A 54,856-nucleotide genomic window follows, 5' to 3' on the forward strand; every position below is an offset into this window, starting at 1 on the left:
GCCCGGCGGTGCCGCCGGGCGGAACGGCTCGTTGAACCGGTTCGATTTTCGAAACGACGCTTTAACGACGGCGCAGCGCCAGAAGGCCAAGCGCGCTCAGCATGAGCAATCCACCCGCCGGGAGCGGCACCGTCGAAATACCGGTCGGCCCGTCATAGAAGGCCACGGGGCGCGGCTTGTCGAAAATGCCCGGAAACGCGACACCAGACGCAAACACAACCGTTTCGCCATCGTCCAGGAAATCCATGTCGCCGTTCAGATCCTTGAGCAGGTAAACGCCCGATGTTTCCGGCGTCAGCCCATTCGACACTAGCGCCAGGGTGCCGGAGCCGTCGGAATTCAGATCAAAGCCGAAGTCAAATCCGAACCCGTCCGGCAGCGCCCCTGCATTCCAGACTTGGGTGACGGTGTCGGCATCCGTGATCTTGCCATCACCATCCGTGTCGATCAGGCCGAAAAGCGAGGCCGGGTTGGTGAAATCGAGGAACTCCAGCGTATAGACCGTGCCATCGAGCGCGGTCATGCCAAAATCGACCGGCGCTCCGAATGCGTTATTTTCATCAATGAAAACTGTCACCTCATCGGCCTCGACCGTACCTGAGCCATCCACATCCTCGGCCCGATAGATCACGTTGTCATCGGTGCCCACCAGATCGGAAATATAGGCCACGTCACCATCGAAGGAGATTTCAAATGGCGAGGATTTGCCATTCAACGCCTTGAGATCGAGCCAGGGTGTCGCCTCGCCCGCGTCATTCGCATCCCCGTCATTGTTGAGGTCGACGGTGCGGAAAATGAAATCGCCGCTCTGGTCCGAGAGCACATCCGCCTCGGTCACGTAAACCGCGCCGTCCGACCCGATCGCCATCCCGTTGGGCGTGTGGAGCTTGTAGCCCCCGGCGTTTGCGGATGAGAACCAGACGCGGGATTCGCCCAGATCATTGGCATCACCATTCCCGTCCAGGTCTTCCAGCCGGTAGACCGTGTCGGTATCGCCTTCGCCCGCGTAGTAGACGCCGTTTTTACCTTCAAGCGTGAAGACGTTGAGGCCCGTCAGGCCAAGCGCCGAGCCGTCGAAGAAAAGCGCGCCCTCGCGGTCGGTGGTGGTACCGTAACCATCGGTATCGGAAAACCGGTAGACACCTTCATTGGAAAGGTCCGCCATCAGGATCGAGAGTGTTTTGGCCTGTCCAACCGCAGGCACCGCAAGGAAGGGCAGCAATGTGATATAGGATAGTTTGGTCATGTCGCCTCCGAATAACCAGTGGAAAGGGCTGGCTGGCATCCGTTAGGTCGGCGAGCTGTCGGTTCGTGCTGAACCTGAGCCCCGTAATAGTCCCACGGGGGGCGGTGTCAACCAGATCCAGCCGCCTATTTCACGCAGGCCGCCTACCCGCCAAATCCGACATATCCGCGCCGTATTTGGGCTTGCCCCTGCCAGTCCCGCGGGGCAGCGTGGTCAGAACCTGATCGGAGCCCGCCATGCGCCTGCAAGACCTCGACATCATCATCACCGCGCCTCCTTCCCCCGGATGGGGAGGGCGCTACTGGATCTTGGTCAAGCTCACGACCGACAATGGCACCACCGGCTGGGGGGAGTGTTATGCCTCCTCCATCGGGCCTGAGGCGATGAAGCCCGTCATCCGCGACGTGTTCGACCGGCATATGTTGGGCGAAAACCCCGAAAACATTGAGCTGATGTTCCGCCGCGCCTATTCCTCGGGTTTCACGCAGCGCCCGGATCTGACAGTAATGGGCGCGTTTTCCGGGCTTGAAATCGCCTGCTGGGACATTCTCGGCAAGGCCCGGGAACGGCCCGTCTGGGCGATGCTGGGCGGGCGTATGAACGATCGCATCCGCGCCTATACCTACCTGTACCCGCTGCCCCATCACGATCTGAACGCCTTCTGGACCTCGCCCGAAATGGCGGCAGAAACGGCGGCGGCGATGGTCGATCTGGGGTATACCGCCGTCAAGTTCGACCCCGCCGGGCCGTATACACTGCGCGGCGGGCATATGCCTGCGATGACGGATATCGACCTGTCGGTCGCCTTTTGCCGTGCCATTCGGGAAGCTGTCGGCACCAAGGCCGATCTACTCTTTGGCACCCACGGGCAGTTCACCACGGCCGGCGCCATTCGTCTGGGCAAAGCCCTTGAGCCCTACGGGCCCCTCTGGTTCGAAGAGCCGATCCCGCCGGACAATGTGGCGGAGATGGCCAAGGTCGCGCAGGCGGTCGCGATCCCAGTAGCAACGGGCGAGCGTCTGACGACCAAGGCCGAATTTGCCCCGGTTCTGCGCGCGGGGGCGGCAACGATCCTGCAACCGGCATTGGGCCGCGCGGGCGGTATCTGGGAGATGAAGAAGGTCGCCGCCATGGCCGAGGTCTATAACGCGCAGATGGCCCCGCATCTCTATGCCGGGCCGGTGGAATGGGCGGCCAATATCCATCTCGGTGCGTCGATCCCGAACCTGCTGATGGCCGAAACCATCGACACGCCCTTCCACGCGGCGCTCATCAAGAACACGATCAGCGTCGAAGAGGGGTTCATCGTGCCACCCGAAGCCCCCGGACTTGGCATCGAGGTCGATGAGGACCTGGCCCGCGCGCATCCTTATACCGGTAAGGGACTGCATCTTGAGATGCAGGAGGCCCCTTGCGATTATGCCAATGGCAACGCCTTCACGGGTGGCGCACCGCCGGAGAAGAGCTAAGTCAGCTTCGGCGTTGGGCAGGCGTCGGTGGTGAGCCGCGTGATCGCCAGACCGCGGAATGGCGATCAGACGCTGGTTAAACGCGCTCTATCTTCGCCAGGTCTGAAGAACCTTTGAATGTTTACTGATCCTCTCCAAATCGCCAGCCCTTGCGGGCGGTCTGGCGATCGCACGGCGGCCTGCGGCCTTGATTCCGCGCCGGGTTACATTTCAAAAGCTACGGCAAGAGCCCCAACCAGACCCAGACCGTCAGGATCGACAGCGCCGTGCCGATGAGCACGCTCGACGCCGCCACACGCCGCGCGGCGCCGTACATATTGGCGAAGATATAGGTGTTGATCCCGGGCGCCATCGCCGCCGTCAGGACCGCCGCCCGCACCACGTCGACCGGCAGGGCAAAGGCCGCAACGAACCCGCGGGTGATGAGCGGATGGATGACAAGCGCAATCACGCAGACAAAGAGGATCACGCGCAGATCACCTTCGGGCCGATAGCGCACCAGCACGCCACCCAACCCGAAAAGCGCCGCCGGTAGCGCCGCGCGCACGAGGAGATCCAGCGCATCGTCGAACACGCCAGGGATTGGTAGACCGGACAGGTTCACCACAAACCCAAGCGCGATCCCGATGATGAGCGCGTTCGAAAACATCGCCTTGAGGACCTTACCGGCCAGCGCCACACCGGCGGTGCTCCGCGCCCGGGTGATCTCCATCGCGGTGATCCCGATGCCGTAGCAGAACGGCGAATGCAGCGCGATGATCGCGTAGTTGACGCTCAAAGCATCGGCCCCATAGGCCCGTTCGGTTAGCGGCAGACCCAGCAAAACCGTGTTGGAGAAGAGGCAGCAGAAGCCAATGGCCACTGCATCCTCCCACGACCGCCCGAAGAAATGCCGCGCGCCCAGAAGGCCCAGAAGGAACCCGGCCAGAGCGCCGGTATAGAAGCTGATGAGCAGCCGCCAGTCGAAACTCTGCCCCAGGTCCAGCCGGGCAATCGCGGTGAAGAGCAGGCAGGGAATGGCGAATTTCTGGGTGAAGTTCATCAACCCGTCGACACCGGCGTCGGAAAACCACCCGCGCCACACCGCCAGATATCCAAATCCGGTGACGACAAAAACCGGCAGGATGACCTCCAAGAGCGCCTGCATCGGGCCGCTCAGTCCGGGTAGGTGATCACCATGCCGTCATAAGCGGCGGTGATCCAATCGGGGGTCTCGTCAATGACCGCCTGGTAGTCGAGGTCGATATGCATATTGGTCAACACGCCCTGCCTGGGCCGCGCCCGGTGCATCCATTCGACCGATTGCTTGAAATGCGAATGGGTCGGGTGCGGTGTGCGGCGCAGGGAATCGAGCACCCAGCAATCGAGACCTTCCAAGACCGGCCAGACATCCTCGGGGATCTCCGCCACATCGGGAAGATAGGCAAGCCCACCAACCTTGAAGCCAAGCGCGTCGATGGACCCATGACCCACCTTAAACGGCGTCAGCGTGATTGCCCCGCCGGCCCCGTCGATCACCACATCGCCATCAATCGTGTGCATGTCGAGGATCGGCGGATAGGGCGAGCCTTCGGGTTGCACAAAGGCGTAGCCAAAGCGCGAAAAAAGCGCGTCCTGTGTTGCACCATCGGCCCAGACCGGCAAGCGGCGTTTCATGTTGAAGACGATCATCCGCAGATCATCAAGACCGTGCACATGGTCCGCATGGGCGTGGGTGTAGACCACGCCGTCCAGCTCACCGACACCCGCATCCAGAAGCTGCGTGCGCAGGTCGGGCGAGGTGTCGATCAACACGCGGGTTATGCCACCCTCCGTCACACGCTCGACCAGCATCGAACACCGGCGGCGATAGTTGCGAGGGTTCGACGGGTCGCAATCGCCCCAGTGTCCGCCCAGGCGCGGCACGCCGCCGGACGAACCGCTGCCCAGGATGGTAAAGCGCAATTCGGCCATTAGGCGGCATCCTCATAGGCGGCCGCCTTCCAGAACAACCGGTCGAAATTGTCCTGCGTTTGGGCGGCAAAATCGGCCCATTCCATACCGAAGACCTCCGCGCCCTTCTGGGCCGTGTGCAGGGTATAGGCCGGCTCGTTGCGTTTGCCGCGATAGGGCGGCGGCGCGAGGTAGGGCGCGTCTGTTTCCACCAGGATGCGATCCACCGGCGCAGCGGCGAAAATATCGCGCAACTCCTGGCTCTTCGGAAAGGCCGCGATGCCCGACATGGAGAGGTAAAACCCCAGGTCCAGCGCGGCCCGCGCCAGTTCGGCGCCGGACGAAAAACAGTGCATCACGCAAGTGTAAGCGCCGTTGCGGTACTCTTCGGTCAGGATGCGCGCCATGTCGTCATCCGCAGCGCGGGCATGGATGATGAGTGGCAGGCCGGTCTGACGCGCCGCCTCAATATGGAGGCGCAGTGATTTCTTTTGGATATCAGCACTTTCCGAGGTGTAATGATAATCGAGGCCCGTCTCGCCAATGCCCACGAGTTTCGGATGCCGAGCCAGGGCCACTAGTTCTTCGACCGTGGCCAGCGGCTCTTCGGCGGCGCTCATCGGGTGGGTGCCGGCGGCGTAGAAGACCGGCGTGTATTGCTCGGCAATCGCGCGCACCTGCGGCTCCAATCTGAGCCGGGTGCAAATGGTCACCATGCGGGTCACCCCCGCCGCAACCGCGCGGTCGATCACGGCATCGCGTTCGGCGTCGAAATCCGGGAAATCCAGGTGGCAATGGCTGTCGGTGATCTGGATCTGGTTGGTCATCGTCTGGCCCTTGGCGGGGCTAGCCCGCGGCGGTTTGCTGTATCCTGAACACCGTATCTAGGACGAGCGCGGCAGGGTCAAGGTTGACCGCCCGCCCATGACGCGCCCGCGCGCCGATCTCGGCGGCACATTCCGCCCAGGCGCGGCCCAGATGCGGCGTCGAAGACAGGCGCGCGAACACCTCCGCTTCACCCGGTGCAGCCTCGGCCTCCGGCGGGGCGCCAACAGCCCCGGTGCGGGCCAGCCGCGCCAGCAGGAGGTCCGTCAAACCAAAAAGCAGATCGAGCCGGTCTTCGCCGCCACGGGCCGCCGCCACCTCCGCTAGTTTCAAGGCACGGGCGCGGTCAAGCTGCGGCAGGGTGCCGATGATCGCGACCAGCTCGGCATAGAGCGTCAAGCCGCCCAGCTTGATGAGCCGCACCGCCTCGCCCACGGACCCGCCCGAAAGCTCCGCCAATGCCGCGGCATCCTCTGGCGCGTCGATATCGGCCTGCGCGAGGGCGGCGGCCATATCCGATGCAGCCAGCGGCGACAGGCGCAATTCACGACACCGCGACCGGATCGTCGGCAAGAGGCGCGAGGGTTGATGGCTTATGAGCAGGAGGATCGTGCGCGCGGGCGGTTCTTCGAGCATCTTCAGAAGCGCATTCGCGGCCTGTACGTTCATCTCGTCGGCGCAATCAAGGATCACGACGCGACGCCCGCCATCGGTGGCACTCAGTTGCAAGAACTGGTTCAGGCGCCGCACGTCATCGGCCACGATCATGTCACGCATCCGCCCGGTTTTCTCGTTCGGCGTCCGGGTGATGTGAAACAGCCCCGGGTCGGATCCGGCCAGAAGACGCCGCGCCACCGGATGATCGGCAGCGATATCGAGCGTTTCCGGCGCGGGCGGGGCATCGCCGAAAAGCCCGCCCTCCTCAGCCTCCGGCGTGGCCAGTAAAAACCGCGCGATGCGCCAGGCCAGCGTTGCCTTGCCGACGCCACGCGGCCCGGTGATGAGCCAGCCATGGTGCATCCGTCCGGAATTGAAGGCCTCTAGAAACGCGGCTTCTGCCCCGTCCTGCCCGATCAGCCGGGGCGTCTCGCGCGGGTGCGGCGCCCCCTCGACACGATCCGGCTCCGGCGGTGTGTCCTCCGCCGCCATCAGAGGCGTGCCTCAACCGCATTGCGCACATCGAGGGCGACATCGGCAACCTCGCGCGCACCATCTATCACAATGAAACGGTTGGAAAATTCCTCTGCCAACGCGAGGAACCCCTCGCGCATCCGACGCTGCATGTCAGTGCCGAAGGATTCGAACCTCTCTTCATCCCCACCTCGCGCCAGCGCCCGTTGCAGTCCCGTTTCCGGATCCATGTCGATCAGCACGGTCACATCCGGCTCCCTTCCGATCACCAGCCGGTGCAACTTGTCCACCAACCCGCGAAGATCGGCACGCCCGAGGCCCTGATACATGCGGGTACTGTCGGCAAACCGGTCGCAGATCACAACTTTCCCGGCTGCGACAGAGGGCGCGATCAGACGTTCCAGATGATCCCGCCGCGCTGCGTTGAAAAGCAGCAGTTCCGTTTCCGCCGACCAGCGATCCGCATCCCCCTCAAGGACTAGTTTGCGAATGTCTTCTGCGCCGGGACTACCGCCCGGCTCACGCGTCAGGATAACCTCATGGCCGGTGTCGCGCAGATGATCCGCCAGCAGACGCGCTTGTGTGGATTTGCCCGAGCCGTCGATCCCCTCAAAGGTGACAAACCTGCCCTGCCCGCTCAAAATCCGCCCTCGGACCCCTGCTGCAACCGTGTAAGCAACACGCCCGAAACCGTGCGGAGGCGCGCGACGAAACCACCCTTGGCCACGTCTTCTGCCGCGACCAGTGGGATCCGCGTTTCGGGCAGACCTTCGGCGGCAAAAACCAGTTCAGCCAACTCGTCGCCTTGCGTGATCGGGGCGCGCAAAGGTCCGGTATAGACGATCTCGGCCTTCAGGTCATCGCCGCCCAAGACGGGCATCAGGGTGATCACATCTTCGGCCACGGTCAGGCCGACACTGTTGGCGCTGCCCATCCAGACATCCGCGCGGGCCACCTGCTCGCCGGCTTTGACCACCGATTTCTCTACAAATTGGCGAAACGCCCAGTTGACGATGGCCGAGCTCTCTTCGGCGCGCTGCTTGATGCTGTCGAGACCCGAAACAACGAACACGATCCGCCGCTCGCCCTGTTTGGCAGAGCCGGTCAGGCCATATCCCGCCTTGACAGTATGCCCGGTCTTGAGGCCATCGGCACCGATGCCGAGCTTCAGCAATGGATTGCGGTTCTGGGTATTCTTGGGCGCGCGGCCGTCAAATTCGAACTCGGTCTCGGCAAACATTGGATAGAATTCGGGGAAATCCTCGATCAGGTGCTTGGCCAGCAGGGCCAGGTCCCGCGTGCTCATCAAATGACCCGGTGCAGGCCAACCATTTGAATTCATGAACGTCGAGTTGGTCATGCCCAACTGCTGCGCGCGCTGCGTCATGAAGCGGGCAAACCCGGCCTCGGTTCCATCCGGGCTGAGCGCCTCGGCGATGACCGCGCAGGCATCGTTGCCTGACAGCACGATAATGCCCCGCAATAGATCATCCACCCGCACCTTGTCAGTCGTGTCCAGGAACATGGTCGAGCCGCCATAGCTCATCGCATGGGTCGACACCGGCAATTCCTCATCCATCGAAAGACGCCCGTCCCGGATCGCCTCGAACGCCACGTAGAGCGTCATCAGTTTCGACATGGAGGCCGGCGGCAAGGGCGTGTCCGCGTTCTTGTCCATCAGGATGGTGCCGGTGGTGATGTCCATCACGAAGGCGGCCTTGGCCTTGGTGTCGAACGCATGGGACGGCAGCGCCAGCGCCAAAGTCGCAAGAGCCGGGGCGAGAATACGTAGAAGGCGGTTCATGGTACGAGCTTCTAGTTAGTTACGGGATAGGCGTCGTCAAATCCGATGCCCTTGATCTTTTTCAAAAGAACACTGCGTTCGGATTTATCCGCTGCGGGGCCGACAATCACGCGCCAGAAGGTTTTTCCCTGCGAGCTTTGTTCTTTCACAATCGGAACCATACCCGCCTGACGCATCGCTGTCGCGGTGTTGTTGGCATTTTGCTCAACGCTGAAAATCCCGATCTGGATAAATGGCTTTTCAAGCGACGATGACTGCGCCGCCGGGGCGGGAGCGGCGCGGGTCTGAGCCTCGGGTTCGACTGCAGCGGCTTCGGGTTCTGCAGACGCCGCGCCAGCGATTTCCGCTTCGTCAAGGGCCGATGCGGCGCCGGCAACCGGATCAAGCGTGCTGACCTCAACGTCGGCGGGCGCCTCGGGCTCCTCCACCGGAGCCGGTTGCGCCGCAGGATCGGGGGCCTTCTCGCGGCGAAGCGCGGTCACGTTCAACTCTGCCGGAGCACCGGCCAGCATACCGAGGGCCGCGGCGGCATCCGACGACACCTGCAGCGCCGGCCCGGGGTTCGAGCGTTCGCGGCGGAAAAGCGCGCCAATTACGAATTTCGAATTGTCATTGTTGCGGATGATGACACGCTCGGGCTCTTTCACATCCGGATGCGCCACCCAGACGCCGCCTAGCGATGGCCGCCCATCCCAAAGCCCCTTACCGGTGGTCTGAAACACCTGCGGCGCCTCGACATCGCGCTCGACCAGCTTGACAGACGACTTACCCGAAGCCTCGCTGGCCTCAGCGGGCTTCTTGTTCAGGTTGAGTTGCTTGAAAGGATTGAATTTTGCCCCCTCCTCGCACCCGGCCAGCATAATCAAGCTGACCCCTGCAAGCGCAATGTTGCGCCAGCTGGATGTGCGGCCTCTATTGCAAAAAATCATGCCTTGCCCCTTGCCTGTAATCGCGCCTTTTGACGCTGTTCCCCGGTTCGTGCCGGTCCATCTGCTCTTACGGCGCTTTGGTCCCCGCGCGACAAGGATAGCGAGTTGTCGCCTTCAAGAAAAGTCCGCAGGTGCATGCTCGGCAATTTTCCACAGAAAACAACGTCTTTCAGAATCAAAACATGTTGGGTAGGGAAGTGATGTCGGAGGAGTGGCAGAGTGGTCGAATGCACCGGTCTTGAAAACCGACGTAGGTGAAAGTCTACCGTGGGTTCGAATCCCACCTCCTCCGCCACGGTATTTTTGGACAGCGAAATGGCAGCAACTCTCGACACAGTGAGCCGGGCCCAGTTGTTTCGAAAACACCACGGGATCTGCCGAGGTTTCAATGCGCTCCTGCCAAATCCGCCATTCGGCCAGACCCCCGGTTTTTTCACGGCTTATTGGAGAAACATCAAGGCATCCGAGATGTTTCTTGGCACGCCAAACACGGCTGAGGCACCTGCGAGTAGCCTCTGCGCAATCAGGTTGGTCAAGGCTGACACTGATCCAGTCGAAACATCCCTATTCCTGACCGCTCCGTGGCTCTAACCGCACGACGCCATTTCGGTGGGGGAAAGCAGTGAGTTGCGCCTTCCATCCATAACCACGTTCGAATTCCACCCGACGGCGTCGAAAGCGGGCTTTCCCCGGCGCCATGCGTCGGCTAGGCTGCGCGCGGACGGGGTCAGGTTCAGGCCCGTATGAGTTCGGGGGCAGCATGGCCGGGGATCTTCCGGAATACTATTTCAGAGTGCGCGAAAACGGTGCCTTCGTGTTTCGCGTGGACACCGAGAACCGGCAACGCCGGATCGACATGGACCAGATCGCGGTGGTCAACATCCGCAAGGGCGAGATCAAGGCCCATGGCGAGCGGGAATTGAGCGCGCGCGATATGGAAGTAATCGAAGAGTGGATGGCCGAGCGGCTGGAACTGATCGAGTATCGCGATATCGACGACATCCACCGCGCTGTCGATTACCTCAACACAACGGCCCATTGGGTGCAGGGCAAAGCCACCGATGCACAGCTTGAAGAGGTGACAGATGCCCTGCTTCTGGCAATGCATGATCTGCGGACGGTGCTGGTCCGGAAAAAGGCGGATCGGCTGCTGTCCGAGGAAAAGTAGATCAACTGCGCCGCCTTTTCTCCGCACGCCACCCGACGTCACAGAACCAATCAACAGGAAATCCGCCAGATGACCGCAAACAACCGCATCGTTCTTTCCAGCGACCACGCCGCAATCGCGCTCAGACAGGCCATTGCGGCCCATATTGCCAGCCTTGGCTGGGAGGTTGTCGATATCGGGCCGACGACGCCCGAAAGCACCCATTACCCGAAACATGGGCAAGCGGCGGCAAGGCGCGTGGCCTCCGGCGATTGTCGTCTTGGCATCATCTGTTGCGGAACCGGCCAGGGGATCATGATGGCGGCCAACAAGGTTAAGGGGATCCGCTGCGGTGTCTGCGCCGACACGTTTTCGGCCCGCATGATCCGCCAGCACAACAATGCCAACATGCTGTCGATTGGCGCGCGGGTGACCGGCGAAGGATTGGCGCTTGAGATCGTGGAGGCTTTCCTTTCCGCCGAATTCGAAGGCGGCCGGCATGCGATGCGGGTCGACATGATCGAGGCGGTGGAAGAGAAACCGCAGGCGGAATCAGTTTAGATCTGCCCCCAGAGCTCTGATTTGCGAAGTTCCGACAAGCCCCTGCCCGGCAGCGGTTTCACCCCTGCGGCGCCGTTGGCACACGCACGGACCACCCCCAGAAGCGCACCATCATCAGGACCCCCGCCAGCGCCAGACCGATGGCGAGGCCCAGCCAGATGCCGACGCCGCCCATGCCCCATGTGAAGCCCAGAAGATAACTGGCAGGCACACCGATGAGCCAATAGCTGATCGCGGCGATGATCATCGGGATCTTGGTGTCCTGCAGCCCGCGCAGCAGCCCGAGGGCCATCACCTGCGCTGCATCGACAAGCTGGAAAAGCGCGGCGGCGGCAAGAAGGCCCACGCCGATGGCGATCACCGCGGCGCGCTCTGCCTCGCCCGGATGCATGAAGAGGCCGATGAGGAATTCCGGGAAGATCAGGAAGGCCAGAACGGTCATCAGCGCGGTAAAGATCGACATCGCGATCACCACTTTCGCGCCATCCCGCAAGCCGCGATTGTCGCCGCGTTCGTAAGCCTGCGCCGCGCGAACGGTGGCGGCATTGCTTAGCCCCATATGCACCATGAACACTGCCGACGTTACCTGTAGCGCCGCGCCATGGGCAGCCAGCGGCAAGGTCCCGAGCCAGCCCATCATCACCGAAGATGCCGCGAAAAGTCCGACCTCGCAAAGATTGGTCAGACCAATAGGCCAACCAACGCGAAACACCTGGGCCAACGCCTCCCAATCGGGCCGCCAAAGCCGTTGGAAAAGCGAAAATTCCGGCGTGACCCGCATGATGTAGATCACCAGCACGACAAGGGAGCCGGTGCTGACCGTGAGGGACGCGATCGCCGCGCCGCGGATACCCATTTCGGGGAAACCCCAATTGCCGAAGATCAACAGGTAGTTGACCGCGATGTTCAGAAGAACCGAGGCGACGGTGACCCAGAGCACGACCTGCGTCCGCTCAAGGGCCGCAAGGAATGACTTGAGCACCATCACCAGAAGCGCGGGCAGGATCGACCAGCCCACAAGCGTCAGGTATTCCGCCGCCAGGGCCGAGGTGTCGGCATCCTGTCCCAGCCAGAGAAAGAGCGCCTCGGACCATATGGCAAGTGGCAGGACGGCAAGGCCGAAAAGCGTTGATGCCCACAGCCCCATGCGGGTGACCCGCCGCACCTGCGTCTCATCGCCCATTTCATAGGCCGCGGCCACCATCGGCATGACCGCGAAGGCAAAGCCCGAACCGACGATGAACAGAACGAACCACAGCGTCCCGCCCAGAACTTCGGCCGCCAGCGCCTCGACCGAATACCACCCGAGCATAACCGCATCGCTGAGCGTCACGGCGAATTGCGCGAGGTGGCTGCCGATGAGCGGCAGACCAAGGGTCAGCACACGCTTGGCGTGGTGACGATATCCCTGTGGCTGTTGCATGTCCCCGCCCTACGCCTGCCGCTTGACAGAGGCAAGACAGTCCGCGCCTGCGCCGGCAAAACCCGGCCCAGAGGGCGGCATTCGGGCCACAGGGGGCGTCAGCGCGCCTTTCGCTGATCGGGGTGCAGTGCGGCCCCGAGGATATGCTTCGACTGGTGAACCACGTGCTGCGCCGTGCTGACGATCAGCGGATCGGGCGGTGTTGCTACTTCCAGATCCTTGCCCGGGTAATCCAGCGAGTCGAGGAAATGCAGCATGCAGTTCAGACGCGCACGTTTCTTGTCGAGGGATTTGACCACGGTCCAGGGCGCGTCGGCGGTGTCGGTATAAAAGAACATCGCCTCCTTGGCCTCGGTGTAGTCGTCCCATTTACCGAGGCTCAATTTGTCAATCGGGCTGAGCTTCCATTGCTTCAACGGGTCGGTCGCACGGCTATCGAAGCGGCGTTTCTGCTCATCCTGGGTCACCGAGAACCAGTATTTGTAAAGCCGGATGCCCGACCGCACCAACATCCGCTCCAATTCCGGTGTCTGGCGCATGAATTCAAGGTATTCGGTCGGCTCACAAAACCCCATCACCCGCTCGACGCCCGCACGGTTGTACCACGAGCGGTCATAGAAAACCATTTCGCCCTTGGTCGGCAAGTGATTGACATAGCGTTGGAAAAACCACTGGCCCCGCTCCTCGTCGGTGGGTTTGTTCAGCGCCACGACGCGCGCCTGCCTTGGGTTCAAATGCTCGGTAAATCGTTTGATCGTGCCACCCTTGCCCGCCGCATCGCGGCCTTCGAACAAGAGAACGAATTTCTGCCCGGTTTCCTGCGCCCAATGCTGCACCTTCAGCAACTCCGCCTGGATCTTGGCCTTTTGTGCCTCATAAGGACCGCGGCCCATCTTGGTGTCATAGGGATACCTGCCGTCCTCAAAAGCCTTGCGCAGGCTGTTGACATCCTTTTCCTCCGGCAAGACCGGCAACTCTTCGGCGTTGTTGCCAGCGGAATTGGTCTTGGGGGCCGGTTTCGCGGCAGGTTTCGGTGTGGTCTTTTGCGTGGTCGTCATTTGGCGCCTCCTTCATCTGTCCAGCGAAAGGGATAGCAGATGTCAAAGACCCACACCTTGATCACGGTCAAACCAAACCGCATGGCGCAGGCTATGCGCCTGCGATGCCACAGGAGCACCGGTGTCGTGCCAGAGTTCAGATGTGTTGGGCGACGGGATTAATGGGTCCAGGCGCCACGACGGTTGGTCGCGAAGTTCTCGCCATACCCCCCGGCGCGGATGTTGGGCTTGCGGCTCTTGGGTTCCTGCACCACCGCATCTATGCCGTTCTCCTCGGCATATTCCAACGCCGCTTCTTTCGACGAAAACCGCAGCTTCACCTGCGCCTGTGTGTCCGACGACGACGTCCAGCCCATCAGCGGATCAACACTGCGCGCCTCGCCAGCCACATATTCCAGAACCCAATGCTTGGTCTTGGCGACGCCGGATTGCATGGCGTTTCGGGCTGGCTTGTAGATACGAGCGGGCATGAACGGTAACTCCTGATTGCAGGACGTTTATTTCAAAGATCACCCCACGCGGCAAGGACAGAAATCGCCGCAGCCCGGCCGGTTTGTGCGATTCATCAGGGTGGGCTTTGCAGGTGGCGCAAAATCGGTAATCTGACTTCTACATTAAATCCAAAGAACGGTCCCACCGGGGCCCCAAGTGAATTTTTAGGGAATTGGAATGTCAGATATCTCCGATCTTGAACGCAGGCTTATCGCGGCCGAAACCAAAATCGACCTGATCCGCGAGGATCTCAACAAGGAACCACCAAAGAAAACCTGGACCGAGGAACTCGCCAACCTGTCGATGGTGGATTGGCTGAAACGCCTGGGCTACATCCTTGGCATCCCGGTCGCCACGGTCGTCGCCTATGAGAAATTCGACACCCAGGTCTGGAACCCAGGCAAATACCGCGAAATCGCCGAGCGCACCGTGGCGGTCGAGAAGGTCTCGCAGCTGCAACAGATCAACGAAGAGATCTACGTCCTGCAGGCCGAGGACAAGAACAACGTCGCCTATGCCAAGATCGAAGCGCGGCGGGGCCAGGTCCACCGCCTGACCGACGACATCTTTGCGCTTTGGCAGCAATACAAGGATGTCTACGGCGTGCATGAGAAATACGCACTGGCCGAGGCGCTGCTTTTGCAGTCGCGTACCGACGACGCCCTCGCCGTGGTCAATTCCGTCGCCTCTGACGACCTCGACACAATCGGGCAGATCGACCTGCGCATGTTGCGGGCGCGCATCCTCTTTGCCACGGGTCCTGCCCAGGATCCCGAGGCCGCCCGCGACGAGTTACGTGCCGCCGTTGACGAAACCCAGGCCCTGTCCCGTCCGGACCAGATCGCCCAGATGTACGAAAAACTGCTGTCGGTGCGGGTCATCAATGAACTTTGGCTGGGAACGCCCTGCGCCGACATTGCCCAGATGGCGGACTACCTGCGCGAGGCGACCAATGACGGAACACCTGCCGAGGCATTCGACGCGGTCAGGATAAACACTCAACTCGTTGTCGAGGCCTACGATGAACGCTGCGCGACGGGTGGTTAAGGTGCCTGCTGACACCCTTTGTCAGGAATTCCCGCACAGGGCTTGAACTCGGACGGTAACACATCAAATGTGGCGCAAAGGATCTGCCCCATGCCCTATGCCCATTCCGACAAGACCGATGCCCTGATGCACGCGCCCGCGCCGGACGTCCGCGAACGGCTCAAACTCGAAGGCGGCAAGCGGTTCGAGATGGTGACCGAATTCGACCCTGCGGGCGATCAGCCGACGGCCATTGCCGAGCTGTCCGAAGGGGTCAATGACGGTGAGCAGGACCAGGTCCTTCTGGGCGCGACCGGAACCGGCAAGACCTACACAATGGCCAAGGTGATCGAAGAGACGCAACGCCCCGCGATCATCCTCGCCCCGAACAAGACCCTCGCCGCGCAGCTTTACGGGGAGTTCAAAGGGTTCTTCCCCAATAACGCCGTCGAGTATTTCGTCAGCTATTACGACTACTATCAGCCCGAGGCCTATGTGCCGCGCTCGGACACCTTCATCGAGAAGGAAAGTCAGATCAACGAGCAGATCGACCGCATGCGCCACTCGGCCACGCGGGCGCTGCTGGAGCGTGACGATGTGATCATCGTGGCCTCAGTCTCGTGCATCTATGGCATCGGCTCGGTCGAGACCTACGGGGCGATGACCCAGGATCTGAAGGTGGGCGGTGAGTATGATCAGCGCAAGGTCATGGCCGACCTAGTGGCGCAACAATACCGCCGCAATGACCAGGCCTTTCAGCGCGGCAGCTTCCGCGTCAGGGGGGATTCCCTGGAAATCTTCCCTGCGCACCTCGAGGATCGCGCCTGGAAGTTGAGCTTCTTCGGGGAGGAACTTGAATCTATTACGGAATTCGATCCACTAACCGGAGAAAAGACCGACACGTTCGAGCAGATCCGCGTCTATGCGAATTCGCACTACGTGACCCCGAAACCGACGATGCAGCAGGCCATCATCGGGATAAAGAAAGAGTTGAGGGTCAGGCTGGATCAGCTTGTTTCTGAAGGAAAATTACTTGAGGCGCAACGGCTGGAGCAGCGGACGAATTTCGATCTCGAAATGCTGGAAGCGACGGGCGTGTGCAATGGGATCGAGAATTACTCGCGTTACCTTACCGGTCGCGCGCCCGGAGAGCCGCCACCGACGCTTTTTGAGTTCATACCCGACAATGCGATCGTTTTTGCTGACGAATCGCATGTCTCGGTACCGCAGATCGGCGGAATGTACCGGGGCGATTATCGCCGGAAGTTCACGCTTGCTGAACATGGCTTCCGCCTGCCCAGCTGCATGGATAACCGCCCCCTCAAGTTCGAGGAATGGGACGCCATGCGCCCGCAATCGGTCTTTGTCTCGGCCACCCCCGCGAAATGGGAGATCGAGCAGACCGGTGGGGTCTTTGTCGAGCAGGTGATCCGGCCTACAGGGCTTCTGGATCCCAAGGTCGAAATCCGGCCTGTGGAAATGCAGGTGGATGACCTTCTGGACGAGGTGCGCCAGGTGGCCGCCGACGGGTTCCGCACATTGGTCACGACGCTGACCAAGCGCATGGCCGAGGACCTGACCGAGTATATGCACGAGCAAGGCATTCGCGTGCGCTACATGCACTCTGACATCGACACGCTTGAAAGGATTGAGATTCTACGTGATCTGCGTCTTGGGGCTTTTGACGTGCTGATCGGCATCAACCTGCTGCGCGAGGGGCTGGACATTCCTGAATGCGGGCTGGTGGCAATTCTGGATGCGGACAAGGAAGGGTTCCTGCGTTCCGAGACCTCTCTCATCCAGACCATTGGCCGGGCCGCGCGGAATGCCGAGGGCCGCGTCATCATGTATGCCGACCGGATCACCGGGTCGATGGAACGCGCGCTCTCCGAGACCGACCGCCGCCGCGCCAAGCAGATCGCCTACAACGAGGAACATGGGATCACGCCGGAGACAGTCAAGAAGAATGTCGAGGATATCCTGGCCGGGCTCTACAAGGGCGACGTGGACATGAACCGCGTGACGGCCAAGGTGGATAAACCCTTGCATGGCGGGAACTTGCAGGCCCATCTTGATGGATTGCGTGCAGAGATGCGCAAGGCCGCCGAGAACCTCGAATTCGAAGAAGCCGCCCGCCTGCGCGATGAGGTCAAACGCCTCGAGGCCGTAGACCTCGCCGTCGCCGACGACCCCCTCGCCCGCCAATCCGCCATCGAGGCCGCCGGAGAGGCCGCGAAGAAGTCCAAGGGCCGCTCGACCGCAGGACGCCCGGGGCAAAGGGGCGGGAATGTTAAGCGGCGGAAAAGATGAGAGCGAAACTCAATCAGACCGTTGAAAGCGAAGTATTGTTAAGCTCGAGAAGGCGATGTTGTATCTGTTATGGGTTAAGCCGAGAAACGAACATAGTTCAGGGCCAGATTGCACATTTGGACAAGAATCCAAACAACAACAAGATTGAGAACCTAGCTTTCTTGTGTTTTGACCACCATGATCAACTTGACTCCAAAACCAGCCAATCAAAAGGCCTGAAAGTAAATGAGGTGATTAAGTACCGAGATGAGCTTTACGATGCAATTGGCGATCAGTTCATACAAGAAGTTCATTTTGGCGCATTGCGAACTGATCCGAGCGATCCTTATGCTGGCAAGTACATACGTATCGGGACAGGTACGGACAGCGCCGAGTTAATCTTCACACCAGTACCTGATATTATCGAAGGGATTCCTCGGTACTTTGTAACCGGACTGGCTCTTTCTGGATATTGGAAACCAGGAGGCCCAAATATGGGCGACTTCAGCGGTGTTGTTGAATACGAAGAAATCGGATCGGGTATGTATTCAAACAGAGACCACCAGATCAAATTTTTCCATGAGCAAGATATACTGCTTGTGAATGAAGAATTTGAAAACCCACCTTATGGGATGGGGGTGACATTCGAAGGTACCTACAGACGCGGATAGTAAGGGTTGACCGCGCCCCCGACGCTTGAGTCAGTACCAACTCACGCAGTGGCGCTTCGGACCTAGTTCAAGGCACTTTACCCCTGCCAAACACATCTTCTCTCGGATTGACGCAATTGCCTCTCTAAATCGCCGCCAAACCGCACTGCAAGCGCTCCTGCTCCGGTTGGCACGGCTCAGGCATGACGGGGTGAGTCTGCGCTTGCCCTGCGTCTCTTCGCTCCTTTGCTCGTCGTCCATGTCTGTCGGGCGCGGCGCTGGACGGTGTTGGGCTTTATGACGGCGTTTGCCATTAGCGAAGAAGTGGCTGCGCAAGGATCGACGCCGTTCCAGTGCTGCAATTTTATGTGCTCACAAAGACTTCTTTTGCCAGCAGGACTGAGGGGCTTGCTCAGATCACCGCATGTTCGACAATCGGCGTGTTCTGCACGAAACGCGCATAGTTGAACGGCGTCAGGTCCATCGTCCGATAACCGCCGTAGGTCAGCCACTCTGCCGTGCCGCGTCCCATTGCCGGGGCCTGTTGCAGCCCGTGACCCGAAAACCCGTTCAGGAAGATGAAATTCTCGACCCGGTCATGCGGCCCCATGATGGCGTTGTGATCAAACGTGTTCATCGCATAGTGACCCACCCAAGTGCTCTGGAGCTTGACCGCTTCGAAGCGGGGAATGCGCGTTGCGACAATGGGCCAGGCTTCGCTCTCCCACAGGCCGTGATCGACGGTGAAATCGTCGTAATCCACCGCCGGGTCGGGACCGAAATGCGCGCCCACCTGATAGGTGCCGCCGCCGTTTTCGCGCACATGCAGGCCGGAGGGGTCGATGGTCAGGGGCAGGTCCTGATCCAGCGGCCGCTCTGCCTTGAAAATCCACGAATACCGTTTGCGCGGTTCCACGGCCAGGTCGATCCCGGCCATCCGCGCCGTCCGGTCCGCCCGTGGTCCGGAGGCATTGACGATCTGCCCGCAGCCTATCCGCCGTCCGGATTTCAAGGTGACGGCCTCAACCCGCGACCCGGCCGCGTTCAATGCCATGTCGATCACTTCATCCTCGACATAATCGACACCGCGCAGACGCGAGGCCCGGCGCACCGCATCAAACACCGCCGTGGCATCGAAATACCCCTCGTCCCGGGTGTTGATCGAGCCAAGGACGATGTCATCCACCGCATAGAAGGGGTATTTTTGCGCGATCTGGTCCGGTGTCATCAGGCAGGTATCGGCCCCGACCGCGCGTTGCATGAGGCAATCGGTGCGCAGCCGTTCAGCAAAGCCCTCGGTCGCCGCCAGGTACATGTAGCCGAACGAGCGGATCGACAATTGCGGAACGTCGGGGATGCCTTGCAGATGCCGGGGCAGGTTCTTGACGAAATCCGCGGCAAACTGCGCGATCTTCACGTTCAACTCGGTCGAGAATTGCTGCCGCATGCAGGATGTCGTTGTCATCGTCGACGTATCGCGATAGCTGCTGTCGCGTTCGATCACCAGAACCCTGCCGTCAAAGTCGGGATTATCCGCCAGGAACCAAGCCGTCGATGCGCCCATGATCGCCCCGCCGACGATCACCACATCATAGCTGTCATGGCGCGGTTCATTGGAAAATCCCGGTGTCATCTGCCGCCCTCCCGGCCAAAACTTCGTGGCGCGGCCACAGGTCCGCCGGACAAAGCCAAACCGCACCCGCGCCATGCTGTCAATCCTTGTGATCGGTTCGCAAGACAGACATTGCAAAAGCGCCGCCGGGACAGGTTTGCCGGTGATCTCCGCCGCGGAAGAAGCCTCGCTTTGCCGATTAAATGATGAAAATTCATTGAAAATTTTAGCGTTTCAGCGCGCCGACCTTGCTCGCCCTGACACCCGCTTAGGGTGTTGATATCCCGGCAGATTGCAGCGGCGACCCGCCCTGCCCCGCTGCCCATTCGGCGGATCTCGCGCGCCACGATTCCTGACGCCCGGCGAGGTCCGGCAGGGCGCCATTTATCCTTACTTCACCGCTCGGTGCTTGTTTGCCCGGACACACCGGACGGGTCACCACATCCCGGCAGAATCGCCGGGCAAAGCGCGGCCGTCACACGCAGGCGAAAAACAAAAACGAGGTATTCGACGTGGCAAACATCATTGGAAGCAAATGGGGATCAAGCACATTGGGAACGGCCGGAGGCACCGTTACCTGGAGCCTGGCGGACGCGGGTGAAGACATTTCGCGGTTCAATGTCGTGACGAAGACATCGACCACGGGTGATACGTTTCTGGACTATGATTTCGCGCAGGTGATCGCCGATGCTTTCGCCGAATGGTCGAAGCATGGCGATATCGAGTTTCAGCAGATCGAGGACCAGGGCGGAGCGGCCGGTGTCGGGCGCGATGCCGATATCCGTATCTTCTTTGGTGCGATCCCGGGCGGCACGGCGGGCTATGCCTTCTATCCGTCGATCTATGCGCCCATCGGTGGCGATATCCTGCTGGACACGCTGGGGCGGTTCAATACGGATCCGTTGCTCTTTGCGAGTGTCGTGCTGCATGAAATCGGTCATGCCCTCGGGTTGGGTCACGTCTCTGAGAATTCGATCATGACACCACGGGTCCGGAAGATCGGCCTGCAGCAGGACGATATAGATGGGATCATCGAGATCTATGGCCCGCAGGACGCCCAACAACCTGAACCCGATCCACAACCTGATCCGCAACCGGCCCCCGACCCGCAGCCGGAGCCGGACCCGCAGCCGGAACCCGAACAGGAACACGAGCATGAGCATGAGCATGAGCATGAGCATGAGCATGAGCATGAGCATGAGCATGAGCATGAGAATCCTATCGTACCGACCCTGTCAGGCAACGATGGTCACAACCGGCTTGTCGGAACCCGAGGGGACGATGTAATCGACGGCCTTGGCGGCAACGATGTGGTCATTGGCGGCAATGGTGCCGACATGATGATGGGCGGCGACGGGCGCGACAGCATTTATGGCGGTCGGGGTTTCGACGTCCTGTCCGGCGGCGATGACAACGACATGCTGCGTGGCAATGGCGGTGACGATCATCTGTGGGGCGACATTGGCGCCGACAAGCTCCTTGGCGGGCGTGGCAACGACATGCTCGATGGTGGCGATGGAGACGACAACATCATCGGCAGCGCGGGCAGTGATACCCTGGTTGGCGGCGCGGGTGATGACCGGCTCAAGGGCGGCAGTTGGGGTGACACATTCGTCTTTGCCGATGGGCATGGATCAGATGTGATCCTTGATTTCAACGTCGCCAGCGCGATGGAGGTGATCGACCTGTCAAGCCTCACGACCCTGAACAACTTCGACCAGGTGCTCGACGCGGCCACGCAGACGGGCGGCAATGTCGAAATCACAACCGGCGATGACAGCGCAATCCTCCTGCGCGGGATCAATCTTGCGAGCTTGAGCGCAGACGAATTTCTGTTTTGAAATCTGGTGATCGGCGCGTCCCTCGCCACCCGTTGGACGACGACCAGCCCACCCACCGAAGCCCCGGCGAAAACTGCCGGGGCTTTGCTTTGCGCAACGCGCCCCCGGGGTCTTGACCAAGATCAAGTCGCGCGCGGTGCACAGGGGTTAAGGTTTTCGGATGAACGGTGATGTTCCATCTGTTTTGCCCGCCGGTTTCCGCCGAAGCGGCCCCCTTGGGAGTGCTGCCGCCGTCGGGCGGGATCAGGAACGCGCCGTTTGTTGCCAATTGCCCGCCGCGGCCCATATTGAAAGGCCATTGCCGGGGCAACGCCAGACCGTACCCACCGCATAGCTGACCTGACAGAAGGAGATCCCACCATGTTCAGACAAATCTTAGCCGCCGCCACGTTGGTTGGTGCCATGACCGCGCCCGCCTTGGCTGAAGGTGACGCCGAAGCAGGCGAAAAGGTATTCAAGAAGTGCAAGGCCTGCCATGCGGTGGGCGACAAGGCCAAGAACAAGGTCGGCCCCATCCTCAACGGAATTGTCGGCGCACCTGCCGGTCAGGTCGAGGGGTTCAAGTATTCCGACGCTCTGATGGAGATGGCCGAAGGCGGATTGGTCTGGGATGAGGCATCCCTCTCTGCGTTTCTGACCAAGCCCAAGGATTTCATGAAAGGCACCAAGATGTCCTTTGCCGGGCTCAGGAAAGAAAAAGATCTCGCCAACGTCATCGCCTATCTGGCGACCTTCGAGTAGCGGACACAAAACAGCCAGCTTCGCCAGATAGGCGGGGCCGGCAAAAAGGCGGCTCAACGATCCGGTGCCTTGGCCATCCGGACGAAGGGTGGACGATTGGCTTAGCGCCCGTCGGCCTCATCCATGAGCTGTCGGACCCAACGGGTGACCAGCCAGTTTACCGGAAAGCTGAGCGGCACAGCCCAGATCAATGCCTGAACCGGCGACAGCGCCGGCCAACCTATGGCCTGTGCCATCAGGCCAAGCATAAAGAGGTTGATGGCAACGGCGCCTGCGCTGAAAACCCACAAAATCAGGTAGAGCTTGCCAAAGGCGATCGGTTCCGGCGGGGAAGGCATGTCAGCCGAACCGCTCATGCCGCCGCCTGCGCTCGGGCTGCCTTGCGCAGGCTCCCGGCGATGAAAGCCGGGATCGTGTCGAATGTGCCGATGGGCGCCAGCAGCGGCCCTTTGACATCCGCCACCTTCAGCGCGTCGGTCACGTCGTCTTTGACATGGCCGCCCAAGGCCGCAAAGAACGGCAGGCAGAGCGCCTGTTCGGGGCAGTCCATCGCGATATCCCCGAAAAAGGGGGCTTCTTCGATATATCCGGTCTGCACATTGCCGAAATCAATCCCGGTGCAGAGGTTTTCAACGAAAGCCTCGGTTGCCTGCTTGGAATTCGGGCTGCGCCCCGACCCGTGCGACGCCACCAAAAGATGCGTCTCGGGCGCAGCCCAACCGCGCGCCGCCAATTCTGCGTTCAGGGCATCGACCACGAGAGCGGGCAGGCCCGGCTCGACCCCGAGCGGCGACAGGATATGGGCGGGCGCGCCAGCCAGCCGTTTCGGCAGGGCCGAGCGGACAAACCAGCCGTCGGTCATGAAGAGCGGATAGATGAACGGCACGCCCTCGGCCCCGGCCATGGCTGCATCCAGGGCGCCGGGATTTGCCAATGTGGCGCTGCCGATTTGCCAATCGGGCAGGTTTGCGGCCACCTGCGCCGCCAGGGCCGAAAGGTCGGCCTCGGCCGGGAGCGGCTCGGAGGGTTGTCCGTGGCTTACGATGATGGCGGAGCGTTTAATGGCTGGTGCCCTCCGAAAAAGTGATCTTGTTGAAGACGTTATACTTGCCCGAAGGCTTACGCATCGGCAAGCGCCTGATTTCCTCAAGCGTCCAGGCATCATAGACAATGACGGCGCCCTCATCCTCCCAAACCGACACCAAGGCGCGGCTGCCATCTCGGGTAAACTCCACATGCGCCACCGTCGCGCCTGGTTCGGGGCGCAGTGTCTTGACCACTTCAAGTGTCTGTTTGTCGATCACATGCATCACGTCGCGATTGGGCCCAAAGAAAACGTCCGCCCATATATAGGGCGACTTTTCATGACTTCTGAGAAAAAATCCGGGGCCGTCGGTGTCGATGGTTTTGAGCACACGCCAGTCATCGGTGTCGATCACCGAAAGCCGACCCTCTTTCAGATGCGGCGTGGCCATGACCCTGCGCCCGTCCAGCTCCCACGAAATACCCGAACCAAGATGCGGCATCCCCGGCAGCGGCAATTCCGCTATCTCGCGCCCGACATTGAGGTTGACGACAACGCCCCGCGCCCCATCGCGTGCCGCCCCGATCAGGTGGCGATAGTCGTCAGTGAAGAAAAAATCGTCCAACGGTTCGGCAATCTCGATCCGGCGGCGCGCGAAAAGACCCTCGGAGGAAGGTATCGCCTCGACCATATCCTTTTCGCGGCTATGGATGAACCCCTCATAAACCGGATCGGCATCGGGATCTGTCGCCACCTCCCATATCTCTGGCGCGTCCTTGAGCGCGAGGATAAAGCTGTCCCGTTGCGGCGCCTGATAAACCGCCGAGACCCGGCTATGCACGCCGGACTTTGACACCACCGGCATCACCCGCTCGATGCTCAGGTCCTCGGTCGACAGAAGCGTCAATGTCATTGGCAGGTAATTGGCCACGGCGAGGTGCCTGCCATCCCGGCTCATCGCGATGTTGCGGCTGCTGAGGCCCGCGCGAACCCGCCCCACCTGCTGCAACGCCCAGATATCGTATTTCTGCACCCAGCCATCGCGCGACATGATGAACACATAGCGCCCATCGGGCGTGAATTTCGGTCCGCCATGGACGGCAAACGGCGTTTCGAACCGGTCAAGCACCTCGAACGTGTCACCATCCAGAACGCTGACGTGATGGTCGCCGGTCTCCACCACAAGCGTGATATTCATCGGATCGGCATCGAAAACCGGCGCAGCGGCGGGCGTGTAGCCGGGATCGAGCCACCGGGTTTCGGCGATCTGATCGGGGGTCCAGTCCGGGACCTCCGCCAGTGGGGTTTTGAGATAGGCGGCCAGGTCGGTGATCGCACCGGCGTCGAGCGCGTCACCAAATCCCGGCATCTGCGTGGCCACGCGACCATTGGCGATCACGTTTTCCAGGTTGGGACCGCGCATGCGCTTCAACGTCTCGGGGATGAGCGCCGGCCCTGCCCCGCCAAGACGGTCCGCGCCGTGGCAGTCGGCACAGAGCGTCGCGTAGGTCTCCGCCGGATCGGCCACAGCACCGGTGGCCAGAAACAGAAGGCTAGAAAAAACGATGCGCCGGATCATGTTTCTTTCCCCTGAAGGGTGTGACGGTCAGGCGGTCCGCTTCGGCCACGCCGATCTCGGCATTGCTGAGATAGCAGGCCGGATCTTCAGCCCAGGGATCGCCGGTCAGTTGCAGCGCGCGGATACGCGTGTTGCCACCGCAGACCGATTGGAACGCACAGGCGCCACAACGCCCCTTGAGCGGCCGTGGGCGCAGGCGCAACTGCGCCAGCATCGGGTCATGGCCGGTCCAAAGCTCGGAAAACGGCGTGTCCTTGACGCTGCCCACGGTGTAATCGGACCAATAGGTGTCGGGATGCACCTTGCCCTGCGTGTCGATATTGGCCACGCCCAGCCCCGAGGAATTGCCACCCCAGGCTTCAAGGTGATCGGTGAGGTTGTCGATCAGATCGGCGTTGAACCGCGCCAGCGCCCAGTTGAGCATATAGACGGCATCAGCGTCGTTATTGCCGGTCACGATGTCGAGCGGTCGGTTTTCTCGCACCCCAGCCCAGGCCCGGTCGATCAGTAGGTCAAGCGCCGCGCGGGTGTGATCGTGGACCGCATCCTCGCCCCGGTTCTTGTCCCCCCTGCCTGCGTAGACCAAGTGTGAGAGGTAAAACTTGTCGACGCCTTCGTCGTCACAAAGCTGCAGGAGATCGGCCAGTTGCTCGGCATTGTCTCGCGTCAAGGTAAAGCGCAGGCCAACCTTGATACCGCGCGTCTTGCAGGCCCGCACCCCGCGCAGGGCTTCGTCAAAAGCGCCATCGACACCACGGAACCAGTCATTTGTGGCCCCGATCCCGTCGATGGAAATGCCCACATATTGAAACCCGATATCGGCGATGCGGTCGGCATTTTCGCCGTGGATCTTGGTGCCATTGGTGCTGAGCGCGAGATAGCGGATTTTCTCCATCCTGCGCGCGGCCTCGGCGATCTCGAAGAAGTCGAACCGGTCGAGCGGCTCCCCCCCGGAGAGGATCAATGCGGGAACGCCAAAATTGCCGATATCTTCCAGCGTATCCATCGCCTGTTCATGGCTCAGCTCCCCCGGAAACTGCACGTCGGCCGACACCGTGTAACAATGCCGGCAGCGCAGATTGCAGCGCCGCGTAAGGTTCCAGATCACCACCGGCTTGACCGGTCCTGATCCACGCCGCCGGCGCACGGGGGTGGGATGCGCAAGCTGGTGCATGTATTCGCTCATGCGGAACATCGGTTCAGCCTTTCCCGGAGCGCAGACGCAGCCCCGTCTTCTTCAGAATGCGGGTGGAGTAAAGGATGTCATGACCGGCGCAGGCATCGCCCAGCAAATCGGCCACTTGCAGGCGCAAGGCTTCGACCTCCTCTCGGGAGGTGCCGTGCAACATCGCGAACAGGTTATAGGGCCATTCCGGCAGGGCACGGGGCCGCTCGTAACAGTGGCTGACAAACGCCAGGTCACCCACCTTCTGACCCAACTCCGCCACCTGCGCATCGTCGACATCCCAAACCGACATGCCATTGGCCGTCATGCCAAGCGCATAGTGGTTGGGCGCGACGGCAATGCGACGGATGATGCCGCTGGCCTGCATGGCGCGCAGGCGATCGCACAGCACGCCTTCGGTCATCCCAAGATCGGCGGCAATGGCCGCATAGGGGTGCGGCACCAGCGGCAGGCCGGATTGCGTGGCGGCGATGATCGCACGATCGGTGGCATCAAGCGTCATGCGGCCACCCGAAATCTGATGAAAAACTCTTGCAGCTTGGGGAAAAGCAGGACGCGATGCCCGGTTTCGACTTCGATCCTGCGCGCAACCTCTTCGATCCCTTCCTTGGTCTCGGTCGCCAGGACGAACCACATGTTGAGGCGGTGCGTTCGCTCGTAATTATGGGCCACCTCCGGATGCGCGTTGACTTTCGCGGTCACGGCATCGAATTCGCCAGGTGGGATGGCCATGGCGCACAGGCAGAACGCACCCCCCATCGCCGCGGCATCGTAGAACGGGCCGAAACGGGTGATGACCCGGGCGGTTTTCATCGCCTCAAGCCGCGCAATCAGGTCAGTTTCGGTTATGCCCAGATCAGCAGCCACGACGGCAAAGGGTGCCGGGTCAATCGGAAACCCTTCCTGCAACTGGTTGAGGATGGCGCGGTCTGTGGCGTCAAGGATCATGCGACAGTCCTTTCCGGCGCCGCGACGAGCGCACCCATTTGCTTGAAGCACCTTATTGAAAACAACGGCTTATGCGGGGTGTTTCGAAACTCCGGCAGGGCACAGACACGATCCAGCACATCGAGCGCCTCGGCACGGGAGCGGGCGTGGATCATCGAATAGAGCCGGTAGGGCCAGATCCCCGCCACCGGTCTGCGCTCGTAACACAGCGTAATGCCCGGATGCGCCGCCAGAAGCGGGCCGGCATGGGTGATCGCCTCATGCGGCATGTCCCAGACAACCATCGCATTGGCCCGCCACCCCAGCGCCCGGTGCCTGACGATCACGCCCAGACGCGAGATGATCCTCGCCGCGACAAGCGCCCGGATACGCCCGATCAGGTGATCTTCGCCAAGCCCCAGATCCGCCGCCAAATCGGCATAGGGCCGCTCGGACAGGGGCAATCCGTTGGTCAGCGCCTGCAGGATCGGGCGATCTGCATCTTCGAAAGCGGCGCAATCGACCCGCCGCGCAACGGGCGGTGGCAAGGCCTCGCCCCGCAGCGCAAAACCCAGATCGACGTTGAAGGGCCGCACCAGCCGCAAATCAAGCACCCGCAGCCCGCTGGCCGCTTCGATCCCGGCGAGGGTTGCGTCCACATGGGCCCGGTCCGGCCCGGTCACGACAAACCACAGGTTCCAGTCATCTTCACGCAAGTAGGAGTGATTGACCCCGGGAAACCGTTCGATGATCCGGGCGACCTCTTCGATCCGGGTCTCCGGCGCGGCGATGGCGGCAAGCGTGCTGGCCGATACCGTATTGGGCGCACAGGTTGCCCCGACGCGGGTCACCCGACCGGTGGCGCAGAACTGCCGTAGCTTGGCAACCACCTGGCTCGCCGGAATGCCCAGCGCCCCGGCCAGCACATCGAAGGGGCGTGGGACAATCGGGAAATCGCGCTGCCAGTCGTCAAGCAGGGCCTGGTCCACGGGATCGCTTATACCGTCCATATCCGTCAGAGCCCCATCTTGTGTGCACGCGCCGTGAAGAAAATGCCAGAGGGGCTTTCGGCGTCGATTTCGCGTATCTTTTCAAAGCTCTGCGTGTCATAGATCATGACCCTGCCCGCATCCCGGACCGAGACCCAGACCTCGTGACCGCGCGAGGTGAATTCCATGTGAAGCACGCCGGGGCCAGGTTTGAACTCATGGATCACCTCCTTGGTCAGCGTGTCCAGCACCTGGATCGTGTCGTTCAAAGGATGGGCGAAGTTGACCCAGACATGCCGCCCGTCGGGGCGCGCCATGGCAAAGACCGGCTGGCCGTGGGTGGGGGTGCGGCCCGTCTCCATCAGGGTGCGCGCATCGACCCACAGCACCTCATGTTGCCCCACGGCGGGCAGGACGAAGTCGGTTCCGGCAAGCGCCCAACCCTCAAGATGTGGCATCTTGTAGACCGGCAGATCGGCGCGCCCGGCGGCATATCCGGCTAGCACCTTCTGCGGCTCAGGGTCGGCCTGCCAAAGATCAAGCGCGCTTAGGTGGTCATCGCCGAAAAGCCCCGCGATATAGGTCCGCCCGTCGCCGGTAATGAGCGCGTCATAGGGATTGTCGCCCATGCCGGGGATTCTGGTGATCTGCGGCACATCACCCGACATATCCACAATCCAGGTTTCGCCCGCGTCCCAGAGCGAGAACACGAAACGCCTGCCCGGCGCATCAACCAGACCGATGGTCTTGGAGCCGGTCGGGATATCCGCCACCATCTCCAGCGTATCGGCGTCAAAGATGCGCACCCCGCCCGGCTCATAATTCGAGACCGCCACGAGGCGGCCATCGTCGGAAATGGCGCCGCCGATGGAATTGCCCGCCTGCATGATGCGGGTGGTGATCTCGCCCGACAGGATATCGAGCTTGGTCAACCCGCCATCGCGGCCAAAGATATAGGCAAATTGTTGATCCGGCGAGTAGACGAGCGAGGCATGGGACAGGTCGCCCAGCCCTTCAACCCGTCGGAGGGCAGCGTGTTCCGATTGATCCACGATCAGAACGGAGCCGGTCGCGCGCTCGATCACGACGCCCAGATCGCCTGTGGCCTGCGCCCAGAGCGGGGTCGCCAGCGGCAAGGCACATGCGAGCGCCAGCCATTGCATCATCCGTTTCATTCGCTCTCTCCCGTCAAAAGATAGGCGGTGATCCATTGCGCTTCGGCGTCGCTGAGCAAGGGGCGCCAGGGCGGCATCGCGGTTCCCGGCACACCGTCGAGGATCACGGCCCGAAGGGTGTCGGGATCGTAATGCTGCAACGCTGCGGGGCGGATATCGGGGCCAAGACCGCCTTTGAGCGAAAGGCCATGGCACGAGCCGCAATCCTGCCGCACCAGCCGCTCAAGAGCGGCGGGATCAACGCCCGCCTCCCCGGCGATGGCAGGGGAGGCCAGTAAGAGAAGCCACAAAAACCTACTCACCGACCATCACTGCCGAATCTGGCCGCGCCTCGGAAAGCTGTTCTATTTCATGCGGTTGCGCCGCGTAGAGCGACACGACACGCCCAATGACGAAAAGGCTGGGCGCAAGAAGCCCGCGTGACTGCGCATCGACGCCAATCTGATCGAGGCGGGAGACCATGCGCGTCTCGCGCGGGGTTGTGGCGCTGGAGACCGCCAGTACTGGAAGCGATCCGGGCAGGCCCGCGGCCATGAGGCGGAGCGCGATTTCGGCGATGTTCGACACACCCATATAGACCACCAAGGTGGTGTCGATGCTGGCGAGGCTCTCCCAGTCCAGTTCAAGCGGCAATCCCGCCGCGCGGTGACCGGTGACATAGCGCACGCCCGTGGCCAACCCGCGATGGGTCAGCGGCACACCAGTGGCCGCCGCGACGGCCTGCGCCGCGGTGATGCCGGGTGCATAATCCACGTCGATGCCGTGGGCGGACAGGTGCGCGGCCTCTTCGGAACCCCGCCCGAAAACCAGCGGATCGCCCCCCTTGAGCCGCGCGACATTGAGGCCCGCGCGGGCGAAATCGACAAGCATTTCATTGATCCGGTCCTGTGGGACCGTGTGGCATTTCGGGGCCTTGCCCACGGGCACCATCCGCGCCTTGACCGGCGCCAGTTCCAGGACTTCCTGCGAGACCAGCCGGTCGTAGACAACCACATCCGCGTCGCTCAACATCCTGACCGCGCGCATCGTCATCAATTCGGGGTCACCGGGGCCGGCACCAATCAGATAGACCTTGCCTGTCATTGTCATATGCCGGGATCCTTCAAATCATACGCTGAAAACGAGAGGCCGGAGGCCGCCGCAACGGCCCCCGGGGCGCAGGCGTCAGTAGACGTCGGCGCGGGTGTTGTAGACGTTGAACTTGCCCGTCGGTGTGACCAGGCGCTCGTCCTTGATCACATGCTTGAGCTCAAGCGTCTTGTCATCGACCACGACAATGGCGGATTCCAGGTCGGCCGCATTCCAGACCGAGAACCAGATCTCGTTGCCTTCCTTGTTGAACTCGCCCTGCACAACGCGGGGCTGCCCCTCGGTGATCCCGGCCCATTCCACCAGCGGCAGAACGGTATATTCCGGCTCCTCCTGGGCCAGATCAGCCACCTTGAAGACCGCCACCGCGCCCGAGACTTCCGCATCGGGGTTAAGCGGCGCATCAACATAGAGGTTGTCCGAGGTCGGGTGCGTCTTCACGAAGAGCGATCCGCCGCCCATCGCATAGAGCTGCTGCACCATCTTCCAGGCATGGTCGGGATGCCCCTCGGGGTCGGTACCGATCACGGCCACGGTTTCATCGCCCAGATGCGACGTGACCCAGACCGGCCCATAGGTCGGGTGGTTGATGTTAGCCCCGCGACCCGGGTGCGGCGTGGCCCCATCCGTGTCGATCAGCGCCTCGAGATCACCCTCCTTGGTGTCGATCACCGCCACCTTGTTGCGCGCATTCGCCGCCGTCAGGAAGTAGCGTTTCGAACTGTCCAGACCACCATCATGCAAGAAGCGTTCGGCCTCGATCTCAGTCACTTTCAGGCTCTTGATGTCCGAATAGTCGACCAACAGGATCTTGCCGGTTTCCTTGACGTTCACGATGAATTCCGGCCTGTAATGCGACGACAGGATCGCGGCCACGCGCGGCTCGGGGTGGAAGGTCTGTTCGTCAAAGATCATGCCACGGGTGGATTTGATCTTGAGCGGCTCAAGCGTATCACCGTCCATGATCACGTATTGCGGCGGCCAGTAGCTGCCGGCGATGGCGTATTTGTCTTCCCAGCCCTCCATCTTGGAGGTCTCGATCGACCGCGCCTCGGACCCGACCTTGATCTCGGCCACGGTCGCGGGCTCTTCCATCCAGAGGTCGATCATGTTGACCTTGGCATCGCGTCCGATGACGAAAAGATAGCGACCAGACGCGGAAATCCGGCTGATATGCACGGCGTAGCCGGTGTCGATCACGGATCGGATTTCGTAGGTTGCCCCGTCGATCAAGGCGATCTGCCCCGCATCGCGCAGCGTGACCGAGAAGAGGTTGTCGATGTCGATATCGTTCATCTTCTCGGTGGGGCGATCTTCGGGCGCGATATGCACTTTCCAGCTCGCCTGCATCTCGGGCATGCCGTATTCCGGCGGCGCGGGCGGCTCCAGAAGCAGGTAGCGGGCCATCAGGTCCACATCCTCTTCGGTCATCTCCCCTGAGGTGCCCCAGTTGGGCATGCCGGCGGGCGAGCCATAGGTGATGAAGTCGCGCAGGTACTCGAACCCGTTTTCACGCGTCAGGTCCGTGGTCAGCGGTTTGCCGGTCGCGCCCTTGCGCAACACCCCGTGGCACCCGGCGCAGCGTTCGAAATAGATCGTTGTGCCGCGCTGGAATTCTTCCTGGGTCATGACCGGGTCATCGGGCCGGAGGCCGGGGATCTCGACCTGGATCTGGCCCAGGGTGGTCATGCTGGGTTCGTAGGCAGCCACGGGTCCGTCAGCGTGATTTTCCGGCTTTTCCTGCGCCGGCAGGCAGGTGGCGGCGAGGCCCAGGGCAACCGCTGCGCTGGTCAGGAGCGATGCGCGTCGTCTGGCTTTCGTGAATTTCATTGGGAATACTCCGATCGCTGGTGAGGCAACCCCGAGTCTCCCGCATCCTCCCCTGCCCGTCCTTGACGATGATCAAGTAAGACGCGGCATGCGCTCCTTGACCGCTGACCCGGACAATTCGACGCGGGCGCGCGGAATAACTGCCGCAGCTTGACTTTCGACAAGGATCACCACGCCGAAGAGGCAGATGGTTAACGGACCATCAACGCAGCGCAAAGGAGAGCGCAATGCGCGAAGTCATGACCAAGAGCATGGCCCGGAACATTTTCTATGGCGGGTCGCTCTTCTTTATCATCATTTTCGTAGGGCTGTCGGTCCATTCGCACCGCTATATCCTCACCACGTCCTCCAACAATGACAAGCTCACCGAAAGCGTGGCCCTGGGCAAACACACCTGGGAGAAACACGCCTGCATCAACTGTCATTCGATCATGGGCGAAGGCGCCTATTTCGCGCCGGAACTGGCCAATGTGATGACCCGATGGGGTGTGACCGGCGACCCGGAGGCCGCCTATGAGACACTCGACGGCTGGATGAAATCGCAACCCACGGGGATCGAAGGCCGACGACAGATGCCGCTTTTCGAGCTGAGCGAAGAGGAAACCCGCGGCTTGGCCGATTTCCTGCTCTGGGTGGACGAAATCGACGCGCAGGGCTGGCCGCCCAATGACGCGGGCTGAGAAAGGACAAATCCGATGAAATATCAAACTCAGAAAATCGCGCTGGCCTATTTTGCCGTCGCCATGGCGCTTTTTGCGGTGCAAATCCTGGGCGGGGTGTTGGCGGGATATGTCTATGTCATGCCCAATACGCTCTCCGAATTGTTGCCGTTCAACATCATCCGCATGTTGCACACCAACAGCCTGATCGTCTGGCTGCTGCTGGGCTTTTTCGGCGCGGCCTATTTCCTGATCCCCGAAGAGGCGGAGCGCGAAATCCATTCGCCGACGCTTGCCTATCTGCAACTCATTATCCTGGTGGTCGGCACGCTTGGCGTGGTGGTGACCTATGTGTTCAACCTCTTTGAAGGCAACTGGCTTCTGGGCAAGGAGGGGCGCGAATTTCTTGAGCAACCCAAATGGGTCAAGGCGGGCATCGTCGTGGCCGCGCTCATGTTCCTCTATAACGTCACGATGACGGTGCTGAAGGGCAAGAAGACCGCCATTTCCAACATCCTCATCCTGGGTCTTTGGGGCTTGGCGCTTCTCTTTCTCTTCGCCTTCTACAACCCGGAAAACCTGGCCGTGGACAAGCAATACTGGTGGTATGTCGTCCACCTCTGGGTTGAAGGCGTGTGGGAGCTTATCATGGCCTCGATCCTGGCCTACCTGATGCTGAAACTCACCGGCGTTGACCGCGAAGTGGTCGAAAAATGGCTCTATGTCATTGTCGCGGCGGCACTTTTCTCGGGCATCCTCGGCACCGGGCACCACTATTACTGGATCGGCACACCCGCCTATTGGCAGTGGATCGGCTCGATCTTCTCCTCGCTCGAAGTCATCCCCTTCTTTGCGATGATGGCCTTCGCCTTTGTCATGGTCTGGAAGGGCCGTCGCGACCACCCGAACAAGGCCGCTTTGCTGTGGAGCCTTGGCTGCGCCACGCTGGCCTTCTTCGGTGCGGGCGTCTGGGGCTTTCTACACACGCTACACGGGGTGAACTACTACACCCACGGCACGCAGATCACCGCGGCCCATGGGCACTTGGCCTTCTACGGTGCCTATGTCTGCCTCAACCTGGCGATCTTCACCTATGCCTTCCCGATCCTGCGCAACCGCGATCCCTACAACCAGGTGCTCAACATGGCGTCCTTCTGGCTCATGTCCGGGGGCATGGTCTTCATGACCTTCACCCTGACCTTCGCCGGCACTGTGCAGACCCATATGCAGCGGGTGGTGGGCGAATACTACATGGACGTGCAGGACACGCTGGCGGTGTTCTACTGGATGCGTCTTGGCTCGGGTCTCGTGGTTCTGCTGGGTGTTCTGCTCTTCCTCTACGCGATCCTCGTGCCCCGCCGCGAGGTCATTTCGACCGACAATTCGGTGGCGGCGGAGTGACGCGGATGGATGGATCCCTGACCAACCCAAAGGGGGCGGCGGACGCCCCCTTCTACCTGCCCCAAGGCGATGAATGCGCGCTCTTTGAGGCGGCGAGCAGGATGAACCTGCCGATGCTGCTCAAAGGTCCGACGGGCTGCGGCAAGACGCGCTTTGTCGCCCATATGGCCGCGCGTCTGGGCCGCCCGCTCTATACGGTGGCCTGCCATGACGACCTGTCGGCCGCGGACCTCATCGGGCGCTACCTGCTCAAGGGCGGCGAGACGGTCTGGGTCGATGGCCCCCTGACCCGCGCGGTACGCGAAGGGGCAATCTGCTATCTCGACGAGGTGGTCGAGGCGCGCAAGGACGTGACGGTTGTCCTGCACCCACTGACCGATGACCGCCGCATCCTGCCCATCGACCGCACCGGCGAAGAGCTGGAGGCGGCCCCCGGCTTCATGCTCGTCGCCTCCTATAACCCGGGCTATCAGAACATCCTCAAGACCCTGAAACCTTCCACACGGCAACGCTTTGTCGCCGCCGAGTTCGATTTCCCCGCGCCCTCTCAGGAGGTCGAGATCGTCACCCGCGAAAGCGGGTTGGAGCGCGAGAAAGTAGAACGGCTCGTGCGTCTTGGCGGCAAGCTGCGCGGCCTCAAGGGGCAGGATCTCGAAGAAGGCGTGTCGACCCGTCTCATCGTCTATGCGGCCACGCTGATTGCCAACGGCATGGGTCTTGAGCGCGCCATCGAGGCGGCGATGATCGAGCCACTGACCGACGATGCGGACATTAAACGCGGGCTCCAGGATCTTGTGACGGCCATCTTTGGGTGAGGTATGGCCGTGACCAGGATCGACATCGAGCCATGGGAACCCGAAGAAACCATCGGGAAGCTGTGGCACGCTTTTGCCAGTCGCCTGGATGCGCCCGAGGCGCATCACGGAGCCGCGGTTGACCTCTCCGAGGTCAGCGGGCGGCTGGCAGTCTTTTTCCGCGGGCTGGGTGGCGATGCGTCGGTCGAGATCCGCCCGGTCAGCGCCGAGGTCAGCCGCCATCGGTTGAGCTTCCGCCGCCGCCTCGGGGCCGAGGCGGAACATGTGCCCCGCGCCAGTTTCGACGGCGAGGCGCTGCGTCTGCCCGACAGGCTTGCCGTTTTTCCAAGCCGCGAGGCCAATGCCGCGCTTTATCTTTGGCTGGCAGCGGCTGCGGCCCATGCGCCGGATTGCGCCCCCCAAGACGATGCCTTGCAGGCGGATCTCCAGTCGATTGCCGACGCACAGGCAATGACCGACGCCACGCTCGCCGCCGCACCGGGCCTGCGCGAGTTGCACGATACCCTCTGCGCCACGGTTATTACCCAACGGCCAAAGGCTGCTCTGCCACGCTACGACGCTGCGGTCGAGGCGCTGATCCGTCGGGTTCTGGGCGATCCCGCCCCCCTGCCCCCGCTGGCACGCGAATTGCAGGCCAATCCCGCGTACGTGAGTGCCCCACGCGGCTACAAACCGTTCAACCCGGTGCCGCTATGGCCCGACCTGCGCGAGCTTCGGTTCAGCGCCAGCGACACAGTGGAAGCCCGCGATGCCGATGGCCCGCCCGAGGAGGGGCATGAGGGCACTCACCGCGCCCGCCGCCGTCAGGCCGACCAGGCCGAGCGCCAGGACAGTCTGATCCTGCATAAATTCGAAGCGATCCTGAGCTGGGCGGAGTTCCTGAACCTCAACCGGCGCGTCGATGACGATGATCCCGACAGCGCCAAGAAGGCCGCTGACGATCAGGACGAAATTGGCCTGGGTCAGATCTCCAAAGCCCCCGCCACACGCCTGAAACTGCATCTTGACCTTGCACCCGAAGATGTGGACCGCGAGCGCCTGTCGGGCGTGACCACCTATCCCGAATGGGACGCGCGGACCGGGGCCTATCTGCCCGACCATGTGCGCGTCCTTTCCTCTGTCGCGGAAGAAAATCGGTTCCTTCCTTGCTTCCGCGATGACCCGCGTGCCGCCCGCCGCATTAACCAGGTCAAACGCCAGTTCGAGGCGTTGCGCCCGGGAAGGGTGAGCATCCCGGGCTGCCTCGATGGCGATGACCTGGACATGGAGGCGGCGGTGCGCGCGCGGGTTGATATCCTGGCCAATGGCGCGGGCAGCAACCGCATCTGGCGGCAGACCCTGCCGCAGGCGCGCGATCTGGCGGTGTCGATCCTGCTCGATGTCTCACGCTCCACCGAAAGCGCCGTGGGCAACCGCGCGGTGATCGACATCGAACGCGAGGCGTTGGCCGCGCTCAGTTGGGGGCTCGACGCCTGCGGCGACAGCTTCGCCATCCACGCCTTTTCGTCGCTCAAGCGCAACCGCGTCTATATCCAGCAGTGCAAAGGCTTTGACGAGCCGATGAATGCGCTTGTCGAAGACCGGATCGCCGGGTTGCGCCCCGGTTTCTACACCCGCTTGGGCGCCGCGATCCGTCATGCCTCCGCCGATCTGGCGGGGCAGACAAAAAAGCGCCGCCTGCTACTGGTCATCACCGACGGTAAGCCCAACGACCTCGATCACTACGAGGGGCGGCACGGGATCGAGGACACCGCCATGGCGGTGCGCGAAGCCCGCCGCGCCGGGCAGGCGGTCTTTGGCGTGACCATCGACCGGGAGGCCAAAAGCTGGTTCCCGCGCCTCTTTGGCCGGGGCGGATTCCACGTCATTCCGCAGGCCGAAAGACTGACCCAGGCGCTGCCCGAGATTTACCGCGAGTTGGTCGGCGCATGAGCGACGCGGATGTGCTGGAGGAGCTGCCCGGCGACCTGATGATCTGGGTCCTGATCGTCAGTGAATTGCTGGTCTTTGGCGCGGGGCTGGTGGCCTTTCTGGCGGTGCGCATCACCGACTCCACCGGATTTGCCGAGGCGCAAGCGGTGCTGAACCGTACCGGCGCGGGCATCAACACAGTTGTTCTGGTCACCAGCGGTTTTCTCGCGGCGCAGGCCGTCCTCTGGCGCAACGCCTTGCGACGCGGCGCAGCGCGGATCGCGCTTATCGCGGCGGCCCTGCTCGGCATCGTGTTCCTCATCATTAAAGGTGCGGAATTTGCCCATAAATCCGCGCTTGGCATCACCTGGGAAAGCCACCCTTTCTTTACCTTCTACTACCTGCTGACCGGCTTTCATGCGGCACATGTGGTGGCGGGTGTGGTCCTCTTGCTTCTGGTGGCGTGGCGCGACACCTCGCGCAATATCGAAGCGGCAGCGGCCTTCTGGCACATGGTCGATCTGGTCTGGGTGCTGCTCTTCCCCGTGATCTACCTGCTGCAATGACGGCGCGACACCTCATGATGGCATGGCTCATGCTGGTCGGGCTCAGCCTCGGCTCAACACTTCTGTCCCTGCCAGTGATGGATCACGCGCCCGCTGCGGCGCTTGGCCTAGGCGTCCTGCTGATCGCCGGGTTCAAGGCGCGGATCATCCTGACGCGCTATCTCGGCCTCGCCGATGCGCCCTTCTGGCGGCGCGGTTTTGACATTTCGCTCACGCTTTTCTGCGCCCTGCTTCTGGGGCTTTACCTCGCGCCGCTCATGCTTTGAACGCGGCGGCGAAATCATCCGGCAGGTCGAACTCGTCCAACACCCGCGCCCGCGCCTCGCCGGACATCTTGCGCGCGGTTTTCTCGACGATCCGCACCAGCTTCTCGTGGCTGTGCTTTTCGGAAAACGGCGCGAAGTACCACTTCAGAAAGGTGAAACAGACAATATCCTCAAGCGCCTGCACCTCCGCGTCCCGCTTGATGCCTTCCTTGCGCAGCATCCGGCCCGCCGCGTTGACCGCATCATCACCATAGCCTGCGTCACGCATGATCGCGCCGACCCGATCAGCGTGATGTTTGGCGAGATCCCGGCGCCAGGTCAGGTAGCCCGTGCGCCCCTCCGGATATTCCGCCCGCTTGAGGATCCAGCGTTCGATATGCTGCCCCCGAGCGGCGATCCTGAGCGGCGCGCTTGCGTCGGGGAAAAGCCGCTCCTGCTCCGCGCTCATCCGCTGCCCATAAAGCAACGCATCGGGCGTCCCTTCGCTCGACACGGGGTCTTTCTCATTGGCCGCGTCGATGGCGGCAAAAGCGGTTTCAAGGGCGTTCACAGGGCTTTGGTCCATGTTTCGGCACGATCCTTTTCGGCATAGACGCGCAGGCGTTCAACATCCTCGATGGAGGCATGGTTCTTGGTGATCCGAACCCCGGCGGTGCGGAGCTTGGAGAAAGCCCGCGACAGGCTTTCCGGTTTCATCCCTAGCCGCCCGGCGATGAGCACCTTGTCATAAGGCAGTGTGACGACGCAGGCGCCGGTTTCGTTTGAGCAGAGGTCAAGCAGGAATTCGGCGGCCCGCTGCGCCCCGGTCTGCGCCTTCAGGTGCTCCACCTGCCCCACCAGTTCATGCAGATGCTTGAAGATCGCCGAGAGGAGCGAAACGCAAAGCTCCGGTTCGTGTTTCATCATGTCGATGAAGGATTGCGCCCGGAGTTGCAGCAACCGGCAATCGGTCGCAGCCTCGGCCGAAACCGGGTAATCCTCGTTGCGGAAGGCCACCGCCTCGCCAAAACTCTGACTTCGGGAAAAGACGCTCACGACGGCCTCGTTTCCATTCGGCGCGATCCGGTAAAGCTTCACCCAGCCGCCCAGCACGATATGAACGCTGGTGGCTTTTTCGCCCTGCAGGAAAACGGTCTCTCCGCGGCTGTAATCGCGCGTCGCCGCACCGCTCAGCAACAGGTCGGCCGCCCGCTCCGGCATGTTCCTCAGCAGCAGGGACGTCAGGGCGATTTCCCGATCTTGCGCGCGGATCATTTTGATATCCTCGTCCGGCAGGTGGCTGGCCAATCATCGGTAACTAGCCGGTCGTACAAGTAAAATGTCGATACGTTAACCATACGCCGTCCTGCAACCCGGACGCAACCGGACCGGGTCCAGCCATTTGCCGTATTTCCGTTTTCTGCACGAAAAGTCCGGCAAACCGAAGGCCTTACGCCCTCCGGCGCAACTCCAAGCAGGCTATTTGGCCCGCCATGTATCCAGCCATCGTTTCACCCGCGACCGGCGTTCGGAAATATGATCGCCCGCCGCGTCCAACCCGCCCTGGATATCATCCATCACCGGGTCGATCCGGGCGGCGCGGAACCGGCGCCAGCGCCGCCAGATCGCAAAGCTGATCGCCAGGAACACCACCAGGATCAGGATGTTGAGCCATGGGATACCGGTGCTGGCATCCGGGCCGTCGACCTGCCGCACGCCAACCGCATTGGGGAAGATCGACAGGAATTCGTTGCGCCAGCCGTAATGCTTGATCGCCACCCATTTCGGGGACTCGGCGCTTGATTTCAGGTCAGCCGCCTCAGCCTGCAGGTTCGAGGTGTCGAACTTGAAATAGGGAGGCCAGCTCCAGCCGGTATCCTCGTTGCGATAGACCATGACACGGCCATTGGCGCGCTTGGTCTGAATGAAGAACACATCGCGGTTGATGGTCGTCTGGTCCGCGCCGACATCGGGGCTGGCCCAGAATATCGAGTTTTCGCCAAAATCGATCCGCTTTTCATAGGTATCCGTGACCCGCGCCACGTCGTTTTGCGGCAACGTATAGTGGAACACCGCCGCGACGAAAATCCAGAAGACGGTCCAGAACGCCCATTTAAGATATGTCATGCCCGCCCTTTCAGTGGAAATTCGTGAGGTAGATGATGAGTGCCACCACGCAGATCGGCACCACATAAACCCCGAGGATCAGCTTGCGGCGCAGCGATCCGTCATATTCGGCCAGACCCTTTTCGACATAGGCATCAAGATCGCCAGGCCGGCCCTCTTCCTCCCACCAGGTCTTGAGTTTGCCGCGGCGCACAGAGCGGGAATAGAAGGACAGGCAGACATAGATCACGGTCAACGCGATCAGGCCGAAGAACATCAATCGTCCGAATGCCAGCATGTCTTACCTCCTTACCGCACCCCAGGGCCCCACCCGCGCGATCAGGTCCTCTTCGCGTCTCGGCGGGGCGTGACCGAACAGCGCCTTGCGGGTTCCTACCTTATCCATCTGGTAGTCATTCACCAGAAAATCGACCACAAACGCCTTCTTTTCCGCGCTCCACGTGACGTATCGGTCATAGAAAAGCGGTTTGTGGCAGATGAAAAGCTGCCGGATATCCTTGGGGCTAAGCTCGCTCAGAAGCATGTTGACCAGGTCGGCATCGGGGTGGTTCGCGGCCCTGAGTGTGTAGAAATATGCCGGGCTGTCGGAGGCGATGCGCGGCCACGGCCCGCCGTTTTCCGCCCAGTTCAGAAGGGCGGCCAGGACATGGAATTCCTCGGGCAGATCCTGCGCGTGTTGCCGCGCGAGGCGGCGCATGTCGGTGCGCGACCGCCCGGCAAGCGCAATGCCTTGCCCGGCCAGCGCATCGACCAGGATGAAATCCATTTTCTGCCGCAGGATCGCGCCCGCATCAATGCCCCGTGCCTTGGCGATAGGCTCCACAAGATCGTTATATTCCAGGAACTTGGCGATCTGGTTACGTTGCTGCATCCCAAAGACATACTTGATCGGCAGGCCCCCGAAATCCGCGCCGCCACCCCCGGTGATGAGCGCCGGATGATCGGCCTCTTGAAAGAGGTAAGTACCGCCGAAATGAGCCGTCCAGAAATTGCGCTGATCAAAGCTCATTTTCTTGAGGTCGATCGGGTTGCGCACCACGTCTCCGGTCTCTCCGGCGAGCGTGATCATCTCGGCTATGAGGACATCGTCAAACCACGCATCCTCCTCGTTCAGGAACCGGCTGACCTTGGCATCCAACGCATCCGCCTGCTTGAGCGCCCCACCTACGGTGTCGGCCTCGATCTTGATCCGGCGGATGTCGAAAAGCCGCGCAGGCGTGGACATGTCATAGATGGAATTCACCAACTCCCCGGCCACCGCATCGCGCGCCGTCAGGGCAAAAAGAGCCGGTTCGTTTTCCTCGATGAACTGCCGCAGGATGCCGTAGGAGGTCGAGAATTTCATGTCGAGCAGCGGCGCATGCTTCTGCTCGGTGGTGAGCAGGATGAATTGCCGGTTGACGCCCGCATGGTTGAGGTACAAAGGGTCGCCCAGCTCATGGCCGATCTCCGGCGAATAGCCTGAAATATCGACATAAAAATCGTCAAGCTGCGTGGTCTTACCGGTCAGATGCTCCAACGCGCGATTGTATCGCGCCACCAGCGCAGGTGAGGCCACATGTACCAGATTGCCAAACATCAGGCCGGATCTAATCAGACGCTCCACTACGCAGCCCCTCTTCGCTTGCTGAATAGGGCGAGAACAACCGCAATTGCAAAAACCGCACCCAGAAGTTTGATTGCGATCATCTCACCTTTGATCGCCGAGCCGCCAAAGAACAGGACGAACGTGGCGATGTGCAAAACGCCCCGTTGAATGCCAAACCATCTCAAAGCCATTCCACGCCATGCAATCACAAGATCGACCGCCCACCAAATGATCAACGCCATACCCGGCCAAAATGCACTGACGCGAGAGGACGTTGTCATCCAAGTGAAGTCGCCGCCAAAGAACAGAAAGGCGGAAACATAGAGATGGATCAGGTAGGCGATGAATGACACCAGCCAGAAGGCAAACCACTGACGGCCAGCGCCTTTTGTCAGATAGAACCAGTAGGCGGGGATCAACAGAACCAGTGCAGCCCAGGCCGTGAACGCTGATTGGTAAAGAGCCAGCGCGTTTCTATCGTCGACGTCCGGGGCGGGCTCAGGAACTGCGGCGGTTGCAGGCGGCACATAGCTGAGCCAGCCAGAGTCTTGTGCCAACACAGCCGCGCCAAAGGCCGCCATCGTCAGCAAGATCAGGGACCCTAGAGCCAAGGGATTTGCCGAGTTGTCTGTCATGAGGTTCGTTTCTTGAATTTTGGAGCCAGAAAAAAGGCCAACCCGAAAACTGGTACAAACAAAAATGCACTTTGGATGGTGACGCCGATGCTGAAACCGACAAGCTCCGCAAAGGTGTTACCTGCACCGATTGCTGTCAGAAAAAGGCCAGCGGCAGCGACTGCGCCAAATTGGCAAAGGGTTACTTTTCCCAGACCCAGAAAGAAATTGGTGGTCTTGCTGCCTGTCTCTTTGCGCCGGTAATCCGCGCCAAATCGGATGCCGAAAATCAGCGCAGTAGTGAACAGCACAAAGAAAACCGCCATCGCCATCAGGTTGATTTCCCTTCCAAATACCGCCGCTTGGCCTCTTCCATTCGGCCCATATCCCGCACCGCATTCTCAATTGCCACCTCGTCGGATTTATCCGCATAGCGGAATTCGGAATCGGCGTAGCGGTTGATTTCCTGGATCACCATCTCGACGGTGATCGGCTGGCGCAGCTCTTCGATCATGCCCTTCTTGGTGTCATAATCCTTCAAGAGGAAAAGGTCGGGCTCTTCCATCCATTCATCTGGCAACTCAAAGTCCATCGCGCGGACTTTGACCGCGTCGGTGATGTTCTTGATCGCCCGCCCGGTGAAGCGTTCGTCGGCCTCCTGAATGCCCTTGAGATACGTGCCGAGCTTGGCAATCGTGTCGAGCTTGCCGATCTTCCGATCAACCGCTTCATAGACCCGGAGCAGCCCCTCTTCGTGGGGTTTGGAATGCGATTCAAACGACGCGGCGACGGCCTTCTTGATCTCCTGCGCGGCATAGACCTCATGCTCGCCGAGGGGGATATCGTGGTTCTTGCCCATCAGCAGGTAGAGGATGTCGATGTAATCCTCCCGCGTGATCGGCCCGTCCACGAGGAACCGCGCCCCGGCCCGCTGGCGCAGGGCATCATCGACATTCTCGGGGTAGTTCGAGAACATGCCGAAGGTGCAATTGCCGCGCACGACCGTGTTGGCACCTGCGAAACTCTCCATCAGCACGGCTGTGATTTCCAATTGCCCGGCCGAGGACTGGCGGTCGCCCCGCTTGCCGGCGAGTTGGTCGATATCGTCAATGGTGCCGAAGCCGATGACCGACGGGTCGATCACGTTATTGATGAAGCTCTTGGCGTTTTGCGCCGACTTGCCCTGATAGCTGTCGATGCTCTCGGTACTCAGGTTCTGATAGCGGAACGGGTAGCCCGCGTTCTGACAATAGCCCTGGATCAGCCCCGCCATCATCTGGATGAGTGTGGTCTTACCCGTCCCCGGCTTGCCATCGCCCATGAAGGTAAAGATGAACCCGCCCAGTTCGGCAAACGGGTTCAGGCGGCGGTCAAAATCATAGGCCATCAGCATCTTGGCCAGCTTCATCGCCTGGTACTTGGCGATGTGGTTGCCCACGACCTCATGCGGCTGCTTGAACGTCATGGTCAGGGTCGAGGATTTGCCTTTGGACGACACGTCAAAGCCGCGGATCGTCAGGTCATCGGCCTCGATGCGCCAACTGGCCTGCGTGAAGGGATCAAGCCGCGCGGCGTTTTGCGCACGCAGTGCGATCTTTTCCATCAACTGCTCGGCAAAAGCGGTGATCGTCGCCACAAGGCGGGCATCGTCGCTGGCATGTTTGGCGATATCCTGATCCATCTCCCAAAGCGCGCCGTGCAGGGCAAGCTGGGCGTTGTCGGTCAGAACCTCTTCGACCTCGCCCACCTCGACCGAAATCTCACTTCCATGCGGCCCCAGAAGGAACGCCGTGGCATTGGCAAAGACATGGGAAACGGCCAGCGCCTCGGCCGCCATGAGTTCGGAAAACTCGGTCTTGCGGTCGGCCGGCAAGGACCCGGCCAGGTTGGCGCGACGCAGATCGGCCAGGCCGGTCGCATCGGCGTAGTTTTCACCAACCGCCAGCGCCACCGCGAGCGCGCGGCGCAGCGTGTGCATCACCGTCGCCTGCAAGGGCGAAGTCAGCGGGTCATCCCCATCCGCACCCGCGATCCGGTCGATCAGATGCACCCCTTCGGGCCGCGCGGTGGAACGGGTCACAAGCCCCGGCGTGGTGGTGCGGAACCGCCGCCGCGTACCGATCCCGGCAGAGCGTTCCTCCGCAGGTGCGTCCACCGGCTTGGCAATGCGCGGGGTATGGTCGAACCCGTCCAGCATGGCCACCGCCGCATCGTAATGCTTGGCGATATCCTCTTCGCGCAATTCCATCGTGTCCGCCGTCAAACTCATCGCTCAAACCTCTGTTTTCATCGTTCGTCAAATACTCCCGCCGGGGCCATCAATACCGCAACACCCGTCCGCCGGGGTTGACCACGTATTTCGTCACGCTGGCAAAACCGGGCGGGTTACGTTCGGCCAGCACCTGGTAGGGGCGTTCGGGCAGGATGATACTGCGTTCGGTCCGCGTAGCACCCGTGTCGACCCCGCGCCCGGAGAAGGGATCAAGCGCAAAGACCTCCCGCTCGACCGTGCCGAACCAACCCGCGCGCTCTTCCTTGACCCGCTCGCTTTCGAGCACCTCGTCGGTCCAGGCCAGCGCCCAATCCTGCCCCTCGGGCGCGCGCGCCTCGGCCAGAACATCGCGCAGCGGCCCTGATTGGCGGGTATAGGTGTGGCTGTACATCGGGCCCAGATGCAGGCGACGCAGGCGTTTGGGGTGCAGATCGTCAAACGCCTCGTCAAAGCCCTTGGCGATGGTCAGGAGCTTCAGCCCGCCAAGCGCCTGCCCCATCAGGTGCGCTTGGCACTCGGGCCAGCGGCGCTGATCGCGGGCCAGCGGTGTGCGGCCATCGTCTTCGACCTCCATGAGGTAGATGGTCGGCAGGTTGACTTGACTGTCATAGACCGCCCAATGGACGAGGTATTTGCGGCGATCATCCAGACCTTCGAGCCAGATGATCTGCGGATCATTCTGCGCCCAGAAGAGATATCCCCGCGACAACTCCTCATAATAAAGCCGCTGCGACAGGGCGAATTGCAGGCGCGTGGGGATTTCACGCTCGCTGATGATCTGCTCAACCATCTGTTTCTTGAGCGCCCCCGGCCCCGGCATGTTCTCCAAGTGCCGCTCCGCCTGCTGCGCGTCATTGGCCATGATCAGCAACTCGTTGAACACCGGAAAACCGCTTTCTTCCGTATCCATGGTCATGGCGACGGTGGCATGGCCCGCGTCGCGCCCAGTGAGCAGGTATTTCATGCTGAGCGCCCGGAACGTGTAAGTGAGGCCCTGGATGTAACCGGTCAGTATCTCCACCTCGTCCCGGTTCAACTCCCCCGCCCCCTGCATCACCGCCGACACGCGCGCAAGATAATCGGTGATCCGCTGGAACTTCTTGAAATACCGACGGCTGGCGAAGAGGTCGGTCAGGCCAACGTGATCGCGATTTTGGCTATCGGCCTCACTCATCAGAGGCAGCCCTGTGTTTCAAAACTCGCCTCACAAAAGGCCCACAAACAAGCCAGACCGCTATTCCCGCTGCAACCGTGTAGATCATAAGATGCCGCCATTCAGCATAGCCCTGCTCGCCAAACTTCGTTATCAAAATTAACTTACTCAATCCAACCACGGCGAAGATTAGGAAAATAGCGAGCAAATAGTTTCGTGGAGGCTTGCGCATCAGGCCCCGTAAAGGTTCTTGTCGTGCTTCTCGATAATCTCCTGGAACCTGCGGGCGAAGCGTTCGTCGGCCTTGGCCTTGGCCTCCAGCACGTCGCGGGCGAAAACCATGTGATCTTCGTGCGCTTCCAGCATGTCGGCCATCTTCTTGTTGGTCGCCGCCCCGATGCCCGCCATGGCGGTCTGCGCCTCCTGGTCGGTCTCAACGCCGATTTCGTTGATCCGGTGGGCCACATCCTGCTGCTGCGCGGTTTTGAGCGATTTGGTGAGCGCATCATAGAGTACAACGCGCTGCTTGGTATCGGTCTGCAGCTTGTTGATCAGCACCATCTGCGTCGCCGCCTGGTTTTGCAATGAGTCGACCCAGGTCTTGCCCTTCTCGATATACCGCTCCAGCGTCTGCGACTTGGCAAGTTTGACCTGCTCGTCCTGCACCATCGCGTTGTACTGCGTGTTCAGGTCGGCCAGTTCGGTCTCAAGCTTGGTCCGCGCCGCCGCGTCGGTTTCATTGGCGATCTTGTTTTCCAACTCGATGATCTTCGGGTCCATCCCCTTGATCTCGGTGCGCAGGTTTTCCAGGTCGCCGACGGTGAACTCGCGCTCATCCAGCGTCTCGGTCAGGTTGGCCTCGACCTTGGTCTTCTGCTCCTCCAGCATCGTCAACTGCCCCTGGAGCAACTGCACGATCACATCGGATTTCGAGATCAGGTCCTGCAACTTGTCGTCAATCGACGCCTCGCGCACCCGTTCCTGCCGCATGCTGTCGGACTTGGCGCGGCTGAACATGCCGACGAAACTTTCCCAGCCCGTCTTGTTGCGCATCTCGTCGAAATCTTTGGAAAAGGCTGCCGTGATGTCGTCGAGCCCCATGATGAGCTCCGCGATATTGGCGTTCATCACCTCGGTATGGGCGTGCACGTCCTCCAGCGAGGCGTTTTCGATATCCAGCATCGCGTCTTCGCCGCCCTTGATCTTGGACCGTGCGGTTTCAATTTTGCTGGTCAGTTCGGCAATTTTCGCCTGAGCCTCGCTCACCTGAGCCTGCGATTCCCGCACCTGCGCATCAAGATCGGCCATGCACTTCCCCCTCTTTCTCAAATTGTGATTGTTGCAGTCAATATATGTGTTTTTGACCCGAGTTTAAGCGTTTTTCGCGAAAAGAATGCGACCATATCGTGTTTCACGGGTAAACATCGCGGATCTTTTTCGCTTCTGTTTCAATACGATGGTTACACACGCCATTGCGAGACGAAAATAATCAAAAACGAGACCAAACTTCATGGGAAACCGGATCAAGCCGATCCGGCGCGGCATAGATCGACAAGGTCATGGCAGTTTCCCATTCGCGGCCTCCGACGGGCACAAAAATACCCTGATCCAGCTCACGGGAAATCGCCGTTTCGGGCAACCATGCCATGCCACTGCCGGCAAGGACGCGCCGCTTGATCGCCTCGACCAGCCCGTCAACATAGACCATATCGAGGTGCAGCGGACGATTTCCGATCAGATGCTCCATCACCACCCCCAGAAAAGAACTGTGTTCATAGGCAAGGTATGGGATCGTCTGATCCGGCGTTCCGGGTAAAGACCAGCCATGGCGGCGAACCGCGTCGCGGGCAGCCACCGGCACCATCCGGTCCGTGAGGATATCCTTTCGGGCAAATTCCCCCTCGTCGAGCGTTGGCGCCACATCCGCGTGCCGGTAGCAGAGCAGAAATTCCACCGCACCATCATGCAACATCTGGCAACAGGCCGAGAGCGAATCCGAGATGACCCGGGTCCGCAGATGCGGTAATTCCCGCGCCAGATCATCTATCTTGGATGACAGGTAATGCACTGAGATCGTGTGTAAAACTGAAAACCTGACCTGCTGCCGGTCGCCGCGATCCTGATCCCGGATCATTTGTCGGCTTTCCGACAGATCGGCAATTGCCGCCTTGGCAACCGGCAGGAATTGCGCGCCGGCCTCCGAAAGGCGCACGGGGTATGTCGCCCGGTCCACCAGGGGCAGACCGACCCAGCTTTCGAGCGCCTTGATCCGGCGGCTGAAGGCCGATTGGGTGATGTTGCGCTCCTCCGCCGCGCGGGTGAAGTTCAACGTCCGCCCCAGGCATTCGAAATCGCGCAGCCAGTTCAGGTCCATATCTCCCCCCGCGAAAAGGTCGCCGCGGCAGCGTTACCATAAACTATGCAATTTCGGAATAGTTTCATGAAATCTTTGAATTGGCGGTTTCAAAATACTTCGGCCTACACTTGAGGAGCGCGCCCCGGGGGATGTGGCCGCATTGCCAAGGGGATGATCTGCGACACGATGTCGAACGCTGCCCAGACTGCCGAATTATCGCGAATGGCGTATCTGCGCCGGGGTCAGGGACACCCCCTGGTTCTGGTTCATGGCTACCTCGGCGGGGCGGCGATGTGGCAAGGGCAGATCGACGCGCTCTGCGATGGTTTCGATGTGATCGTGCCGGAATTGCCCGGATATGGCGGCAGCCATGGGGAACAGGCGCTGGACACGATCACGGGATACGCAGGGCAGGTGCTGGCGCTTCTGGATGATCTGGGCATTTCACGGTTTCACCTGCTGGGCCATTCAATGGGCGGCATGATCGTCCAGCAGATGACGGCGATGGCCCCGGACCGGGTGACGAAACTGATTTGCTATGGCACGGGACCGCAGGGGGTATTGCCCAACCGGTTCGAGACGATCGACCAGTCGCGCGCCCGGCTGCAAACCCAAGGCGTCGGCGCCACCGCCCGGCGCATCGCGGCCACATGGTTCACCAGCGAAGAAAACGCGCCCGGCTTTGAGGATTGTGCGGCCCTTGGTGAAAACGTCTCGGTCGAGAGTGCGCTGGCGGGTCTGAATGCGATGGAAACATGGGACGGGCGTGCCGCCCTGGCCACCATCAAACAGCCGACGCTGGTCATCTGGGGCGACAAGGACCGCTCCTATGGCTGGCAGCAGCCCGAAGCCCTCTGGACCGGCATCGCGGGCAGCAACCTCGCGGTCATGCCCGGCTGCGGCCACAACGCCCACCTCGAGAAACCCCGGCTGTTCAATACGATTATTCGCGATTTCGTGACGGATGAGGCGCAAGGCGGGACCACCTGAAACGATAAAATACGACCATAAACACACCCAATTCCGGCAAACGGAAGCGAACAACAGAGGAGAAGAAAATGAGATTGAAACTGATGGGAACGGCCCTTGCGGGCGTCATGGCGACAGCGTCGCTGACCCACGCGGCAGAGAGCGTGAATATCGGCGCGCCCCCTTGGACCGGGGCGCAGGCGATTGCGCATCTGATCGCTGAAATCGTTGAAACGCGGATCGGCGGCGAGGCCAACCTGGTCCCCGGCAGCAATGCCTCGATCTTCCAGGCGATGGACCAGGGCAAAGGCGATATCGACGTACATCCCGATGTCTGGCTGCCCAACCAGGAGAGCTTTACCAAGAAATACGTGGACGAAGCCGGCACGGTGGCGCTTTCGGACAAACCATATGAAGGCAAGCAGAGCTTTTGCGTAAGCAAGGCGTTTTCCGAGGCCAACAACGTCACGTCGATCTTCGACCTCGCCCGCCCGGAAGTGGCCGAGAAGATGGACAGCGACGGCAATGGCAAGGGTGAGATCTGGATTGGTGCGCCCGGCTGGGCCTCGGCCAATGTGAACGAGATCAAGGTGCGCGATTACGGCCTGATGCCCTTCATGGAGCCGATCCGCGCGGATCAGGCGGTGATGACCGCCACCGTCGGCGACAGCATCAAGAAGGACATCGGATATGCCTTCTATTGCTATAGCCCGCATGCGATCTGGTTCCAGTATGACATTGTGCGCCTTGAAGAGCCTGCGTTCGATCCCGAAAAATACATCGCAATCCAGCCATCGGACGATCCGGACTGGTTCGAAAAGTCGACGGTAATGACCGAGGATGCCTTGAAAAAGGTACAGATCGCCTATTCCAAGTCGCTGGCCGAACGCTCGCCTGCCATTGCCGATCTGCTGGCCAATATCCAGCTTGATGGCGAGACCGTGTCCGATTTCGCCTTCCAGATCGAAGGCGGCAAGGACCCCGCGGACGTCGCCAAGGAATGGGTTGCGGCCAATTCCGACCGCGTGGACGGCTGGCTCGGCCTCTGATCCATCGCAATCGCCGGGCCGCGTGAGGGACGCGCGGCCCGGCATCATCAAACTGATGGGGGCACACCATGTCGCAGGACGTCGCAATCGAACTCTCCGGCGTGTGGAAGATTTTCGGCGCGCGGGCAAATGACGCGCTGGCCGAGATCCGCGCCAGTGACATCTCGAAAAAGGAAGTGTTGGAGCGGTTCAACTGCGTGGTCGGTGTGGCCGATGCCACGATGGATATCCGCCCGGGCGAGATCTTTTGCATCATGGGATTGTCCGGCTCGGGCAAATCCACGCTGGTGCGCCACATCAACCGGCTGCTGGAGCCGACGGCAGGCAAGATCGTCGTCAATGGCGAGGATATCATGGCGATGGCGCCGGACACCCTGCGCCAATATCGCAACGAACATATCGCGATGGTCTTTCAGAACTTCGCGCTGATGCCGCACCGGTCGGTGCTGGACAACGTGGCGATGCCGCTGGAAATCCGCGGCATCAACAAGAACCAGCGCATGGAGGCCGCGGAACAGGCCATCGAAATGGTCGATCTTTCTGCTTGGGGCAACAAGTTTGCCCATGAGCTTTCGGGCGGGATGCAGCAACGGGTGGGCCTGGCCCGGGCGCTGGCGGCCGATCCGGAAATTCTGCTGATGGATGAGCCCTTTTCGGCGCTCGATCCGCTGATCCGGCGGCAATTGCAGAACGAATTCATGAAGCTCGCCGCCAATATGAACAAGACCACCGTGTTCATCACTCACGACCTTGATGAGGCCGTGCGGATCGGCGACCGGATCGCGATCATGCGTGATGGCCGCGTGGTGCAGATCGGCACGCCCGAAGATATCGTGATGCACCCGGCGGACGAATACGTGGCCGATTTCGTGGCTGGCATCTCACGCCTCAAAGTGGTCCGCGCCCACGCGGTGATGCAGCCCTTGGCCGAGTTTGAAAAAGCCAATGGCGGGCTGTCCGAGACCGCCCAGGAATTTGCCGAAGACGCCCATCTGGGCGAGTTGATCGACGCCGCCATCGGCAGTGACCAGCCCGCCGCCATCATCGACGCCGCGGGCAACCGCGTTGGCGCCATCACCCGCGCGGACCTTCTGCGCACGGTGATCGAAGGAACGGAGACCTCTTGATCATGGCCGATGAAACCAAAGAAGAACTGCTCGCGGAATTCGTTGCCACCAATCCCGGCTATTACGGCACTCAATTCCAGAAGATCGGCGCCAAGGCGGGCTTTGCCTGGACCTTCAACTGGGTTGCCGCCCTGCTCGGGCCGATCTGGTACGGGATGCGGGGTCTGTGGAATTGGGGGCTGCCTTTCGTCATCCTCGAAACCTTCGCTTTCATCCAGTTGGGGCGCGGCCTTTTCGGCGATCTGGGCGCGGAAGTGCGCGACCGGATCAAACAGATCGAAGGCACCCTGGCGCTGCGCTATGAACAATTGCAGGCGGCCATCGACAAGGGCGATGACGGGGCGGCCTTTCAACGCAATATTGACTCTCTCGAAGCCGCAATCGACGGCATCCGTGCCGAGGCCGAAAGAGCCGATGCCACAGCTATCTGGGTGGCCCTTTTCGGCTTGGGGTTCCTGATCGCGGTCAAGATCGCCGAAGGCATCATGGCCAACCCCGTGCTTGAACGGCGCTATTCCGACTGGCTGTCGGATCGCAGCATCAAATCCGGGCTGGAGCCGCTGCGGACCTTGCTGAGTTTCGCATTCGTCCTGATCGTCTTCGCGGTCAGCGTCGTGCATTTCGCCTTTCCCGGCGCGGTCGGCTGGTTGACCGACTTCCCGACCGATCCAAACATCCGCCTGACCGCCATCCGGTGGGTCGAGGCCTTTTTCGACTTCATCATCGCGTCCGGGCAATGGGTGTTCGACATCATCACCTTCGGCATCCGCGCGGTCCTCGACGGGTTGGAGATCTTGTTCGTCGACACCCCCTGGCCGGTCATTGCCGCGATGATCATCCTGCTGACCTGGCTTTCCGCCGGTCCCGCCGCGGCCTTCGCCGCTGCCGGATTCCTCGCCTATATGGGATTTCTCGGCTTCTGGGAAAAGGCGATGACCACGCTGGCATTGCTGGGTACCGCCGCCTGCATCTCGATCGCACTTGGTATTCCCATCGGCATGTTCTGCGCCCGCCGCCCCCGGCTCTATGCCTTTATCCGCCCGATCATGGACTTCATGCAGACGATGCCGGCCTTCGTCTTCATGATCCCGGTGATCGCGTTCTTTGGCACCGGCAAACCGGCAGCCGTCGTGACCACGATGATCTTTGGCGGCACCCCCGTGGTGCGGTTGACCGTACTGGGCTTGCGTGGCGTTCCCGAAAGCATCCGCGAGGCCGCCATCGCCTATGGCGCGTCCAAGTGGTACCTGCTGACCAAGGTCGACCTGCCGCTGGCGGCCCCCTCGATCCTGGCCGGCGTGAACCAGACGATCATGCTGTCACTTGCGATGGTCGTGGTCGCCTCGCTGATCGGGGCCAAGGGTCTGGGTGAGGATGTGCTGGAGGCGCTGCAATACGCTTCCGTGGGTCAGGGTATCCTGGCCGGGTTCGCGATCCTCTTCTGTGCGATGATCCTGGACCGTGTCGTGCAGGGCAAACGGGAGTAGTCCCGGTTGCCCTGAGCCCGCCGCTCATCCGAAGATCACACCCCGGCTCTGCGCGCGCAGACGCGGATCGCGGGATTTGACCCGCACGGGCCGCCCTTCGAGAAGCTCGAAACACCGATCCAGCGTATCTTTTTCCAACCGCTGCATAGCCTCATGGGTGTAGAAAGTCAGATGCGGCGTCAGGATCACGTTGGGCCGCCCGAATAACGGGCTGAGAGGGTGGTCAGAGAGAGCCAGCGGCTCCTGGCTGAACACATCCAAGCCAGCGGCGGCAATCCAGCCCTCATCCAGCGCCCGGATCAGCGCCTGCTCATCCACGATGGCCCCTCGCGAGACGTTTACCAGACATGCCGTCGGCTTCATCGCGCGCAGCTCCGCCGCGCCGATCAGGTGCCGGGTTTCGTCGTTCAACACGCAATGGATCGACACGAAATCGCATTGGCTCAGGAAGTCACGCAAATCCGCCACCGGTTCGACGCCAGCCGCGCGGATATCCTCGGGCGGGGTATGCGGGCTATAGGCAATCACCCGCGCCCGGAAGCCCGCACCGGCCATCCGCGCCATGGACCGGCCGATCTTGCCAAAGCCGACGATACCCACGGTACTCCCGGCAATGTCGCGCGCCAACCAACGGGCATTGGGCCATGTCCACCCCTCGCGCGCCATCTCGGCACCGATCTCAGGCAGTCTCTTGGCCAGCGAAATCAGATGCGCAAACGCCCCCTCAGCCACGGTCTCCTCGGCATATTCCGGCACGTTCACCACGGTCACGCTGTGCTCGATCGCCGCGGGGATGTCGATGGCGTCGATCCCGACCCCGTATTTCACGATACCCCGCAAGTTGGGCGCCCCCTCGATCACGCGGCGGGTGATCGGCGCATAGCACATGAGCAGAAGGTCCGCGTCGCGCGTGGCCGCACAAAGCGCCTCCTCGGACACACCATCGGGCAGCAAAACCACCTCATACCCGGCATCGCGCAGGGCTGCATCGACCACCGGCACCTCAAGCTCACTATCGGTGCGGACAACCTTCATCGGCTTACATTCTTGATCGCCGTCACGACGATCTCCAACGCGCGGGTCAGATCCGCTTTCGGTATGGTCAGGGGGGGCGACAGGGTCAGCACGCAACCCTGCGAAATCTTGAAACTCAACCCCGCCTCGAGACAAGCATAGTAAATCCGCTCGGCGAGATCGTTTCCGGGGGTCTTGTCGGCGATGTCCTGCACAATCTCCACCCCGAACATCAGGCCCCTGCCCCGGATGTCGCCAACAATCGGCACACCAGCCAATTCCGTGCGCAGGTAGTCCATCGCAAATCGGCCAAGCCTATCGGAGCGATCGACAAGCTCTTCGTCCTCGATAATCTCCAGCGTGGTCAGGGCCGCGCGGGCTGTAACCGGGTTTTTCTCATGCGTGTAATGCCCGATAGCGAAATCACCGCACACATCCAGATCGCGCCGCGCAATGCAGGCCGCAATCGGCAGGATGCCCCCGCCAAGCGCCTTGCCGATCGTCACGATATCGGGGATCACTTCGTCATGTTCAAAAGCGAACATGCGGCCCGTCTTGCCGAGACCGGTCGGAATTTCATCGAGGATCAGGAGCGCCCCATGGCGATTACACGCCTCCCGCACCGCTTTCCAGAACCCGGGCGGCGGCACATAAGGCACCGCGCGCATCGGCTCGGCAATCACGGCTGCCACGTCACCTTCCCGATCGAGCACGTAGTCGACCATCTTGGCGCACGCGAGACCGCAAACATCCGGCCCTGCGTGATTATAAGGACAACGATAACAGGCGAAGGGGGCCACATGTTCCGTTCCCGGCATCATCGGCCCGGCAATATGACTGCGGAACGTGGCCTCGCCGCCCACGCTGGCCGACCCGAACCCGGCCCCGTGGAAAGCATCCCAGAAACTCACCGTCTTGAACCGGCCCGTGGCCGCCCGGGCGATTTTCAGCGCCACCTCATTGGCGTCCGACCCGCCGGTGGTAAACAGTGTCTTGCCCAGATCGCCGGGGGCAATCGTGGCCAGTTTCTCGGCCAGTTCCACCGCCGGATCATTGGTAAAGCGGCGAGGCGCGAAGGGCAGATCGTCAAGCTGCGCCTTGATCGCGGCAACCAGGCGTGGATGCCCATATCCGATGTGATGCACGGAATTGCCGTGGAAATCCATGTAGCGGCGGCCATCGGCATCTTCGATCCAGATGCCTTCGGCCTTGGCGATGGTACTGACGCAGGGGCTGGAAAGGCTCTGGTGCAAAAACGCGTCGGCATCGCGTTTCAGGAGTGGTTCCGATTTGGGGCCGATGGATTTCTTCAGCCATGTCCGGCGGGCGTTGGAGGTGTTTGACTCTCCTTCGGTGTGGACGATTTTCTGAGCCATTCTGGACCTCCGAGTGGGATGGACGGGGCCGCATTTGGCCCCGCGCGCCTGTCAGATTGCGGCTTGTGTTACCGGGGCCATGGTAGGGAGTATGTTTTGACGTTTGTGAAGAACTTCATGGCTTCTGTGACGCCTTCTTTGACGGCGTTTCC

54 protein-coding genes, 1 tRNA gene and 2 pseudogenes are annotated in these 54,856 nt (G+C 61.3%); 20 read left to right on the forward strand and 37 right to left on the reverse strand.

The window, feature by feature from the left end:
- Positions 1-61: 61 nt before the first annotated feature.
- Positions 62-1,246 (reverse strand): hypothetical protein, encoded by a 1,185-nt coding sequence (locus tag RBB29_RS20525; RefSeq protein ID WP_306116796.1) that lies wholly within the window; start codon positions 1,244-1,246, stop codon positions 62-64.
- A gap of 236 nt (positions 1,247-1,482) precedes the next feature.
- Here RBB29_RS20525 and RBB29_RS20530 point away from each other — a divergent pair, with 236 nt between their 5' ends.
- Positions 1,483-2,715 carry a mandelate racemase/muconate lactonizing enzyme family protein gene (locus RBB29_RS20530; protein ID WP_306116795.1) on the forward strand — a complete coding sequence of 411 codons (1,233 nt, stop codon included), beginning with the start codon at positions 1,483-1,485 and terminating at the stop codon, positions 2,713-2,715.
- A 217-nt stretch (positions 2,716-2,932) separates the two neighbouring features.
- On the opposite strand, the gene RBB29_RS20535 is transcribed toward RBB29_RS20530, so the two are convergent.
- Genes RBB29_RS20535 through RBB29_RS20565 form a run of 7 tightly spaced genes read right to left on the reverse strand, consistent with a single transcriptional unit; the run spans position 2,933 to position 9,336 of the window.
- Positions 2,933-3,862 carry an AEC family transporter gene (locus tag RBB29_RS20535; RefSeq protein WP_306116794.1) on the reverse strand — a complete coding sequence of 310 codons (930 nt, stop codon included), beginning with the start codon at positions 3,860-3,862 and terminating at the stop codon, positions 2,933-2,935.
- Positions 3,863-3,870: 8 nt separating this feature from the next.
- Entirely contained in the window at positions 3,871-4,668 is a 798-nt protein-coding gene (locus RBB29_RS20540; RefSeq protein WP_306116793.1) for an MBL fold metallo-hydrolase, read from the reverse strand.
- Entirely contained in the window at positions 4,668-5,474 is an 807-nt protein-coding gene (locus RBB29_RS20545; RefSeq protein ID WP_306116792.1) for a TatD family hydrolase, read from the reverse strand. Before RBB29_RS20545 ends, RBB29_RS20540 begins: the two co-directional genes overlap by 1 nt.
- Before the next feature lie 19 nt (positions 5,475-5,493).
- The gene (locus RBB29_RS20550) at positions 5,494-6,621 is read right to left on the reverse strand and encodes a DNA polymerase III subunit delta' (RefSeq protein WP_306116791.1); all 1,128 of its coding nucleotides are present in this window, start codon (positions 6,619-6,621) and stop codon (positions 5,494-5,496) included.
- A complete protein-coding gene (gene tmk / locus RBB29_RS20555; RefSeq protein ID WP_306116790.1) occupies positions 6,621-7,244 on the reverse strand; it encodes a dTMP kinase in 624 nt (207 codons plus the stop codon). Before tmk ends, RBB29_RS20550 begins: the two co-directional genes overlap by 1 nt.
- The gene (locus RBB29_RS20560) at positions 7,241-8,407 is read right to left on the reverse strand and encodes a D-alanyl-D-alanine carboxypeptidase family protein (protein ID WP_306116789.1); all 1,167 of its coding nucleotides are present in this window, start codon (positions 8,405-8,407) and stop codon (positions 7,241-7,243) included. Before RBB29_RS20560 ends, tmk begins: the two co-directional genes overlap by 4 nt.
- Before the next feature lie 11 nt (positions 8,408-8,418).
- Entirely contained in the window at positions 8,419-9,336 is a 918-nt protein-coding gene (locus RBB29_RS20565) for an SPOR domain-containing protein (RefSeq protein ID WP_306116788.1), read from the reverse strand.
- 205 nt (positions 9,337-9,541) lie between these two features.
- Between RBB29_RS20565 and RBB29_RS20570 the strand changes: the two genes are divergently transcribed.
- From RBB29_RS20570 to rpiB, 3 genes are all read left to right on the forward strand, one after another.
- Positions 9,542-9,631 (forward strand) — tRNA-Ser (locus RBB29_RS20570).
- A 465-nt stretch (positions 9,632-10,096) separates the two neighbouring features.
- Positions 10,097-10,504, forward strand: a complete 408-nt coding sequence (locus RBB29_RS20575; protein WP_306116787.1) for a hypothetical protein — start codon at positions 10,097-10,099, stop codon at positions 10,502-10,504.
- Positions 10,505-10,573: 69 nt separating this feature from the next.
- On the forward strand, positions 10,574-11,044 hold the full coding sequence (gene rpiB / locus RBB29_RS20580) for a ribose 5-phosphate isomerase B (protein ID WP_306116786.1): 471 nt from the start codon (positions 10,574-10,576) through the stop codon (positions 11,042-11,044).
- Between the two features lie 58 nt (positions 11,045-11,102).
- Here the strand turns inward: rpiB and RBB29_RS20585 are convergent, their stop codons facing one another.
- From RBB29_RS20585 to RBB29_RS20595, 3 genes are all read right to left on the reverse strand, one after another.
- Positions 11,103-12,467, reverse strand: coding sequence for an MATE family efflux transporter (locus tag RBB29_RS20585; protein ID WP_306116785.1), 1,365 nt, complete (start codon positions 12,465-12,467; stop codon positions 11,103-11,105).
- 98 nt (positions 12,468-12,565) lie between these two features.
- Positions 12,566-13,525: a polyphosphate kinase 2 gene (gene ppk2 / locus RBB29_RS20590; RefSeq protein WP_306116784.1), complete on the reverse strand. Its 960-nt coding sequence runs from the start codon at positions 13,523-13,525 to the stop codon at positions 12,566-12,568.
- 158 nt (positions 13,526-13,683) lie between these two features.
- Entirely contained in the window at positions 13,684-13,995 is a 312-nt protein-coding gene (locus RBB29_RS20595; protein ID WP_306116783.1) for an ETC complex I subunit, read from the reverse strand.
- A gap of 199 nt (positions 13,996-14,194) precedes the next feature.
- On the opposite strand from RBB29_RS20595, the gene RBB29_RS20600 reads away from it, so the two are divergent.
- The 3 genes from RBB29_RS20600 to RBB29_RS20610 all read left to right on the forward strand — a co-directional run bounded on the left by RBB29_RS20600 (position 14,195) and on the right by RBB29_RS20610 (position 18,003).
- Positions 14,195-15,064 carry a hypothetical protein gene (locus RBB29_RS20600; protein WP_306116782.1) on the forward strand — a complete coding sequence of 290 codons (870 nt, stop codon included), beginning with the start codon at positions 14,195-14,197 and terminating at the stop codon, positions 15,062-15,064.
- Positions 15,065-15,154: 90 nt separating this feature from the next.
- Complete coding sequence (gene uvrB, locus RBB29_RS20605; RefSeq protein ID WP_306116781.1) at positions 15,155-17,353, forward strand: excinuclease ABC subunit UvrB; 2,199 nt, start codon at positions 15,155-15,157, stop codon at positions 17,351-17,353.
- Entirely contained in the window at positions 17,350-18,003 is a 654-nt protein-coding gene (locus RBB29_RS20610) for a hypothetical protein (protein ID WP_306116780.1), read from the forward strand. Before uvrB ends, RBB29_RS20610 begins: the two co-directional genes overlap by 4 nt.
- 391 nt (positions 18,004-18,394) lie before the next feature.
- Here RBB29_RS20610 and RBB29_RS20615 read toward each other — a convergent pair whose 3' ends face one another.
- A complete protein-coding gene (locus RBB29_RS20615; RefSeq protein ID WP_306116779.1) occupies positions 18,395-19,615 on the reverse strand; it encodes an FAD-binding oxidoreductase in 1,221 nt (406 codons plus the stop codon).
- Positions 19,616-20,217: 602 nt separating this feature from the next.
- On the opposite strand from RBB29_RS20615, the pseudogene RBB29_RS22325 reads away from it, so the two are divergent.
- Positions 20,218-20,922: pseudogene (locus RBB29_RS22325) on the forward strand (matrixin family metalloprotease); the annotation flags it as partial.
- On the opposite strand, the gene RBB29_RS22330 reads toward RBB29_RS22325, so the two are convergent.
- A complete protein-coding gene (locus RBB29_RS22330) occupies positions 20,830-21,042 on the reverse strand; it encodes a hypothetical protein (RefSeq protein ID WP_371931536.1) in 213 nt (70 codons plus the stop codon). The pseudogene RBB29_RS22325 and the gene RBB29_RS22330 sit on opposite strands and share 93 nt — an antisense overlap.
- On the opposite strand from RBB29_RS22330, the pseudogene RBB29_RS22335 reads away from it, so the two are divergent.
- Positions 20,953-21,435, forward strand: a pseudogene (locus RBB29_RS22335) (calcium-binding protein); the annotation flags it as partial. The gene RBB29_RS22330 and the pseudogene RBB29_RS22335 sit on opposite strands and share 90 nt — an antisense overlap.
- A gap of 360 nt (positions 21,436-21,795) precedes the next feature.
- The gene (locus RBB29_RS20625) at positions 21,796-22,176 is read left to right on the forward strand and encodes a cytochrome c family protein (RefSeq protein WP_306116777.1); all 381 of its coding nucleotides are present in this window, start codon (positions 21,796-21,798) and stop codon (positions 22,174-22,176) included.
- Positions 22,177-22,277: 101 nt separating this feature from the next.
- Here RBB29_RS20625 and RBB29_RS20630 read toward each other — a convergent pair whose 3' ends face one another.
- From RBB29_RS20630 to RBB29_RS20680, 11 genes are all read right to left on the reverse strand, one after another.
- Positions 22,278-22,532, reverse strand: coding sequence for a hypothetical protein (locus RBB29_RS20630; protein ID WP_306116776.1), 255 nt, complete (start codon positions 22,530-22,532; stop codon positions 22,278-22,280).
- The gene (locus tag RBB29_RS20635) at positions 22,529-23,152 is read right to left on the reverse strand and encodes a CbiX/SirB N-terminal domain-containing protein (protein WP_306116775.1); all 624 of its coding nucleotides are present in this window, start codon (positions 23,150-23,152) and stop codon (positions 22,529-22,531) included. Before RBB29_RS20635 ends, RBB29_RS20630 begins: the two co-directional genes overlap by 4 nt.
- 82 nt (positions 23,153-23,234) lie before the next feature.
- Complete coding sequence (locus RBB29_RS20640) at positions 23,235-24,779, reverse strand: nitrite reductase (RefSeq protein WP_306116774.1); 1,545 nt, start codon at positions 24,777-24,779, stop codon at positions 23,235-23,237.
- Positions 24,754-25,974 carry a heme d1 biosynthesis radical SAM protein NirJ gene (gene nirJ, locus RBB29_RS20645; RefSeq protein WP_306116773.1) on the reverse strand — a complete coding sequence of 407 codons (1,221 nt, stop codon included), beginning with the start codon at positions 25,972-25,974 and terminating at the stop codon, positions 24,754-24,756. Before nirJ ends, RBB29_RS20640 begins: the two co-directional genes overlap by 26 nt.
- 4 nt (positions 25,975-25,978) lie before the next feature.
- The gene (locus tag RBB29_RS20650; protein WP_306116772.1) at positions 25,979-26,467 is read right to left on the reverse strand and encodes an Lrp/AsnC family transcriptional regulator; all 489 of its coding nucleotides are present in this window, start codon (positions 26,465-26,467) and stop codon (positions 25,979-25,981) included.
- Positions 26,464-26,913 (reverse strand): Lrp/AsnC family transcriptional regulator, encoded by a 450-nt coding sequence (locus RBB29_RS20655; RefSeq protein ID WP_306116771.1) that lies wholly within the window; start codon positions 26,911-26,913, stop codon positions 26,464-26,466. Before RBB29_RS20655 ends, RBB29_RS20650 begins: the two co-directional genes overlap by 4 nt.
- Positions 26,910-27,902: an Lrp/AsnC family transcriptional regulator gene (locus tag RBB29_RS20660; protein ID WP_306116770.1), complete on the reverse strand. Its 993-nt coding sequence runs from the start codon at positions 27,900-27,902 to the stop codon at positions 26,910-26,912. The genes RBB29_RS20655 and RBB29_RS20660 overlap by 4 nt, the downstream gene beginning before the upstream one ends.
- A 5-nt stretch (positions 27,903-27,907) precedes the next feature.
- Positions 27,908-29,047 carry a cytochrome D1 domain-containing protein gene (locus RBB29_RS20665; protein WP_371931537.1) on the reverse strand — a complete coding sequence of 380 codons (1,140 nt, stop codon included), beginning with the start codon at positions 29,045-29,047 and terminating at the stop codon, positions 27,908-27,910.
- A 5-nt stretch (positions 29,048-29,052) separates the two neighbouring features.
- Entirely contained in the window at positions 29,053-29,358 is a 306-nt protein-coding gene (locus RBB29_RS20670; protein ID WP_306116768.1) for a cytochrome c, read from the reverse strand.
- Positions 29,351-30,145, reverse strand: a complete 795-nt coding sequence (cobA, locus tag RBB29_RS20675; RefSeq protein ID WP_371931535.1) for a uroporphyrinogen-III C-methyltransferase — start codon at positions 30,143-30,145, stop codon at positions 29,351-29,353. The genes RBB29_RS20670 and cobA overlap by 8 nt, the downstream gene beginning before the upstream one ends.
- Before the next feature lie 75 nt (positions 30,146-30,220).
- On the reverse strand, positions 30,221-31,975 hold the full coding sequence (locus tag RBB29_RS20680) for a nitrite reductase (RefSeq protein ID WP_306116767.1): 1,755 nt from the start codon (positions 31,973-31,975) through the stop codon (positions 30,221-30,223).
- Positions 31,976-32,202: 227 nt separating this feature from the next.
- Here RBB29_RS20680 and RBB29_RS20685 point away from each other — a divergent pair, with 227 nt between their 5' ends.
- Genes RBB29_RS20685 through RBB29_RS20710 form a run of 6 tightly spaced genes read left to right on the forward strand, consistent with a single transcriptional unit; the run spans position 32,203 to position 37,593 of the window.
- Entirely contained in the window at positions 32,203-32,655 is a 453-nt protein-coding gene (locus RBB29_RS20685; protein ID WP_306116766.1) for a cytochrome c, read from the forward strand.
- 15 nt (positions 32,656-32,670) lie between these two features.
- Entirely contained in the window at positions 32,671-34,035 is a 1,365-nt protein-coding gene (locus RBB29_RS20690; RefSeq protein ID WP_306116765.1) for a cbb3-type cytochrome c oxidase subunit I, read from the forward strand.
- A gap of 5 nt (positions 34,036-34,040) precedes the next feature.
- Positions 34,041-34,850 carry a CbbQ/NirQ/NorQ/GpvN family protein gene (locus RBB29_RS20695; protein WP_306116764.1) on the forward strand — a complete coding sequence of 270 codons (810 nt, stop codon included), beginning with the start codon at positions 34,041-34,043 and terminating at the stop codon, positions 34,848-34,850.
- A gap of 9 nt (positions 34,851-34,859) precedes the next feature.
- The gene (locus tag RBB29_RS20700; RefSeq protein WP_306116763.1) at positions 34,860-36,782 is read left to right on the forward strand and encodes a nitric oxide reductase activation protein NorD; all 1,923 of its coding nucleotides are present in this window, start codon (positions 34,860-34,862) and stop codon (positions 36,780-36,782) included.
- Positions 36,779-37,327 carry a cytochrome c oxidase subunit 3 gene (locus tag RBB29_RS20705; RefSeq protein WP_306116762.1) on the forward strand — a complete coding sequence of 183 codons (549 nt, stop codon included), beginning with the start codon at positions 36,779-36,781 and terminating at the stop codon, positions 37,325-37,327. The genes RBB29_RS20700 and RBB29_RS20705 overlap by 4 nt, the downstream gene beginning before the upstream one ends.
- A 14-nt stretch (positions 37,328-37,341) precedes the next feature.
- Positions 37,342-37,593 carry a nitric oxide reductase F protein gene (locus tag RBB29_RS20710; RefSeq protein ID WP_306116761.1) on the forward strand — a complete coding sequence of 84 codons (252 nt, stop codon included), beginning with the start codon at positions 37,342-37,344 and terminating at the stop codon, positions 37,591-37,593.
- On the opposite strand, the gene RBB29_RS20715 is transcribed toward RBB29_RS20710, so the two are convergent.
- From RBB29_RS20715 to RBB29_RS20765, 11 genes are all read right to left on the reverse strand, one after another.
- A complete protein-coding gene (locus RBB29_RS20715) occupies positions 37,583-38,158 on the reverse strand; it encodes a DUF4202 domain-containing protein (RefSeq protein ID WP_306116760.1) in 576 nt (191 codons plus the stop codon). The two genes, RBB29_RS20710 and RBB29_RS20715, sit on opposite strands and share 11 nt — an antisense overlap.
- Complete coding sequence (locus tag RBB29_RS20720) at positions 38,140-38,847, reverse strand: Crp/Fnr family transcriptional regulator (protein WP_306116759.1); 708 nt, start codon at positions 38,845-38,847, stop codon at positions 38,140-38,142. The genes RBB29_RS20715 and RBB29_RS20720 overlap by 19 nt, the downstream gene beginning before the upstream one ends.
- A 204-nt stretch (positions 38,848-39,051) precedes the next feature.
- Positions 39,052-39,699 carry a DUF1523 family protein gene (locus tag RBB29_RS20725; RefSeq protein ID WP_306116758.1) on the reverse strand — a complete coding sequence of 216 codons (648 nt, stop codon included), beginning with the start codon at positions 39,697-39,699 and terminating at the stop codon, positions 39,052-39,054.
- Between the two features lie 10 nt (positions 39,700-39,709).
- On the reverse strand, positions 39,710-39,976 hold the full coding sequence (locus tag RBB29_RS20730; RefSeq protein ID WP_306116757.1) for a hypothetical protein: 267 nt from the start codon (positions 39,974-39,976) through the stop codon (positions 39,710-39,712).
- 3 nt (positions 39,977-39,979) lie between these two features.
- Positions 39,980-41,305, reverse strand: a complete 1,326-nt coding sequence (locus RBB29_RS20735) for a DUF6638 family protein (protein WP_306116756.1) — start codon at positions 41,303-41,305, stop codon at positions 39,980-39,982.
- Positions 41,305-41,922, reverse strand: coding sequence for a hypothetical protein (locus tag RBB29_RS20740; protein ID WP_306116755.1), 618 nt, complete (start codon positions 41,920-41,922; stop codon positions 41,305-41,307). Before RBB29_RS20740 ends, RBB29_RS20735 begins: the two co-directional genes overlap by 1 nt.
- The gene (locus RBB29_RS20745; protein ID WP_306116754.1) at positions 41,919-42,233 is read right to left on the reverse strand and encodes a hypothetical protein; all 315 of its coding nucleotides are present in this window, start codon (positions 42,231-42,233) and stop codon (positions 41,919-41,921) included. Before RBB29_RS20745 ends, RBB29_RS20740 begins: the two co-directional genes overlap by 4 nt.
- The gene (locus tag RBB29_RS20750) at positions 42,233-44,170 is read right to left on the reverse strand and encodes an ATP-binding protein (RefSeq protein WP_306116753.1); all 1,938 of its coding nucleotides are present in this window, start codon (positions 44,168-44,170) and stop codon (positions 42,233-42,235) included. Before RBB29_RS20750 ends, RBB29_RS20745 begins: the two co-directional genes overlap by 1 nt.
- 49 nt (positions 44,171-44,219) lie before the next feature.
- Positions 44,220-45,347 carry a hypothetical protein gene (locus RBB29_RS20755; protein ID WP_306116752.1) on the reverse strand — a complete coding sequence of 376 codons (1,128 nt, stop codon included), beginning with the start codon at positions 45,345-45,347 and terminating at the stop codon, positions 44,220-44,222.
- 210 nt (positions 45,348-45,557) lie between these two features.
- The gene (locus RBB29_RS20760; protein ID WP_306116751.1) at positions 45,558-46,634 is read right to left on the reverse strand and encodes a hypothetical protein; all 1,077 of its coding nucleotides are present in this window, start codon (positions 46,632-46,634) and stop codon (positions 45,558-45,560) included.
- Between the two features lie 181 nt (positions 46,635-46,815).
- The gene (locus RBB29_RS20765; RefSeq protein WP_306116750.1) at positions 46,816-47,700 is read right to left on the reverse strand and encodes a LysR family transcriptional regulator; all 885 of its coding nucleotides are present in this window, start codon (positions 47,698-47,700) and stop codon (positions 46,816-46,818) included.
- Between the two features lie 204 nt (positions 47,701-47,904).
- On the opposite strand from RBB29_RS20765, the gene RBB29_RS20770 reads away from it, so the two are divergent.
- The 4 genes from RBB29_RS20770 to RBB29_RS20785 all read left to right on the forward strand — a co-directional run bounded on the left by RBB29_RS20770 (position 47,905) and on the right by RBB29_RS20785 (position 52,314).
- Positions 47,905-48,672, forward strand: coding sequence for an alpha/beta fold hydrolase (locus RBB29_RS20770; protein WP_306116749.1), 768 nt, complete (start codon positions 47,905-47,907; stop codon positions 48,670-48,672).
- A gap of 68 nt (positions 48,673-48,740) precedes the next feature.
- Positions 48,741-49,700 (forward strand): glycine betaine ABC transporter substrate-binding protein, encoded by a 960-nt coding sequence (locus RBB29_RS20775; protein WP_306121214.1) that lies wholly within the window; start codon positions 48,741-48,743, stop codon positions 49,698-49,700.
- 68 nt (positions 49,701-49,768) lie between these two features.
- The gene (locus tag RBB29_RS20780; protein ID WP_306116748.1) at positions 49,769-50,827 is read left to right on the forward strand and encodes a glycine betaine/L-proline ABC transporter ATP-binding protein; all 1,059 of its coding nucleotides are present in this window, start codon (positions 49,769-49,771) and stop codon (positions 50,825-50,827) included.
- Between the two features lie 2 nt (positions 50,828-50,829).
- Positions 50,830-52,314: a proline/glycine betaine ABC transporter permease gene (locus RBB29_RS20785; RefSeq protein ID WP_306116747.1), complete on the forward strand. Its 1,485-nt coding sequence runs from the start codon at positions 50,830-50,832 to the stop codon at positions 52,312-52,314.
- A gap of 24 nt (positions 52,315-52,338) precedes the next feature.
- Here RBB29_RS20785 and RBB29_RS20790 read toward each other — a convergent pair whose 3' ends face one another.
- Together RBB29_RS20790 and RBB29_RS20795 are read right to left on the reverse strand one after the other, a co-directional pair.
- The gene (locus tag RBB29_RS20790; protein WP_306116746.1) at positions 52,339-53,349 is read right to left on the reverse strand and encodes a C-terminal binding protein; all 1,011 of its coding nucleotides are present in this window, start codon (positions 53,347-53,349) and stop codon (positions 52,339-52,341) included.
- Positions 53,346-54,704, reverse strand: a complete 1,359-nt coding sequence (locus RBB29_RS20795) for an aspartate aminotransferase family protein (RefSeq protein ID WP_306116745.1) — start codon at positions 54,702-54,704, stop codon at positions 53,346-53,348. The genes RBB29_RS20790 and RBB29_RS20795 overlap by 4 nt, the downstream gene beginning before the upstream one ends.
- Between the last annotated feature and the right edge of the window lie 152 nt (positions 54,705-54,856).

It is taken from the genome of Roseovarius sp. MMSF_3359, from assembly GCF_030733385.1.
Lineage (GTDB): Bacteria > Pseudomonadota > Alphaproteobacteria > Rhodobacterales > Rhodobacteraceae > Roseovarius.

Coding starts and splice junctions, on each gene's coding strand:
- RBB29_RS20550 (WP_306116791.1), bottom strand. CDS start 6,621: ATGGCGGCGGAGGACACACCGCCGGAGCCGGATCGTGTCGAGGGGGCG.
- RBB29_RS20750 (WP_306116753.1), bottom strand. CDS start 44,170: ATGAGTTTGACGGCGGACACGATGGAATTGCGCGAAGAGGATATCGCC.
- cobA (WP_371931535.1), bottom strand. CDS start 30,145: ATGACAATGACAGGCAAGGTCTATCTGATTGGTGCCGGCCCCGGTGAC.
- RBB29_RS20760 (WP_306116751.1), bottom strand. CDS start 46,634: ATGGCCGATCTTGATGCGCAGGTGCGGGAATCGCAGGCTCAGGTGAGC.
- RBB29_RS20695 (WP_306116764.1), top strand. CDS start 34,041: ATGGATGGATCCCTGACCAACCCAAAGGGGGCGGCGGACGCCCCCTTC.
- RBB29_RS20585 (WP_306116785.1), bottom strand. CDS start 12,467: ATGCAACAGCCACAGGGATATCGTCACCACGCCAAGCGTGTGCTGACC.
- RBB29_RS20660 (WP_306116770.1), bottom strand. CDS start 27,902: ATGGACGGTATAAGCGATCCCGTGGACCAGGCCCTGCTTGACGACTGG.
- RBB29_RS20575 (WP_306116787.1), top strand. CDS start 10,097: ATGGCCGGGGATCTTCCGGAATACTATTTCAGAGTGCGCGAAAACGGT.
- RBB29_RS20755 (WP_306116752.1), bottom strand. CDS start 45,347: ATGAGTGAGGCCGATAGCCAAAATCGCGATCACGTTGGCCTGACCGAC.
- RBB29_RS20690 (WP_306116765.1), top strand. CDS start 32,671: ATGAAATATCAAACTCAGAAAATCGCGCTGGCCTATTTTGCCGTCGCC.
- RBB29_RS20525 (WP_306116796.1), bottom strand. CDS start 1,246: ATGACCAAACTATCCTATATCACATTGCTGCCCTTCCTTGCGGTGCCT.
- uvrB (WP_306116781.1), top strand. CDS start 15,155: ATGCCCTATGCCCATTCCGACAAGACCGATGCCCTGATGCACGCGCCC.
- RBB29_RS20765 (WP_306116750.1), bottom strand. CDS start 47,700: ATGGACCTGAACTGGCTGCGCGATTTCGAATGCCTGGGGCGGACGTTG.
- RBB29_RS20625 (WP_306116777.1), top strand. CDS start 21,796: ATGTTCAGACAAATCTTAGCCGCCGCCACGTTGGTTGGTGCCATGACC.
- RBB29_RS20630 (WP_306116776.1), bottom strand. CDS start 22,532: ATGAGCGGTTCGGCTGACATGCCTTCCCCGCCGGAACCGATCGCCTTT.
- RBB29_RS20560 (WP_306116789.1), bottom strand. CDS start 8,407: ATGAACCGCCTTCTACGTATTCTCGCCCCGGCTCTTGCGACTTTGGCG.
- RBB29_RS20655 (WP_306116771.1), bottom strand. CDS start 26,913: ATGATCCTTGACGCCACAGACCGCGCCATCCTCAACCAGTTGCAGGAA.
- RBB29_RS20540 (WP_306116793.1), bottom strand. CDS start 4,668: ATGGCCGAATTGCGCTTTACCATCCTGGGCAGCGGTTCGTCCGGCGGC.
- RBB29_RS20725 (WP_306116758.1), bottom strand. CDS start 39,699: ATGACATATCTTAAATGGGCGTTCTGGACCGTCTTCTGGATTTTCGTC.
- RBB29_RS20795 (WP_306116745.1), bottom strand. CDS start 54,704: ATGGCTCAGAAAATCGTCCACACCGAAGGAGAGTCAAACACCTCCAAC.
- RBB29_RS22330 (WP_371931536.1), bottom strand. CDS start 21,042: ATGATCGTCACCGCCATTGCCACGCAGCATGTCGTTGTCATCGCCGCC.
- RBB29_RS20615 (WP_306116779.1), bottom strand. CDS start 19,615: ATGACACCGGGATTTTCCAATGAACCGCGCCATGACAGCTATGATGTG.
- rpiB (WP_306116786.1), top strand. CDS start 10,574: ATGACCGCAAACAACCGCATCGTTCTTTCCAGCGACCACGCCGCAATC.
- RBB29_RS20710 (WP_306116761.1), top strand. CDS start 37,342: ATGATGGCATGGCTCATGCTGGTCGGGCTCAGCCTCGGCTCAACACTT.
- RBB29_RS20680 (WP_306116767.1), bottom strand. CDS start 31,975: ATGAAATTCACGAAAGCCAGACGACGCGCATCGCTCCTGACCAGCGCA.
- RBB29_RS20530 (WP_306116795.1), top strand. CDS start 1,483: ATGCGCCTGCAAGACCTCGACATCATCATCACCGCGCCTCCTTCCCCC.
- RBB29_RS20650 (WP_306116772.1), bottom strand. CDS start 26,467: ATGACGCTTGATGCCACCGATCGTGCGATCATCGCCGCCACGCAATCC.
- RBB29_RS20745 (WP_306116754.1), bottom strand. CDS start 42,233: ATGGCGATGGCGGTTTTCTTTGTGCTGTTCACTACTGCGCTGATTTTC.
- RBB29_RS20545 (WP_306116792.1), bottom strand. CDS start 5,474: ATGACCAACCAGATCCAGATCACCGACAGCCATTGCCACCTGGATTTC.
- RBB29_RS20705 (WP_306116762.1), top strand. CDS start 36,779: ATGAGCGACGCGGATGTGCTGGAGGAGCTGCCCGGCGACCTGATGATC.
- RBB29_RS20640 (WP_306116774.1), bottom strand. CDS start 24,779: ATGATCCGGCGCATCGTTTTTTCTAGCCTTCTGTTTCTGGCCACCGGT.
- RBB29_RS20730 (WP_306116757.1), bottom strand. CDS start 39,976: ATGCTGGCATTCGGACGATTGATGTTCTTCGGCCTGATCGCGTTGACC.
- RBB29_RS20535 (WP_306116794.1), bottom strand. CDS start 3,862: ATGCAGGCGCTCTTGGAGGTCATCCTGCCGGTTTTTGTCGTCACCGGA.
- RBB29_RS20685 (WP_306116766.1), top strand. CDS start 32,203: ATGCGCGAAGTCATGACCAAGAGCATGGCCCGGAACATTTTCTATGGC.
- RBB29_RS20715 (WP_306116760.1), bottom strand. CDS start 38,158: ATGGACCAAAGCCCTGTGAACGCCCTTGAAACCGCTTTTGCCGCCATC.
- nirJ (WP_306116773.1), bottom strand. CDS start 25,974: ATGTTCCGCATGAGCGAATACATGCACCAGCTTGCGCATCCCACCCCC.
- RBB29_RS20600 (WP_306116782.1), top strand. CDS start 14,195: ATGTCAGATATCTCCGATCTTGAACGCAGGCTTATCGCGGCCGAAACC.
- RBB29_RS20720 (WP_306116759.1), bottom strand. CDS start 38,847: ATGATCCGCGCGCAAGATCGGGAAATCGCCCTGACGTCCCTGCTGCTG.
- RBB29_RS20780 (WP_306116748.1), top strand. CDS start 49,769: ATGTCGCAGGACGTCGCAATCGAACTCTCCGGCGTGTGGAAGATTTTC.
- RBB29_RS20610 (WP_306116780.1), top strand. CDS start 17,350: ATGAGAGCGAAACTCAATCAGACCGTTGAAAGCGAAGTATTGTTAAGC.
- RBB29_RS20790 (WP_306116746.1), bottom strand. CDS start 53,349: ATGAAGGTTGTCCGCACCGATAGTGAGCTTGAGGTGCCGGTGGTCGAT.
- ppk2 (WP_306116784.1), bottom strand. CDS start 13,525: ATGACGACCACGCAAAAGACCACACCGAAACCTGCCGCGAAACCGGCC.
- RBB29_RS20665 (WP_371931537.1), bottom strand. CDS start 29,047: ATGATGCAATGGCTGGCGCTCGCATGTGCCTTGCCGCTGGCGACCCCG.
- RBB29_RS20595 (WP_306116783.1), bottom strand. CDS start 13,995: ATGCCCGCTCGTATCTACAAGCCAGCCCGAAACGCCATGCAATCCGGC.
- RBB29_RS20740 (WP_306116755.1), bottom strand. CDS start 41,922: ATGACAGACAACTCGGCAAATCCCTTGGCTCTAGGGTCCCTGATCTTG.
- RBB29_RS20785 (WP_306116747.1), top strand. CDS start 50,830: ATGGCCGATGAAACCAAAGAAGAACTGCTCGCGGAATTCGTTGCCACC.
- RBB29_RS20565 (WP_306116788.1), bottom strand. CDS start 9,336: ATGATTTTTTGCAATAGAGGCCGCACATCCAGCTGGCGCAACATTGCG.
- RBB29_RS20775 (WP_306121214.1), top strand. CDS start 48,741: ATGAGATTGAAACTGATGGGAACGGCCCTTGCGGGCGTCATGGCGACA.
- RBB29_RS20770 (WP_306116749.1), top strand. CDS start 47,905: ATGGCGTATCTGCGCCGGGGTCAGGGACACCCCCTGGTTCTGGTTCAT.